Annotated in this window: 50 protein-coding genes and 1 pseudogene (2 of these 51 only partly in view); 26 read left to right on the top strand and 25 right to left on the bottom strand. The window is 72.7% G+C overall.

The features are described from left to right. Positions 1 to 135 carry the 3' portion of a MerR family transcriptional regulator gene (locus tag ACZ7MF_RS01525; RefSeq protein ID WP_471473871.1) on the top strand. Its footprint begins 744 nt before the window's first position, so only the last 135 of its 879 coding nucleotides appear in the window; its start codon lies off the left edge, out of view; its stop codon occupies positions 133 to 135. A gap of 111 nt (positions 136 to 246) precedes the next feature. On the opposite strand, the gene ACZ7MF_RS01520 is transcribed toward ACZ7MF_RS01525, so the two are convergent. From ACZ7MF_RS01520 to ACZ7MF_RS01510, 3 genes are all read right to left on the bottom strand, one after another. Next, positions 247 to 438, bottom strand: a complete 192-nt coding sequence (locus tag ACZ7MF_RS01520; RefSeq protein ID WP_007388670.1) for a DUF397 domain-containing protein — start codon at positions 436 to 438, stop codon at positions 247 to 249. A gap of 174 nt (positions 439 to 612) precedes the next feature. Further along, positions 613 to 1,470 carry a helix-turn-helix domain-containing protein gene (locus tag ACZ7MF_RS01515; protein WP_471473869.1) on the bottom strand — a complete coding sequence of 286 codons (858 nt, stop codon included), beginning with the start codon at positions 1,468 to 1,470 and terminating at the stop codon, positions 613 to 615. 323 nt (positions 1,471 to 1,793) lie between these two features. After that, a complete protein-coding gene (locus ACZ7MF_RS01510; protein ID WP_007388668.1) occupies positions 1,794 to 2,552 on the bottom strand; it encodes a GOLPH3/VPS74 family protein in 759 nt (252 codons plus the stop codon). A gap of 189 nt (positions 2,553 to 2,741) precedes the next feature. Here ACZ7MF_RS01510 and ACZ7MF_RS01505 point away from each other — a divergent pair, with 189 nt between their 5' ends. From ACZ7MF_RS01505 to ACZ7MF_RS01495, 3 genes are all read left to right on the top strand, one after another. Continuing rightward, complete coding sequence (locus ACZ7MF_RS01505; RefSeq protein WP_471473868.1) at positions 2,742 to 5,339, top strand: D-alanyl-D-alanine carboxypeptidase; 2,598 nt, start codon at positions 2,742 to 2,744, stop codon at positions 5,337 to 5,339. Positions 5,340 to 5,558: 219 nt separating this feature from the next. Beyond that, positions 5,559 to 7,436, top strand: coding sequence for an MFS transporter (locus tag ACZ7MF_RS01500; protein WP_471473867.1), 1,878 nt, complete (start codon positions 5,559 to 5,561; stop codon positions 7,434 to 7,436). A gap of 237 nt (positions 7,437 to 7,673) precedes the next feature. Beyond that, positions 7,674 to 9,257: a sodium:solute symporter family protein gene (locus ACZ7MF_RS01495; protein ID WP_356855608.1), complete on the top strand. Its 1,584-nt coding sequence runs from the start codon at positions 7,674 to 7,676 to the stop codon at positions 9,255 to 9,257. A gap of 67 nt (positions 9,258 to 9,324) precedes the next feature. On the opposite strand, the gene ACZ7MF_RS01490 is transcribed toward ACZ7MF_RS01495, so the two are convergent. Beyond that, complete coding sequence (locus ACZ7MF_RS01490) at positions 9,325 to 9,735, bottom strand: VOC family protein (protein WP_003974546.1); 411 nt, start codon at positions 9,733 to 9,735, stop codon at positions 9,325 to 9,327. 249 nt (positions 9,736 to 9,984) lie between these two features. Next, positions 9,985 to 11,100 (bottom strand): ADP-ribosylglycohydrolase family protein, encoded by a 1,116-nt coding sequence (locus ACZ7MF_RS01485; protein ID WP_471473865.1) that lies wholly within the window; start codon positions 11,098 to 11,100, stop codon positions 9,985 to 9,987. A gap of 235 nt (positions 11,101 to 11,335) precedes the next feature. On the opposite strand from ACZ7MF_RS01485, the gene ACZ7MF_RS01480 reads away from it, so the two are divergent. Beyond that, complete coding sequence (locus ACZ7MF_RS01480; protein WP_471473864.1) at positions 11,336 to 12,550, top strand: serine hydrolase domain-containing protein; 1,215 nt, start codon at positions 11,336 to 11,338, stop codon at positions 12,548 to 12,550. Positions 12,551 to 12,596: 46 nt separating this feature from the next. Here ACZ7MF_RS01480 and ACZ7MF_RS01475 read toward each other — a convergent pair whose 3' ends face one another. After that, on the bottom strand, positions 12,597 to 13,310 hold the full coding sequence (locus tag ACZ7MF_RS01475; RefSeq protein ID WP_471473863.1) for a hypothetical protein: 714 nt from the start codon (positions 13,308 to 13,310) through the stop codon (positions 12,597 to 12,599). Between the two features lie 51 nt (positions 13,311 to 13,361). Between ACZ7MF_RS01475 and ACZ7MF_RS01470 the strand changes: the two genes are divergently transcribed. Next, positions 13,362 to 13,871 (top strand): DUF2165 domain-containing protein, encoded by a 510-nt coding sequence (locus ACZ7MF_RS01470; RefSeq protein WP_471473862.1) that lies wholly within the window; start codon positions 13,362 to 13,364, stop codon positions 13,869 to 13,871. On the opposite strand, the gene ACZ7MF_RS01465 is transcribed toward ACZ7MF_RS01470, so the two are convergent. Beyond that, complete coding sequence (locus ACZ7MF_RS01465; RefSeq protein ID WP_471473861.1) at positions 13,855 to 14,418, bottom strand: hypothetical protein; 564 nt, start codon at positions 14,416 to 14,418, stop codon at positions 13,855 to 13,857. The genes ACZ7MF_RS01470 and ACZ7MF_RS01465 overlap by 17 nt on opposite strands. 151 nt (positions 14,419 to 14,569) lie before the next feature. Here ACZ7MF_RS01465 and ACZ7MF_RS01460 point away from each other — a divergent pair, with 151 nt between their 5' ends. Continuing rightward, positions 14,570 to 15,025, top strand: a complete 456-nt coding sequence (locus tag ACZ7MF_RS01460; RefSeq protein ID WP_471473860.1) for a VOC family protein — start codon at positions 14,570 to 14,572, stop codon at positions 15,023 to 15,025. Positions 15,026 to 15,050: 25 nt separating this feature from the next. Here ACZ7MF_RS01460 and ACZ7MF_RS01455 read toward each other — a convergent pair whose 3' ends face one another. Further along, complete coding sequence (locus tag ACZ7MF_RS01455) at positions 15,051 to 17,654, bottom strand: bifunctional FO biosynthesis protein CofGH (RefSeq protein ID WP_471473859.1); 2,604 nt, start codon at positions 17,652 to 17,654, stop codon at positions 15,051 to 15,053. 188 nt (positions 17,655 to 17,842) lie between these two features. Between ACZ7MF_RS01455 and ACZ7MF_RS01450 the strand changes: the two genes are divergently transcribed. The 4 genes from ACZ7MF_RS01450 (at position 17,843) to ACZ7MF_RS01435 (ending at position 23,351) form a co-directional block, all read left to right on the top strand. After that, entirely contained in the window at positions 17,843 to 19,366 is a 1,524-nt protein-coding gene (locus ACZ7MF_RS01450; RefSeq protein WP_471473858.1) for a CehA/McbA family metallohydrolase, read from the top strand. Positions 19,367 to 19,436: 70 nt separating this feature from the next. Then, the gene (locus ACZ7MF_RS01445; RefSeq protein WP_356855624.1) at positions 19,437 to 19,847 is read left to right on the top strand and encodes a nitroreductase family deazaflavin-dependent oxidoreductase; all 411 of its coding nucleotides are present in this window, start codon (positions 19,437 to 19,439) and stop codon (positions 19,845 to 19,847) included. Between the two features lie 102 nt (positions 19,848 to 19,949). Beyond that, positions 19,950 to 22,922, top strand: a complete 2,973-nt coding sequence (gene afsR / locus ACZ7MF_RS01440; protein ID WP_471473856.1) for an SARP-family global regulator AfsR — start codon at positions 19,950 to 19,952, stop codon at positions 22,920 to 22,922. 204 nt (positions 22,923 to 23,126) lie between these two features. After that, on the top strand, positions 23,127 to 23,351 hold the full coding sequence (locus ACZ7MF_RS01435; RefSeq protein ID WP_471473855.1) for a hypothetical protein: 225 nt from the start codon (positions 23,127 to 23,129) through the stop codon (positions 23,349 to 23,351). A 72-nt stretch (positions 23,352 to 23,423) separates the two neighbouring features. Here the strand turns inward: ACZ7MF_RS01435 and ACZ7MF_RS01430 are convergent, their stop codons facing one another. The 3 genes from ACZ7MF_RS01430 to kbpA form a co-directional block, all read right to left on the bottom strand. Further along, complete coding sequence (locus ACZ7MF_RS01430; protein WP_471473854.1) at positions 23,424 to 23,921, bottom strand: hypothetical protein; 498 nt, start codon at positions 23,919 to 23,921, stop codon at positions 23,424 to 23,426. Positions 23,922 to 23,992: 71 nt separating this feature from the next. Further along, positions 23,993 to 26,395 carry a protein serine/threonine kinase AfsK gene (afsK, locus tag ACZ7MF_RS01425; RefSeq protein ID WP_471473852.1) on the bottom strand — a complete coding sequence of 801 codons (2,403 nt, stop codon included), beginning with the start codon at positions 26,393 to 26,395 and terminating at the stop codon, positions 23,993 to 23,995. Between the two features lie 179 nt (positions 26,396 to 26,574). Beyond that, on the bottom strand, positions 26,575 to 27,336 hold the full coding sequence (gene kbpA / locus ACZ7MF_RS01420; protein ID WP_471473851.1) for an AfsK-binding protein KbpA: 762 nt from the start codon (positions 27,334 to 27,336) through the stop codon (positions 26,575 to 26,577). Positions 27,337 to 27,470: 134 nt separating this feature from the next. Between kbpA and ACZ7MF_RS01415 the strand changes: the two genes are divergently transcribed. From ACZ7MF_RS01415 to ACZ7MF_RS01405, 3 genes are all read left to right on the top strand, one after another. Continuing rightward, positions 27,471 to 28,106: a TetR family transcriptional regulator gene (locus ACZ7MF_RS01415; RefSeq protein WP_356855703.1), complete on the top strand. Its 636-nt coding sequence runs from the start codon at positions 27,471 to 27,473 to the stop codon at positions 28,104 to 28,106. Positions 28,107 to 28,384: 278 nt separating this feature from the next. Further along, positions 28,385 to 28,810, top strand: a complete 426-nt coding sequence (locus ACZ7MF_RS01410) for a pyridoxamine 5'-phosphate oxidase family protein (protein WP_471473850.1) — start codon at positions 28,385 to 28,387, stop codon at positions 28,808 to 28,810. 13 nt (positions 28,811 to 28,823) lie between these two features. After that, positions 28,824 to 29,492 carry a pyridoxine/pyridoxamine 5'-phosphate oxidase gene (locus ACZ7MF_RS01405; protein ID WP_471473848.1) on the top strand — a complete coding sequence of 223 codons (669 nt, stop codon included), beginning with the start codon at positions 28,824 to 28,826 and terminating at the stop codon, positions 29,490 to 29,492. A gap of 21 nt (positions 29,493 to 29,513) precedes the next feature. On the opposite strand, the gene ACZ7MF_RS01400 is transcribed toward ACZ7MF_RS01405, so the two are convergent. Next, positions 29,514 to 30,134 (bottom strand): GNAT family N-acetyltransferase, encoded by a 621-nt coding sequence (locus ACZ7MF_RS01400; protein ID WP_471473847.1) that lies wholly within the window; start codon positions 30,132 to 30,134, stop codon positions 29,514 to 29,516. 99 nt (positions 30,135 to 30,233) lie between these two features. Here ACZ7MF_RS01400 and ACZ7MF_RS01395 point away from each other — a divergent pair, with 99 nt between their 5' ends. Continuing rightward, positions 30,234 to 31,448, top strand: a complete 1,215-nt coding sequence (locus tag ACZ7MF_RS01395; RefSeq protein WP_471473846.1) for a flavin-containing monooxygenase — start codon at positions 30,234 to 30,236, stop codon at positions 31,446 to 31,448. Between the two features lie 254 nt (positions 31,449 to 31,702). On the opposite strand, the gene ACZ7MF_RS01390 is transcribed toward ACZ7MF_RS01395, so the two are convergent. After that, positions 31,703 to 32,599, bottom strand: coding sequence for a hypothetical protein (locus tag ACZ7MF_RS01390; protein ID WP_471473844.1), 897 nt, complete (start codon positions 32,597 to 32,599; stop codon positions 31,703 to 31,705). Positions 32,600 to 32,619: 20 nt separating this feature from the next. Next, complete coding sequence (locus ACZ7MF_RS01385) at positions 32,620 to 33,957, bottom strand: MFS transporter (RefSeq protein WP_471473843.1); 1,338 nt, start codon at positions 33,955 to 33,957, stop codon at positions 32,620 to 32,622. A 70-nt stretch (positions 33,958 to 34,027) separates the two neighbouring features. Between ACZ7MF_RS01385 and ACZ7MF_RS01380 the strand changes: the two genes are divergently transcribed. Continuing rightward, positions 34,028 to 35,053 carry a GlxA family transcriptional regulator gene (locus ACZ7MF_RS01380; RefSeq protein ID WP_471473842.1) on the top strand — a complete coding sequence of 342 codons (1,026 nt, stop codon included), beginning with the start codon at positions 34,028 to 34,030 and terminating at the stop codon, positions 35,051 to 35,053. A gap of 313 nt (positions 35,054 to 35,366) precedes the next feature. Here the strand turns inward: ACZ7MF_RS01380 and ACZ7MF_RS01375 are convergent, their stop codons facing one another. The 3 genes from ACZ7MF_RS01375 to ACZ7MF_RS01365 form a co-directional block, all read right to left on the bottom strand. Then, positions 35,367 to 35,843 (bottom strand): ATP-binding protein, encoded by a 477-nt coding sequence (locus ACZ7MF_RS01375; RefSeq protein WP_471473841.1) that lies wholly within the window; start codon positions 35,841 to 35,843, stop codon positions 35,367 to 35,369. Between the two features lie 584 nt (positions 35,844 to 36,427). Further along, positions 36,428 to 36,940, bottom strand: a complete 513-nt coding sequence (calD, locus tag ACZ7MF_RS01370; RefSeq protein WP_471473839.1) for a calcium binding protein CalD — start codon at positions 36,938 to 36,940, stop codon at positions 36,428 to 36,430. A 70-nt stretch (positions 36,941 to 37,010) separates the two neighbouring features. Next, positions 37,011 to 37,391, bottom strand: coding sequence for an STAS domain-containing protein (locus ACZ7MF_RS01365; protein ID WP_356855653.1), 381 nt, complete (start codon positions 37,389 to 37,391; stop codon positions 37,011 to 37,013). Positions 37,392 to 37,720: 329 nt separating this feature from the next. On the opposite strand from ACZ7MF_RS01365, the gene ACZ7MF_RS01360 reads away from it, so the two are divergent. Continuing rightward, positions 37,721 to 38,314 carry a sigma-70 family RNA polymerase sigma factor gene (locus tag ACZ7MF_RS01360; protein WP_356855655.1) on the top strand — a complete coding sequence of 198 codons (594 nt, stop codon included), beginning with the start codon at positions 37,721 to 37,723 and terminating at the stop codon, positions 38,312 to 38,314. Continuing rightward, entirely contained in the window at positions 38,311 to 39,549 is a 1,239-nt protein-coding gene (locus ACZ7MF_RS01355) for a zf-HC2 domain-containing protein (protein WP_471473838.1), read from the top strand. The genes ACZ7MF_RS01360 and ACZ7MF_RS01355 overlap by 4 nt, the downstream gene beginning before the upstream one ends. Here the strand turns inward: ACZ7MF_RS01355 and ACZ7MF_RS01350 are convergent. After that, positions 39,506 to 40,279, bottom strand: a complete 774-nt coding sequence (locus ACZ7MF_RS01350) for a GbsR/MarR family transcriptional regulator (RefSeq protein ID WP_471473837.1) — start codon at positions 40,277 to 40,279, stop codon at positions 39,506 to 39,508. The genes ACZ7MF_RS01355 and ACZ7MF_RS01350 overlap by 44 nt on opposite strands. Positions 40,280 to 40,509: 230 nt before the next feature. On the opposite strand from ACZ7MF_RS01350, the gene ACZ7MF_RS01345 reads away from it, so the two are divergent. The 3 genes and pseudogenes from ACZ7MF_RS01345 (at position 40,510) to ACZ7MF_RS01335 (ending at position 42,930) form a co-directional block, all read left to right on the top strand. Beyond that, a complete protein-coding gene (locus tag ACZ7MF_RS01345) occupies positions 40,510 to 41,175 on the top strand; it encodes a DUF4097 family beta strand repeat-containing protein (RefSeq protein WP_471473835.1) in 666 nt (221 codons plus the stop codon). An 81-nt stretch (positions 41,176 to 41,256) separates the two neighbouring features. Further along, positions 41,257 to 42,148: pseudogene (locus ACZ7MF_RS01340) on the top strand (ATP-binding cassette domain-containing protein). Further along, the gene (locus ACZ7MF_RS01335) at positions 42,145 to 42,930 is read left to right on the top strand and encodes an ABC transporter permease (RefSeq protein ID WP_471473834.1); all 786 of its coding nucleotides are present in this window, start codon (positions 42,145 to 42,147) and stop codon (positions 42,928 to 42,930) included. Before ACZ7MF_RS01340 ends, ACZ7MF_RS01335 begins: the two are co-directional and overlap by 4 nt. 41 nt (positions 42,931 to 42,971) lie before the next feature. On the opposite strand, the gene purU is transcribed toward ACZ7MF_RS01335, so the two are convergent. Then, positions 42,972 to 43,853, bottom strand: coding sequence for a formyltetrahydrofolate deformylase (gene purU / locus ACZ7MF_RS01330; RefSeq protein ID WP_471473832.1), 882 nt, complete (start codon positions 43,851 to 43,853; stop codon positions 42,972 to 42,974). 47 nt (positions 43,854 to 43,900) lie between these two features. Further along, positions 43,901 to 44,401 carry an SCO4402 family protein gene (locus ACZ7MF_RS01325; RefSeq protein ID WP_471473831.1) on the bottom strand — a complete coding sequence of 167 codons (501 nt, stop codon included), beginning with the start codon at positions 44,399 to 44,401 and terminating at the stop codon, positions 43,901 to 43,903. Between the two features lie 116 nt (positions 44,402 to 44,517). On the opposite strand from ACZ7MF_RS01325, the gene ACZ7MF_RS01320 reads away from it, so the two are divergent. Then, positions 44,518 to 45,834: an ABC transporter substrate-binding protein gene (locus ACZ7MF_RS01320; RefSeq protein ID WP_471473830.1), complete on the top strand. Its 1,317-nt coding sequence runs from the start codon at positions 44,518 to 44,520 to the stop codon at positions 45,832 to 45,834. 57 nt (positions 45,835 to 45,891) lie between these two features. Here the strand turns inward: ACZ7MF_RS01320 and ACZ7MF_RS01315 are convergent, their stop codons facing one another. After that, on the bottom strand, positions 45,892 to 47,562 hold the full coding sequence (locus tag ACZ7MF_RS01315) for a hypothetical protein (RefSeq protein ID WP_471475162.1): 1,671 nt from the start codon (positions 47,560 to 47,562) through the stop codon (positions 45,892 to 45,894). Between the two features lie 259 nt (positions 47,563 to 47,821). Continuing rightward, the gene (locus ACZ7MF_RS01310) at positions 47,822 to 49,207 is read right to left on the bottom strand and encodes a transcriptional regulator (RefSeq protein WP_471473828.1); all 1,386 of its coding nucleotides are present in this window, start codon (positions 49,205 to 49,207) and stop codon (positions 47,822 to 47,824) included. A gap of 314 nt (positions 49,208 to 49,521) precedes the next feature. Here ACZ7MF_RS01310 and ACZ7MF_RS01305 point away from each other — a divergent pair, with 314 nt between their 5' ends. The 3 genes from ACZ7MF_RS01305 to ACZ7MF_RS01295 all read left to right on the top strand — a co-directional run bounded on the left by ACZ7MF_RS01305 (position 49,522) and on the right by ACZ7MF_RS01295 (position 52,746). Further along, complete coding sequence (locus ACZ7MF_RS01305; protein ID WP_471473827.1) at positions 49,522 to 50,175, top strand: bifunctional DNA primase/polymerase; 654 nt, start codon at positions 49,522 to 49,524, stop codon at positions 50,173 to 50,175. Between the two features lie 154 nt (positions 50,176 to 50,329). Continuing rightward, complete coding sequence (locus ACZ7MF_RS01300) at positions 50,330 to 51,106, top strand: ABC transporter ATP-binding protein (protein WP_471473826.1); 777 nt, start codon at positions 50,330 to 50,332, stop codon at positions 51,104 to 51,106. Further along, on the top strand, positions 51,103 to 52,746 hold the full coding sequence (locus ACZ7MF_RS01295) for a transporter (RefSeq protein WP_471473824.1): 1,644 nt from the start codon (positions 51,103 to 51,105) through the stop codon (positions 52,744 to 52,746). The genes ACZ7MF_RS01300 and ACZ7MF_RS01295 overlap by 4 nt, the downstream gene beginning before the upstream one ends. A 321-nt stretch (positions 52,747 to 53,067) precedes the next feature. Here ACZ7MF_RS01295 and ACZ7MF_RS01290 read toward each other — a convergent pair whose 3' ends face one another. After that, a complete protein-coding gene (locus ACZ7MF_RS01290; protein ID WP_471473823.1) occupies positions 53,068 to 53,961 on the bottom strand; it encodes an alpha/beta fold hydrolase in 894 nt (297 codons plus the stop codon). A 516-nt stretch (positions 53,962 to 54,477) separates the two neighbouring features. Beyond that, a complete protein-coding gene (locus tag ACZ7MF_RS01285; protein WP_471473821.1) occupies positions 54,478 to 55,170 on the bottom strand; it encodes a metal-dependent transcriptional regulator in 693 nt (230 codons plus the stop codon). A 222-nt stretch (positions 55,171 to 55,392) separates the two neighbouring features. On the opposite strand from ACZ7MF_RS01285, the gene ACZ7MF_RS01280 reads away from it, so the two are divergent. Beyond that, positions 55,393 to 56,148, top strand: coding sequence for an SIS domain-containing protein (locus ACZ7MF_RS01280; protein WP_356863262.1), 756 nt, complete (start codon positions 55,393 to 55,395; stop codon positions 56,146 to 56,148). Between the two features lie 31 nt (positions 56,149 to 56,179). Here ACZ7MF_RS01280 and ACZ7MF_RS01275 read toward each other — a convergent pair whose 3' ends face one another. Then, positions 56,180 to 56,244, bottom strand: the 3' end of a protein-coding gene (locus ACZ7MF_RS01275) for a PAS domain-containing protein (protein ID WP_471473820.1). The gene runs 1,339 nt beyond the window's last position; only the last 65 of its 1,404 coding nucleotides appear in the window; the start codon falls outside the window, past its right edge — the gene reads right to left on this strand; the stop codon is at positions 56,180 to 56,182.

Here is a 56,244-nt window from a genome sequence, read left to right as displayed (position 1 = left end):
TTCGGGGCGGTGGAGGAGTGGATCGCCGCGCAGGGCCTGACGGTGACGGGGCCCTGCCGGGAGGTGTACTTCGCCGACTGGCAGTCCGCGGGCCCCGAGGACCCGGTGTGCGACGTGGCGTTCCCGGTGAGCTGAGCTGAGCTGAACCGGGCCGGCGGGCGCCCTCTCGGCAAGGTCGGCGAACTGGTCGAGAGGGCTCCGTCGGTGGTACCCGTCGGTGGTACCGGCGGCTGATGCGCGGCGGCGCTACTCCTTGACCGAGGTCACGAAGGTGTTCCACGCGTCGGCGGGGAACGCGAGGACCGGTCCGCCGGTCACCTTGGAGTCGCGGACGGCGAGCGCCGCCACGACCGGTGACCGGACTTCGACGCACGCGCCGTTTCCTCCGGAGTAGGAGGACTTGGTCCACGATTCCTGGGCGCCCTGAAGAATTGCCATGTCTGCTCCGATGGCGAGTCGCGAGTGTGGTTTACGCCAATGACGTTTGATCTTTGGCGTGATCGACGCTACTCGCTGGCCTTCCCGTACGGAGCAGCCATTCACTCGACCGGATGGCATCTTCCAGGCGAGTCTTCCTGTACATCGCGGCAGGGGTGTACCATGCCGCACCCCTCAGCGTGCGTACTCCTTCGCCACGTCCTCGATGCGCTGCCGCGACTGCTCCACGTTCAGGGCCTGGGCCCGCAGATGCTCGTACATCACCGTGTACTTCTGCACGTCCGGCGCCTTCTCCAGGTACAGGTCGCTGGTCACGCCCTCGATGTACACCACGCTGGAGTCGGCCGTGTCCGCGAACTCCAGGATGGAGTACTGGCCGTTGATGCCGGGGTGCGCCCCGACGTCGAAGGGCAGCACCTGCACGGTGATGTGCGGCAGCTGCGACATCTCGGCGACGTGCTCCAGCTGCTCCCGCATCACCTGCCTGCTGCCCACCACCCGGCGCAGGCTGGCCTCGTCGAGGACCACCCACAGCCGCAGCGGGTTGTGGTCGGCGGAGATGCGCTCCTGCCGCCGTATGCGGACCTGCACCCGTTTCTCCACGTCGGCGACGGACGTCTCGGGCAACGCGCCCTGGATGAGGGCCTCGGCGTAGGGCCGGGTCTGCAACAGGCCGGTGATGATCTGCGGTTCGTAGGTCCGCAGCGACTCCGCGTCGGTCTCCAGGCCGATGTAGACGCTGTACGGGATGTCCCCGAAGGCGTGCCACCAGCCCTGCTGGCGCGAGTCCTTCGCCATCTGCATCAGCGAGTCGACGATCCGCTGGTCCTCGACCTCGTACACCCCGCACAGGTCACGGACGTCCCGCTGGCTGATGCTGCGCCGGCCGTTCTCCAGGCGGCTGATCTTCGACTGCGAGACCAGCAGCCGCTCGGCGACCTCCTCGGCCGTCATGCCCTTGAGCTCACGGAGCCGGCGCAGCTCCTGGCCCAGCCGACGCCGCCTTACGGTGGGATTGACACTCGACGCCACGGGACGTGCACCTCCGGCTGCGTGACTCGTACTTGCCACTTTGCGTATCTGCTGCTGAGCAGACTGCCACCAAGGTGCTTTCTACCGCTGGGAAACGGTCGATATGCGCCGCGTACACGCCAGTTCGGGGCGCCACCCCCGCATGCGGCCGCGTGGGGTGGCGGAACCTTTCCGCGGTCCGGGTGGGCCGGACGTGCGGTCGGTTCCGCCGCCCCACGCGGACCTGCGGCTCCCGTGACCGGGCTTGGGGACTGAGGGTGCGGCGGTGCTGTGGTGCGGTTGTGCGGTGCGGTGCGGTGCGGTTGTGCGGTGCGCTCGTCGGGCTAGTGGGCCACCGCCCGCGCCATGGATCCGTGGCGCGGTTGCGCCGGAACGCCGCGGGCGGGTTCCGGGGCGGGCCTGGCCCCCGGTCCCGGGGCCTGGCGGCCGGCCGGGGCCGGACTGCGGCGTGGCTGTGCCGCAGCGCCGTTCTGGACGTCCATCACCGCGTGCGCCACCAGACCGCCCATGGGGTCGTGCCTGATGAGGTCCCGCAGCCGGGACCGCGACGAGCGTCCTTCGTTGCCCGGGTAGAGGTGCTTGCCGAGTCCGACCGCGTGGGCCAGCGCGGCGAGCGCCGCGGTCCGCGGGTCCGGCGGGACGCCGGTGCGGATCGCAGAGTCCAGCCGGGCCTTGATCTCCCTGCTGATCGCCGTGTCCGTCGCCTGGTAGCGAGTCGTCGGCAGCACCCCGCACATCTGGCCCTCCACGGCATGCACCATGCCGCATCGTTCCAGATGCGAGAGATAGGTCTGGCGCAGCCCCAGGCGGGGCCCGCCGATCCAGTTGACCGCCCGTACGGGAGCGCCACGCCTTCGCAGCAACTCCAACGCGCAGTCCAGTGTTGGATCTCCTGTCGGCCGTGGGGCCACCACGGCGATACGATCCCCGTCTGGGGCTATACGTCCGGCCAGCGCCAGCTCCACCAGCTGTGCTCCGGCCAGACCGAGGTCGAGCGACTGCGGCTGTGCGGTGGTACCCGTGGTCGGGTCCAACGCCAGCAGCAGAAGCTCCTCCGGAAGTGTTCTGCGGCTCCTGCCCATCCATGCCTCCCCGCGTGGATGACAGACAGGGTGACCCCTCTCACATTGGTCTGTCGAGGGTGCGTGACCGCTTCGTAGTGGAACCAGTAGGTATGTCGTTCTCGTCTTCCGCGTGGGTTCCACCCGTACACAGGACACTGGTAAATGGTTTCGGTACGGGTTCGGCAGCGCGCACAGGACGTGCGGCGCATGGAGGAGGCATCGGTGGCGGGCGAGTCCCCCGACAGTTCGAAGCAGCGCGAGTCGTCGGAAGAACCGACGTCGGGGAGCGCGGGTCCGGTTCCCGAAGCCAGGGCCGAGGCGAGCGAGACGCGTGATCCGCGGCTGGCGGTGACACGGGAGGACGCGAAGCGCTCCGCGGGGTCCGCCGGGTCCCGGTCCGGTGGCGGCGTCGACACGGCGACGCGGGTGCTGTCGGTCCGCGGGGCCGGGCCGGAGGCGGAGGCGGAGGCCTCCGGCGAGGACGACGACGCCGGGGCGCCCGACGCGTCCTCGGACACCCCTGCCGCTCCGGAGCGGTCCGAGAGCCCCGACGGCTCCGAGGGCGCCGACGTGCCGCCCGCCGAGGGGAACGACGGCCGGCTCAGGGACGCCGTCGCGGCCTGGGTGGCCACCGCGGACGAGCGTGCCGCCGCCAACGCGCGGCTCGAGGACGCGCCGGACGCGGAGGAGTCTTCGCGGGGCGACGACACCGAGGCGCCCGAGGACGCCGGGGACGGGCCGGGCCGTGCGCCCGCCGCCCCGCAGGACACCGAGGGGGCCGAGGGGGCCGACGGTGACACCGCCGACGGCGCGTCCGGCGCGGGCTCGCCCAAGGGCTCCGACGCGGACGCGGCCTCGGACGGGGACAAGGGATCGTCCTCCGCAGCCGACTCGGCCCCGGACACGGACGCCGAAGCCGACGCCACCCCCGACTCGGGCCCCGGCACGGACCCGGGCCCGAAGGCCGCCCCGGAACCGAAGATCGCCCGCGAGCCGGCCGCCGACGCGCAGGCGGCGTCCACCCGCGACGGCGACGCCGACGGCGGCGACGGTCCCGGCGCGGACTCGGGTCCGGGCCCGGAATCGAAGGCGGACCCCGAGCCGGGCTCCGACGCGCAGGCGGCGTCCAGCCGGGACGGTGAGGGCGACACTGACGGCGGCGACACCGGTGACGGTCCCCCGCCGGTCGATCAGCCCACCGCTGTGTTCAAGGCGCCGCGGCCGGACAAGCCCGCGGTCGACCAGCCGACGACCATGCTGAAGCTCGGGGACGCCGCCTCCGCCGCCAAGAAGGCCGGGCAGAAGGCCGGGCAGAAGGGTGACGCTCCCGTGCGGTCCGCGGGCGACGCCGAGCGGACCAGCAAGTTCGTGGCGTTGCGGAACCCGGACCAGCCGGCGACCCGCAAGCCCCCGGAGTCCCAGACGCCCCCCGGCGACGCTCCGAAGGCGCCGCAGGCGCCCCGTACGGGGGTGACCGCCGCCAGGTCGCACGTCGGGCCCGACCGGACCACCCAGCAGCCGCTGCCGCCCAAGCCGCCGCTGGACCTGCTGGCGGAGCTGACGAACACCCCGCCGCCGCCGGAGACCCCGCTGCGGACGACGGTGCGCCGGGTCAAGATCTGGACGCCGCTCGTCGTCCTGCTGGTGATCATCTTCGGTGTCGTGCAGTCCATGCGCCCGCTGCCCGCGCCCACCCTCGACCTCACGGCGCAGGACAGCTTCTCGTTCGACGGCGGCAAGCCCCAGATCCCGTGGCCCGAGAGCGGTCAGGCGGCGCTCGACGTGCAGGGCATCGGCTCGTTCGGTTCGTCCGGCGACCAGAAGCCCGTGCCGATCGCGAGCGTGGCCAAGGTCATGACCGCGTACCTCGTCCTGCGCGACCACCCGCTCAAGAGCGGCGCCGAGGGCCCGAAGATCAAGATCGACCAGGCGGCGGAGGACCAGTCGCAGGCCGGTCAGGAGTCGACGGTCGACGTCTTCGCGGGCGACTCGATCTCCCAGCGCGAGGCCCTCCAGGCCATCCTGATCGCGTCCGCGAACAACGTGGCGCGTCTCCTCGCCCGCTGGGACGCGGGGTCGGAGAAGGCGTTCGTGGCGAAGATGAACGCCGCCGCCAAGGACCTCGGCATGACCAACACCACGTACACCGACCCGTCGGGGCTGAACAACACGACGGTGAGCACGGCCGTGGACCAGGTGAAGCTGGCCAAGGCGGCGATGAAGGAGCCCGCCTTCCGCGAGGTCGCCGCGATGATGTCGTACAACGACTACAAGGGCGAGAACCACGGCAACTGGAACCAGCTGGTCGGCCACAACGGCGTCGTCGGCATCAAGACCGGCACCACCACCTCCGCGCTCGGCAACCTCGTCTTCGCGGCGGAGAAGAAGGTCGGCGGCGAGACCCGGACCATCGTCGGGGCCGTGGTGCGCCAGCCGGACGTCGGCGGGGGCATTCTCGCCGCCGCGCTGGACTCCAGCGACGAGCTGATCCGGGCCGCGCAGGACACCCTGAAGTCGTCGACGATCCTGAAGAAGGGCAGCGTCGTCGGGTACGTCGACGACGGCCTCGGCGGCCGGACGCCGGTCGTCGCCACGCAGGACGTCAAGGCCGTGGGCTGGGGCGGACTGACCGTGAAGCTGACGTTCACGGCGGACGAGGTGCCGCACACGGCGAAGGCCGGGACCAAGGTCGGCACCCTCACGGTCGGCGACGGCGGCACCAGCGGCGCGGTGCAGGTGCCGGTGGCCCTGGGAGACGACCTCGTCGAGCCCGGCCTGTCGGACAAGCTGACCCGCCTGGGCTGACGGCCGGCCCGTCCGGGCCCCGGCGACACCCCGCGCTCCTCGCCCCCGCGGCCGCCCGGCCGCGGGGGCGTTCGCGTCCCCGGAGGTGCTGTGAGGGTCCCGAAAGGGAGGAGGCAGCGGTGCGGGGACGCGTGCTAGCGTCGCCAAACGGGGCAGTCGCCGGTCGTGGGAACGGGACACGGCCCAAAGAAGAAGACGGGACACGGGGAGTGCCTTCAGGTGGCCACTGCGGAGCCGACACGCGCCGACGACGCCGATCCGGGTTCGGGAGCCGACCCGCGACCACGCGTACCCGCGCCCCGCAAGGACGACGGTGAGTCCCGGCCTGCCGGGCAGCGGCCGCCCGCCGAGCCGGAAGCGCCCTCGGCGGTGAACGCCGCCTTCCTGGCCCTGCGCGAGCGCATGCTGCGCCATCCGGTGCTGTCCGTGACCGTCCTGGCCGGGGTGCTCCACATAGCGTGGTTCTTCACGTTCGCGAACAGCGGCGGCGACCTCGCGGCGCAGGACGCGTGGGCCGAGTTCGTCGGCCGGCACCCGGCCTCGGCGTACAACCTCGCCTGGTACGGCGGCATGCACCCGGTGTCGTACAGCGTGATCTCGCCGTACCTGATGTCGGTGCTCGGCGTGCGCACCACGATGATGATCGCGGGGACGCTGTCGGCCGGGCTGCTGACGATGATCCTGATCCGCAGCCGGGTGGTCCGCAATCCGCTGTGGGCGTCGCTGGCGGGGCTCTTCGCGCTGCTGGGCAACGCGGCGTCGGGGCGGGTGACGTTCGGGCTCGGCATGATGTTCGGTCTGGGCGCGGTCGCCGCGGTGTTCTGCTGGCCGTACCGGTGGCGGCACGAGCGCTGGGCCAAGGGGCTGTGCGCGGCGCCGCTGGCCGCGCTGTCCACGATGGCCTCGCCGGTCTCGGGGCTGTTCGTGGGCCTGGTGGCGGTCGCCCTGTTCCTGCAGAAGCGCCGCCCGGGGGCCTGGGCGCTGGGCGTGGCCCCGAGCGTGGTCGTCGCCCTGTCGGCCGTGCTGTTCCCCTTCTCCGGCACGCAGCCGATGGGGTTCGGCTCGGCGGTGCTGCCGATCGTGTACGCGGGCCTGATCTACTGGTTGGTGCCGAGCACCTGGAAGACGGTGCGGATCACGTCGGCGGTCTACGGCCTGTCCGTGCTGCTGGTCTGGCTGATCAGCTCGCAGATCGGCTCCAACATCACGCGGCTGCCGATGCTCTTCGCCGGGGTGGCGCTGGTGGCGGCGCTGCCGTTCACCGCGGTGAAGTCGCGCAAGTGGTACGCGCTGGTGGTCTCGATCGTCGGCTTCGTGGGCTGGATCGGCTTCAAGTCGACCGATGACATCATCCACACCACGCCCGCCGCCTCCTGGGCGCGCGAGCTGGCGCCGCTCGTCAACGAGCTGCAGGAGGTCGGCGCGGGGCGGGGCCGGGTGGAGGCCGTGCCGGCCCGCTCCCACCGGGAGGCCTCGGCGCTCGCGCCGTACGTCAACCTGGCCCGCGGCTGGACCCGCCAGGCGGACATGGAGCGCAACCCGCTCTTCTACGACGACACGCTCAACTCGGCGAACTACCACGAGTGGCTGAAGCGCTGGGCGGTGCACTACGTGGTGCTGCCCAAGGGCGAGCCGGACGGGGACGGCGGCAAGCGCGAGCGGGAACTGCTGCAGCGGGGCCTGCCGTACCTGAAGCAGGTGTGGGGCGACGCCAACTGGCAGCTGTTCCAGGTCCTCGACCCGACGCCGCTGGCCGAGCCCGACGCCGTCGTCCAGCGGGCCGAGCAGGACGAGTGGACCATCGACGTGAAGGAGCCCGGCCGCATCCTGATCCGGATGCCGTACTCGCCGTGGCTGAGCCTCGTCGACGAGGAGGGCAACAAGCTCGAGCCGCCCCAGGAGACGGAGGCCTCCGAGGACGCTCCGGAGGGCACGCCGAAGACGTACGACAACGTCAACGGCTGTCTGACGGAGACCGAGGAGACCGCCGACGGCGACGTGTGGACGACGCTCGTCGCGCCCGAGGCGGGCACGTACCGGCTGTCGGCGCCGTACGGCCTGAAGCGGGGCACGCCGTGCCCGGACGAGCTGAAGTAGCGGACCGGGCGGCCCCGGGCAGGGCCGTCGGACACCCTCACAGACGTTCATGTAGGTGAACGCAGGTCAGTAAGTCGAACCTTTTTACTTGCTCTTGACCTTCCGCTTCCTTGTCGTGCCCGCGTCGTCGCACCCACGATGAGCGGGCACTTCGCGGCCTGCCACGCCCCTACCCCGCTCGTGCGAAGTGCCAACCAGCTGAGCGGAGTTCACAAGGCGGACCCCGGAAGGGGGCACATGAACGGTCTCGACTGGTCCGTGCTCATCGGCTACTTCGCCGTCATGGTGGCGATCGGTGTCTGGTCGCACAAACGCGTCGACGACGTCAGCGACTTCTTCACGGCCGGCGGCAAGATGCCGTGGTGGCTGTCCGGCATCTCGCACCACATGTCCGGCTACAGCGCGGTGATGTTCACCGGCTACGCGGGCATCGCCTACACCTACGGCGTCACGTCCTTCGTGACGTGGTCGTTCCCCATCGCGCTCGGCGTCGCCATCGGCTCCAAGCTGTTCGCGCCGCGCATCAACCGGCTGCGCTCACGGCTGCACGTGGCCTCGCCGCTGGAGTACCTGAAGAACCGGTACAACCTGCCCACCCAGCAGGCACTGGCCTGGTCCGGCATGCTGCTGAAGATCGTGGACGTGGCGGCCAAGTGGGCGGCCATCGCCACCCTGCTGTCGGTCTTCACCGGCATCAGCCTCAACCAGGGCATCCTGATCACCGGCGTCATCACGGGCATCTACTGCACGATCGGGGGCCTGTGGGCGGACGCGCTGACGGAGCTGGGCCAGTTCATCATCCAGTTGCTGGCCGGCGTCTCCATGTTCGTGGCCGTGGTCCTGAAGCTCGGCGACCACGGCGGCTTCTTCGGCGTCTGGGACGAGCCCGCCCTCCAGGGCCACGGAAAGCCGCTGGTGGGCCCGTACGGGACAGTGTTCCTGCTGGCCTTCCTCTTCATCAAGCTCTTCGAGTACAACGGCGGCATGCTCAACCAGGCCCAGCGCTACATGGCCACGCGCAACGCCCGGGAGGCGGCGCGGGGGGCACGGCTGTCGGCGGTGCTGTGGCTGGTCTGGCCCGTGGTGCTGTTCTTCCCGATGTGGATGTCACCGCTGCTGGTGGAGTCGCAGAAGGCGGACGGTTCCGACTCCTACGCCCTGATGACCGAGCAACTGCTGCCGCACGGGCTGCTCGGCCTGGTCATCGTCGGCTTCTTCTCGCACACCATGGCCATGTGCTCCTCGGACGCGAACGCCATCGCGGCCGTGTTCACCCGTGACGTGGCGCCGGTGCTGTCGAAGCGGGCGCGCGGCTGGGGGCAGCGGTCCGGGCTGCTGGCGGCCCGGCTGACGACGGTGATCTTCCTCGGTCTTTCGATGGCGGTGGCGACGCAGGTCGACTCGCCGACGTTCAAGGACATCATCACCGTCGTGATCAAGTGGGTCGCCGGACTGATGGGCCCGATCGCGATCCCGATGATGCTCGGTCTGCTGCGGCCCTTCCGCCGCTCGGGCCCGACGGCGGCGCTCACCAGCTGGGGCCTGGGCCTGATCGCGTTCTGGCTGGTCAACTACCCGATCAACTGGAGCGTGGACGGCGGGGTGCCCCTGGAGTACCAGGTCTCCGTCCCGCTGGCGGTCTCGCTGGTCCTGTACATCGCGATCGGCTACCTGAAGCCGGAGGACACCCCGGAGCGGCTGGCGATCATCGAGCGCGTCAACACGGACGGGGACGACGACGCCTCCGGCGCCGCGGCCGCGATCCCGACGCCCGCGGGCGGGGTGGACGACGCGGTGGGCCGCAGCCGGGTGGGCGACTAGGACCAGGGCCCGGTAAGGGAAGGGCGTTCGGCCGGTGACCGCGGACCGTGGTCACCGGCCGTCCGCTTCAGCGCAGTTCCTGGATGCGGATCTGGTTGCCGGCCGGGTCCCGGAAGGCGCAGTCCCGGATGCCGTACGGCTGCTCGGTCGGCTCCTGGACGATCTCGGTGTTCCCGGCGCGCACCTTCTCGAAGGTGCCGTCGAGGTCCTCGGTGGCCAGGAGGATCCACCCGTAGGTGCCCTTGGCCATCATCTCGGCGATGGTGCGGCGCTCGCCGTCGGTGATGCCGGGGTCCACGGCGGGCGGCGACAGAAGCAGCGAGACGTCCGGCTGGTCGGCCGGTCCGACCGTGATCCAGCGCATCTTGCCGTTCCCGACGTCCTTGCGGACCTCGAAGCCGAGGACGTCCCGGTAGAAGGCCAGGGACGCGTCCGGGTCGTCGTGCGGAAGGACGGTGGTGTGAATGCTGATGTCCATGGCAGCCACGCTAGCCGGGGCCCACGGACCACCGCTTCTCGAAACCTGACGGTTGTGCCGGGGCAGGGCCTGTCCGGCGGATCAGGTCGCAGGAAAGAAGCGGTACTTCGTCGACGCTGGTGAGCGGAGTCTGGTGTGTGCAGCTGCAAGGCGGAGGAGGGCGACAGGGCGGAGCCCTGGCAACCGACGACAACGCCGCAGATGCACGTGCCAGACCCCGCGTCTGCGGCATGATCCGCCGGACAGGCCCTAGCCCCGCGGGTACCGCGTCAGCCAGCCGGGCGACGAGCCCGCCGGGCCGTGGAGGGCGGGGCCCTGGGTCATCTCCATGGCGAAGTCGTCGGCCAGTTCCAGGACGGTCGGGCGGCCCTCCAGCTCGGCCAGCCAGGCCGGGGGCAGCGCCGTCTCGCCGTGCAGGGCGCCGAGCAGGCCGCCGGTCAGCGCGCCGGCCGCCGCCGAGGCGCCGTCGTGGTTCACGGCGAGCCGCAGCCCGTGCCGTACGTCCTCGCCGACGAGGGCGCAGTACACCGCGGCGGCGACCAGACCCTCCCCCGTGCCCGCGCCGATCAGCTCGGTCACCCGCGCCGGGGTCGGCAGTCCCTGCCGTACCGCGCCCAGTGCATGCTGGAGGGCGTCCGTCACGGGCTCGTGCCCCGGCCGGGCGACGAGCAGCGCCAGGGCCCGCTGCACCGCGGCGTCCAGGCTCTCGCCGCGCGCCAGCCCGTGCACGATCACGGCGTACGCGCCCGCCGCCAGGTAGCCGGTGGGGTGGCCGTGGGTCTGCGCCGCGCACTCCACGGCGAGCTGGGCGACCAACTGCGGTTCCCAGCCGACCAGGAGCCCGAACGGCGCCGAGCGGGCGGCGGCCTCGGGGCCGCGCTCGCCGGGGTTCTTGGGCGCCTCGGGGGTGCCCATCGTCTCGTCGCCGAGACCGAGCAGCAGGGCGCGCGGGGCGTCCCGGCGGACGTACAGCCACTCCTCGTGGGCCAGCCAGCCGTCGTCCTTGCGCCGCAGGTCGGGCCCCCAGTCGCGCTGGGTGGCGGCCCAGCGCCGGTAGGCCCGGTGCAGGTCGGTCGGCGGATGCCAGGCGCCGGTGTCGCGCCGTACCTGGGCCCGGATCAGCCCGTCCACGGAGAACAGGGTGAGCTGGGTGAGGTGGGTGACGGCACCGCGCCGGCCGTGGGCGGGCGCCAGGTCGGACAGGCCTTCGGGGCCGTGGGCCTCCCGGATCGCGTCGAGGGCGAGGGAGTCGACGGGGGCGCCCAGGGTGTCCCCGACGGCCACGCCGAGCAGCGTCCCGCGCACCCGGCTGCGGAAGTCCTGCTGCTCGGCACGCCCCCAGACGGCGCCGGCTGTCCCGCCCACCTGGACCTCCCCTCGGCACTGTCCACACCACTGTCCGTACGTACGACGTCCAGCACTGTATGCGAACGCGGACGGTCGGTTCAGGGCCACAACGGGCGGGATCAGTGTGGAAACGCTCACGGCCGGAGGTGGAGGAAGGTACACCCCGGTTCCGCCGCCTGGCCCCATCGAGCGGGCGGCCGGTTCGCGAAAGGCTCAAGGCGTTCCGAGAGCAGCCTTGTTGAGAGGAAATCCCGTGTCCGTTCGTCTCCCCGCCTCCGTCCCGTCCAAGCCGAGGAAGCAGCGCGGGCGCGTGCTGTCGGTGGTCGCCGCGCTCGCGGTCCTGGGCGGCGGACTCGCCGCGACCGGTTCCCTGGCCTACGGCACCCCGGGCCACCCCGGTCATCGCGACGCGGTGCGGGAGGGCGCGAAGGACCTGGTCCGCGAGGACGGTTTCCCCGCCGCGCTGGTCGCCGACCAGGGACGTGACGGACGCGTCCGCGACTACACGGCGGGCACCGGCGACCTGGCGACCGGCGCGTCCGTGCCGGTCAACGGCCAGGTCAGGGCGGGCAGCAACACCAAGGCCTTCACCGCGGCGGTCGTGCTCCAGCTGGTCGGCGAGGGCAAGGTGAAGCTGGACGAGCCGATCGAGACCTACCTGCCGGGCCTCGTGCACGGCGACGGCATCGACGGCGGCCGGATCACCGTGCGCAACCTGCTCCAGCACACCAGCGGCCTGCCCGACTACGTCCAGACGCTGGGCCTGGACCCCTTCAAGGTGCAGGACACGTATTACAACCCGCGTGACCTGATCGACCTCGCCCTGAGCCAGAAGGCGGCGTTCGAGCCCGGCGCGAAGTGGCAGTACAGCAACACCAACTACGTCCTGGCGGGCCTGCTCGTCGAGAAGGTCACGGGCCGCCCCTTCAGCGAGGAGATCACCGAACGCGTCATCCGCCCCCTCGGTCTGAAGGACACCTACTGGCCGGGCGCCGGCGAGCGCGGCATCCGCGGCGCCCGACCCAAGGGCTACGCCGCGGCCACCCCCGGCGCACCGCTGGAGGACATCACCCGCCTCGACCCGTCCCAGGCCTGGGCCGCCGGACAGCTCGTCACCACCCCGCGCGACCTCAACCGCTTCTTCTCCGCCCTGCTCGGCGGCGAGGTCCTGGAGGCCGCCGAACTGAAGGAGATGCAGACCACGGTCCCGGTGACCGAGGGCGCCCCCGCGCCCGGCACCGGATACGGCCTGGGCCTCTTCCGCACCCCCCTGTCCTGCGGCGTTCAGCTGTGGGGCCACGGCGGCTCCATCCACGGCTACGAGACCTACGGCGGCGCCACCCAGGACGGCCGCGCGGCCACGGTGGCGACCACGGCCCTGTCCAGCTCGGTGGCCGCCGAGCCGGCCGACATGATGGCGGCCCACCAGCACGTCTTCGACGTGGTGGACACGGCCGTCTGCGAGTAGCGGCCACGCGCCCGGGCCCGGTCCGCCACGAAGGTGCGGGCCGGGTTCAGCGGCTCAGCGACGCGCGCCACGCGTCGGCGAGCGCGTCGAGGTCCCCGCGCCGCTCGTTCCTCAGGTCCCGCGCCTCCTCGGTCCTGGGGTCCAGGAGGTGGCCGAGGGGCATGGCACGGCGCCGGAAGCCGACGCCCTCCCACAGCGCGGCGATCTTCTCGCCGGCCCGCCGGTACTCGGCCTCGCCCATGGGGCGGTCCGGGAACTCCGTGGGGTGGGTGGCCGCGAGAACCGCGCTGCAGCCGTCGGCCAGGGTCCAGACGGCCTCGGCCGCGAGGACCGGCCCCAGTCCGAAGCCCCGCCAGGCCTCGTCCAGTCGCATGTCGAAGAGGACGAGCAGGTCGCCGTCGCAGGTCGTCATCTCGTCCCGGAACTCCTGGGCGTAGCCGCCCCGGCCGAGGTCGTAGACGCCGAGGACCAGGTTGGACAGGTCCGTGTCGTAGGCCTCCGCGTCGGAGAACGGGAACGGGCTGAACCGCTCGTCCATCCGCAGGCGGAAGAGCCTCATCGAGCCGATCTCGTGCTGGACGGTCTTCTTCGCGGACCACTTCGGGCGGTCCAGGTACCGGCTCGACCGGACGGACACGTGCCACTCGTCGAAGCCGTTCTCGTCCCCCTCCGAGCCGACGAAGTGCCACGTCCGGTACTCCAGGTTCAGCCGGCGCGGGTCGCCCGGCAGCTGGTGGGCGGAGCGCCTCGGAGAGATCACGTTCTCGACCCTACCCACGCGTGGCGGCTCCGACTTCGCAATAGTGCTGCCATGACCAACATCCCCCGCAGCACCCTTTTACTCGCGTCCACCGTGCTCACCGCGGTCCTCGCCCTGTACATCGCCCTCGTGGCCCTCGGGAACATCACGGACTTCGACAACAACCAGCAGTACGTGCATCACGTCCTCGCGATGGACACGACGTTCAAGGACGACGACCTGATGTGGCGGGCGATCACGAGCAAGGGTCTTCAGGACACCGCTTATGTGGCGATCATCGTGTGGGAGACCGCGGCAGCGCTCGTGCTGATCTGGGCGACCTGGCTCTGGATACGCCGGCAGCACGCTCCCGCGCGGCGCTTCACCACGTACGGCACGCTCATGCTGATGCTGCTCTTCGGCGCCGGGTTCCTCGCGATCGGCGGGGAGTGGTTCGCGATGTGGCAGTCGGAGGACTGGAACGGGCTGGACGCGGCGACGCGGGTGCTGCTGTTCAGCGGCGTCGTGCTGATCGTGGCGCATCTGCCGTCCGGCGAGGCGGAGGCTAGGCGACCACAGTGACCGTCGTGCCGGACGTGCCGAACTCCCAGAGTGCGTCCCCGTCCGCCTTGGGCACCCGTATGCCGCCCGTCCTGGCACCGTCGGCGGGCGGCGGCGGGGAGGAGCCGTCCACGGCGTTGGAGAAGGCGACCCAGACGCCGTCCTCCTGGGTGAAGTACATGATCTGCTCGACCCGGACCCCGTCGGATCCCGTCGTCGGGTCCTGGCGGCGGGTGCCGACGCTGTACTTGCCCGGATCGGGGTCGACCGTGCCCGGCCACACCTTGAAGGAGCGCCGGGTGGCGTCGCTGGCGTCGACCAGCCACACCCGGTCCTTGCCGACCGAGTAGACGACGCGCCGCCCGGTGCCGGAATCCGCCGGTACCGGGGCCGGCGCGGTCTCCTTCGGCGTGGGGTGCGCGTCCGCGGACGCCGACGGCTTCGGCTTCGTCGCCACGGCGGTGGGGTGGGGCCCCTGGTCCGCCTGCACGGCCAGGACGGTCACCGCCGCGATCGCGCCCACGGTCAGACCGGAGACCCACGCCCATGAGGGAAGTCGGGCAGGCACGGGCACGCATCTCCTCAGCTACGAGAACCCCGACACACCGGGGGCCCGATCATCGTACTGCGCACCCGCGGCACTCCCGAAGCGCGCGCCCCCGCCCAGGGCCCGCCGCGAGAGAGGGCCGACTGTCAGACCCGTCTGGGATGCTCCCGCGATGGAGATGACAGTGCAGCTGACAGTCGACTGCTCCGATCCGCAGGCAATGGTCACCTTCTGGGCCGAGGCCCTGGGCTACGTTCCCGAGCCTCCGCCGAGCGGGCACACCACGTGGCGTGCCTACTGGGCGGCGATCGGGGTGCCCGAGGAAGAGCTGCCGGCCGGTGCCGGGGACATTCCGGAGTCGATCGTCGATCCCGCGGGACACGGACCGAGGGTGTGGTTCCAGCAGGTTCCGGAGCCGAAGACCGCCAAGAACCGCTGGCATTTCGACCTGAAGGTCGGCGGGGGCCGTGACGTCCCGCCGGACGTCCGCGCGCAGCGGGTCAGGAGCACGGTGGAGCGGCTGGTCGAGGCCGGTGCCACCGTGCTGCGGATCAAGAACGAGCCGGACACGGGGTTCTACGCCACCGCCATGCAGGACCCCGAGGGCAACGAGTTCGACGTCGTCTGAGGGCTGGTGCCCTGCGCGGCAGCCGCTAGTCCAGGACCGGCAGCAGTTCCGGCAGGTGGCCGTCCGAGTCCCGCGCCGCCCGCTGCCGCTCCTCGGGGACCGGGCCGTACAGGGTGGTGCGCGGCCTGGCCGGGCGGCCCGCCGCGTCGGCGACCGCGATCAGGTCCTTGACCGACTTGTACGACCCGTAGGACGAGCCCGCCATGCGGGAGATCGTCTCCTCCATGAGGGTGCCGCCCAGGTCGTTGGCGCCGGAGCGGAGCATCTCCGCCGCACCCTCCGCGCCCAGTTTCACCCAGCTTGTCTGGATGTTGGGGATGTGGGGGTGCAGGAGGAGGCGGGCCATCGCGGTTACCGCGCGGTTGTCCCGGAGGGTGGGTCCGGGCCGCGCGATGCCCGCCAGGTACACCGGCGCGTTGGTGTGGATGAAGGGGAGCGTCACGAACTCCGTGAAGCCGCCCGTGCGCTGCTGGATCCCGGCGAGGGTGCGCAGGTGGCCCAGCCAGTGGCGGGGCTGGTCGACGTGGCCGTACATCATCGTGGAGGAGGAACGGATGCCCAGTTCGTGGGCCGTCTCGATGACCTCGATCCACGTCGCCGTGGGCAGCTTGCCCTTGGTGAGGATCCAGCGGACCTCGTCGTCGAGGATCTCCGCCGCCGTGCCCGGGATCGAGTCCAGGCCCGCCTCCTTGGCCGCGCCCAGCCACTCGCGGATGGACATCCCCGTGCGGGTGGCCCCGTTGACGACCTCCATCGGCGAGAAGGCGTGCACGTGCATGCCGGGGACCCGGGCCTTCACCGCCCGCGCGATGTCGAAGTACGCCGTGCCGGGCAGGTCGGGGTGGATGCCGCCCTGCATGCAGACCTCGACCGCGCCCACCTCCCACGCCTGCTGGGCGCGGTCGGCGACCTGGTCCAGGGAGAGCGTGTAGGCGTCGGCGTCGGTGCGGCGCTGGGCGAAGGCGCAGAAACGGCAGCCGGTGTAGCAGACGTTGGTGAAGTTGATGTTGCGGGTGACGATGTACGTCACGTCGTCGCCGACCACCGACCTGCGCACGTCGTCGGCGATGCCGCACAGGGCGTCCAGCGCCGGGCCGTCGGCGTGCAGGAGGGCGAGGGCCTCGGCGTCCGTCAGCTTCGTCGGGTCGTCGGCCGCCGTCGCCAGCGCGGCCCGCACGTCGGTGTCGATGCGCTCGGGGGCCATGCCGGGGGCGGCGGCCTCGCGCAGGGCGCCCCAGTCGCCGTACACCTCGTCGAAGTCGTCGCGGCGGTCCGACGTACGGCCCTCGGTGTCGATGGTGGCGTGCAGGTCGGTGCGGCCGGTGGCGGTGAACGCCTCGTCCGGTTCCTGCCACGCGTGCCCCTCGACCACCGCGTCCTCGCGGGCCAGGCCCGTCTCCGGGTCGGCGAGCGCCGCCACGTGCGGGCGCAGCCGCGGGTCCAGCCAGGGCTCGCCGCGCTGCACGAACTCCGGGTACACGCAGAGACGTTCCCGCAGTTCGAAGCCCACCGCCCGGGACTTGGCGGCGAGTTCGTCGATCTGCGGCCAGGGGCGCTCGGGGTTGACGTGGTCGATGGTGAGCGGGGAGACGCCGCCCCAGTCGTCGATGCCCGCGCCGATCAGCCGCTCGTACTCCGCGTCCACCAGGTTGGGCGGGGCCTGGAGGCAGGCGGAGGGGCCCATGATGTGCCGGGCGACGGCGACCGTGGCGACCAGCTCGTCCAGCTCCGCGTCCGGCATGCCGCGCATCGCCGTGTCGGGCTTGGCGCGGAAGTTCTGGATGATCAGTTCCTGGATGCCGTGGTAGGCGCGGGAGACCTTGCGCAGCGCGAAGAGCGACTCGGCCCGCTCCTCGTACGTCTCGCCGATGCCGATGAGGATGCCGGAGGTGAAGGGGACCGAGGAGCGTCCGGCGTCCTCCAGGACGCGCAGGCGTACGGCGGGCTCCTTGTCCGGCGAGCCGTGGTGCGGGCCGCCGGGCTCGGACCACAGGCGGGTCGCGGTGGTCTCCAGCATCATGCCCATGGAGGGTGCGACGGGCTTGAGCCGCTGGAAGTCCGTCCAGGTCATGACGCCGGGGTTGAGGTGCGGGAGCAGCCCCGTCTCCTCCAGGATGCGGATCGAGATGGCGCGGACGTAGGCGATCGTGTCGTCGTACCCGTGCGCGTCCAGCCACTCCCTGGCCTCCGGCCAGCGGTCCTCGGGCTTGTCGCCGAGGGTGATGAGGGCTTCCTTGCAGCCGAGGGCGGCGCCCTTGCGCGCGATGTCGAGCACCTCGTCCGGGGACATGAACATCCCGTGGCCTGCCCGGCGCAGCTTGCCGGGGACGGTGACGAAGGTGCAGTAGTGGCACTTGTCCCGGCACAGCCGGGTCAGCGGAACGAAGACGCTCTTCGAGTACGTGATGACGCCGGGCCGCCCGGCGGCCTCCAGGCCCGCGTCCCGGACCCGGGCGGCCGACGCGGTGAGGGCGTCGAGGTGCTCGCCGCGCGCCTGGAGCAGCACGGCGGCCTCGGCGGCGTCGAGGGCGACGCCGTCCCGGGCGCGTTTGAGGGCGCGACGCATGGAGTTCTCGGTGGGCCCTGCGGGGTCGGCGGGTCCGGTTCCGGAGGTCGCGGAAGTCGTCATCCTTCGAGCATACGAGCGGCGTGATCAGCACGGGTGCCCCGTCCCGCCGGCCCACCGCACGGTTTCCGGTCCTCCATCCGTCTCCCCCCTTCCCTTGCCCCGCAGTTCACGGCTCAATACGAGGGTTGCACGCACCAACCCCTGCACCACCCATGCCATGTCATCGACGACACCTGGGGAGCAGCAGCATGTGCGAGGACGACCACGAGCAGAAACACGCCGGGATCGGCAGACGCGCGGTGTTCGTGACGGGAGCCGCCGCCGCGCTTACGTTGGCGACCGTGAGCTTCGCTTCAGCGGCGGGCGGTACGGGCCCGCGGACGAGGACCGTACGCGGCACCCTGCCGCCCGGCTCCCCCGACTTCGTGTACGTCCCGGTCAAGGTCCCCCGGGGCGTGCGCGAGATCCACGTCGCCTACACCTACGACCGTCCCACCGTCCCGGCCGGTACCCAGGGCAACGCGCTCGACATCGGCCTCTTCGACGAGCGCGGCACCGACCTGGGCGGCCGGGGCTTCCGCGGCTGGTCTGGCGGGGCGCGCACCGAGTTCTTCGTCCGCGCGGACGCCGCCACGCCGGGCTATGTCCCGGGGCCGGTGCGGGCGGGCACCTGGCACATCGCGCTCGGCCCGTACACGGTGGCCCCGCAGGGCCTGTCGTACGAGATCACGATCACGCTGACCTACGGCGAGGAGGGCGAGACCCCGCGGCCGGTGTACCCGCCCGAGCGGGCCGGGGGCCGGGGCCGCGCCTGGTACCGGGGCGACTGCCACCTGCACTCCGAGTACTCCGACGGCCGCTACACCCTCGCGGAGATCGCGGAGCTGGCGCGGGCGGCGGGCCTGGACTTCATCAACTCCTCCGAGCACAACACGCACTCGGCGCACGCGCACTGGGCCGAGCTGGCCGGGGACGACCTGCTGATCCTGCTCGGCGAGGAGGTGACCACCCGCAACGGCCACGTCGTCGCGCTGGGCACCGATCCCGGCACCTTCGTCGACTGGCGCTACCGGGCCCGCGACAACCGCTTCGGCCGGTTCGCCCGGCAGATCCGCCGCGCCGGCGGCCTGGTCGTGCCGGCCCACCCGCACGCCACCTGCATCGGCTGCAACTGGAAGTTCGGGTTCGGGGAGGCGGACGCGGTCGAGGTGTGGAACGGCGCCTACACGCCCGACGACGAGGTGGCGCTGGCCGACTGGGACGGCATGCTGGTCGCCTCGGTGCGCGACGGGCGGCGGGACTGGATCCCGGCGATGGGCAGCAGCGACTCCCACCGCTCCCCCGACGTGATCGGCCGCCCGCAGACCGTCGTCCTCGCCGACGACCTGACCCGCGGGGCGATCCAGGAGGGCATCCGGGCGGGCCGGTCGTACGTGGCCGAGTCGTCGAAGGTGTCCCTGTCCTTCACCGCGTCCGGCGGCCGGGGCGAACACGCCGGGATCGGCGAGCGGCTGCGCGTGGCGGACGACACCCCGGTCACCGTCCGCCTGGAGGTGGCGGGCGCCCCGCGCTGCACGGTGCGCCTCGTCACGGACCAGGGCGTGCTGTTCACCGGCGATCCGCTGCCGGTGTCCGGCGCGGGCGTCGTCGAGTGGCGCACGACCGCCTCGTACGCGGCCTACGTACGGGCGGAGCTGCGGCACGAGGCGGCGGCGGGTCCGCTGCCGGGGGCGCTGGCGGCGTTCACCAACCCGGTCTTCCTGGGGAGTTAGGCTCCAGGGGCCACCGGGCTCCCCGGGACCGACCGCGGGGCCCCCGAGCGAGACGGAGCGCGGACCCACGATGCCGAAACCGCCGAATCCCGAGCGGAAGTACCGGACCGTCACGGCCTTCCAGCGCCGGCTGAACGCCGTCGTGCGCCGGCTGCCCGGCCAGACCCTCCTGGAGACCACCGGCCGGGTCTCCGGTCTCCCCCGCCGCACACCGGTGGGCGGGCGCCGGGAGGGCGACTCCTTCTGGCTGGTCTCGGAGTTCGGCGAGCGCTCGCAGTACATCCGCAACATCCGGGCCGATCCGCGGGTGCGGGTGCGCATCCGCGGCCGCTGGCACCCGGGGACGGCCCACCTCCTTCCCGACGACGACCCGCTCGCCCGCCTGCGCCGCCTCCCCCGCTTCAACAGCATGGCGGTGCGGGCGATGGGCGTCGGGACGGGGCTGCTGACGGTACGGGTGGAGTTGGAGGGGCAGGGGTAAAGAAGCTGATGAAGAACCTGTGATCGGCGTCTCCCACGGCTGACGTGGTCGGCATGAACAAGGCAAACTGACGTGGTTGCTCAGGATGTCTAGGGGGACGGCATGGACGGTGGACCGCGGGTTCCGGAGCAGCGGCGTCCCGGATTCCCGGCGGAAGAGGAGGATTCGGGCGCGCTGCGCTTCGGTGTGCTCGGGCCGGTGCGCGCCTGGCGGGACGGGGAGACGCTGACCACCGGCTCCCCGCAGCAGCGCGCGCTGCTGGCCGCCCTGTTGCTGCGCGAGGGCCGTACGGCCACGGCGGGCGAGCTGATCGACGCCCTGTGGGGCGAGGAACCGCCGTCGCAGGCGCTGGCGGCGGTACGGACGTACGCGTCCCGGCTGCGGAAGGTCCTCGACCCCGGGGTGCTGGTCAGCGAGTCGGGCGGGTACGCCGTGCGGGGCCTCGCCGAGGGGGCGTTGGACCTGGCGCGGGCCCAGGACCTGGCCGCGGCGGCCGAGAAGGCCAGGAGCGCCGGGGACCTGTGCCACGCCCGTGACCTGCTGCGCCGGGCGCTGGCCCTGTGGGACGGCGAGGTGCTGGCCGGAGTGCCGGGACCGTACGCGGAGACGCAGCGCGTCCGCCTCGGCGAATGGCGGCTCCAACTCCTCGAAACACGCCTCGACATGGACCTCGACCAGGGCTGTCACGCCGAGGCGGTCTCGGAGCTGACGGCGCTCACCGCGGCGCACCCGCTGCGCGAACGCCTGCGCGAGTTGCTGATGCTGGCCCTGTACCGCAGCGGCCGCCAGGCGGAGGCCCTCGCCGTCTACGCGGACACACGCCGCCTGCTCGCCGACGAACTGGGCGTCGACCCGCGCCCCGGCCTCCAGGAACTCCAGCAGCGCATTCTCCAGGCCGACCCGGACCTGGCCGAGCCCTCGGCGGCCGCCGCGGAGACCGCGACGGCCACGGTGCGTCCGGCACAACTCCCTGCGACGGTGCCCGACTTCACCGGCCGCGCGGCTTTCGTCCGGGAGCTGAGCGACGTACTGTCCGCCGCCTCCGGGGAGTCGGCCTCGGGCCGCGTGATGGCGGTCTCGGCGCTGGCCGGTATCGGCGGCGTCGGCAAGACGACCCTCGCGGTGCACGTCGCCCACCAGGCGCGGGCCGCCTTCCCGGACGGGCAGCTGTACGTCGACCTCCAGGGCGCGGGCGCGCGGCCCGCGGAGCCGGAGACGGTGCTCGGCTCCTTCCTGCGGGCCCTGGGCACGGCCGACTCGGCCATCCCGGACTCCCTGGAGGAGCGCGCCGCCCTGTACCGCTCCGTCCTGGACGGCCGCCGTGTCCTGGTCCTGCTGGACAACGCCCGCGACGCCGCCCAGGTCCGGCCCCTGCTGCCCGGCACGGACGGCTGCGCGGCGCTGGTGACGGCACGGGTGCGGATGGTGGACCTCGCCGGGGCCCACCTGGTCGACCTGGACGTGATGTCGCCCGAGGAGGCGCTGGCCCTCTTCACGAAGATCGTGGGCGAGGAGCGGGTCGCCTCGGAGCGGGAGGCGGCGCTCGACGTGGTCGGCGCGTGCGGGTTCCTGCCGCTGGCGATCCGCATCGCCGCGTCCCGGCTGGCCGCCCGCCGCACCTGGACCGTCTCGGTCCTGGCCGCGAAACTGGCGGACGAACGACGCCGGCTGGACGAGCTGCAGGCCGGCGACCAGGCGGTGGAGGCCACCTTCGAACTGGGCTACGGCCAGCTGGAACCGGCCCAGGCCCGCGCTTTCCGCCTGCTGGGCCTGGCCGACGGCCCGGACATCTCCCTCGCGGCGGCGGCGGCCGTCCTGGACCTCCCGGCCGAGGACACGGAGGACCTCCTGGAGTCCCTGGTCGACACCTCGCTGCTCGAATCGGCGGCCCCGGGCCGCTACCGCTTCCACGACCTGGTCCGCCTCTACGCGCGTGCGTGCGCGGAACGGGACGAGGACCGGCCGAGCGAGCGGGGGGCGGCGCTGTCGCGCCTGCTGGACTTCTACCTGGCGACGGCGGCGGGGGTGTACGCGATCGAACGGCCGGGCGACCGGCTGGTGGACGGTCTGGAGCCGACGGAGTACCCGGGGCTGACGTTCACCGAGGGATCGGCGGCGCTGGACTGGTTGTACACCGAGGCGGCGCCGCTGCTGTCGTGCGTGCGGCAGGCGTCCGCGTCGTCCCGGCTGCGGCGCGCCGTCGACCTCCTGTGGGCCGCCAAGGACCTCACCGAGTCCGGTGCCAACTCCCACCAGTACGAGACGACCGCCAGGGGGATGTGCGAGGCCACGCGCGCCGCCGGCGACACCCTGGCCGAAGGGCGGGCACGAACGGTGCTCACCGACGTCCTGTTGGTGAGCGGCCGCATCCCCCAGGCGGAGGAGGAGTCGCGGCTGGCCATGCGGCTCGCGGAGTCCGTCGACGACGCCGTCGCGGTGAGCTGGGTCGCCAACAGCCTCGGACTCATCTGCTTGCACCAGGGGCGGCACAACGACAGCAAGCCGTTCTTCGAGCGGGCCATCGACGGATTCCGCGCCCTGGGCAACCGTCCCCCGGAGGCGACGGCCCTGTGCAACCTCTCGCGGGCCCACCTGGGGGCCGGCGCCGTCGCGCAGGCCGTCGACTTCGCGAGGCGGGGGCTGGACGCGCACGCCGAGTTCGGCAGGACCGTGCGGCTCGCCAACAGCCATTACGCGCTGGGCATCGCCCTCAACCGGGCCGATCGGCACACGGAGTCCCTCGGACACTTCTCCGAGGCCCTGACGATCTTCACCGCGCACCGGCAGCGGCTGTGGGAGGGCACGACGAACTACCGCATCGCCGAGGTCCACCTCGCGGCGCAGCGTCCGGCGCAGGCGGCCCAGCACGCCGAACAGGCCCTCGCGCTCGGCTGCATCGGCGGCGACCGCATGCAGGGCAACGTGCTGATCCTGCTGGGCCGCGCCCTGGCCGGTCTGGAGCAGACGGACCGGGCCAAGGCCTGCTGGAGCAAGGCCCTGCGGCTGTACGAGCAGGAGGGCGCCGAGGAGGCGAGCGAGGCGAGGGCCCTGCTCAGGCCCGCTTCGGCCGCCTGAGCCCGGTACGTACGACGGGCGTTCAGCATTCGTTTATCGCCCCCCGGCATTGTCGTACCCGTCACACCGTCGCGTCGGGGGGCAGACGGTCTGACACGGAGCGCGACCAGTTATGGTGCGGCTCCGAACGCCCGTCCGGCGGCCCACGGGGGAGCCCCCGGACGGGCGTTCGCCACACGTCGTTACAGCGGAGGGACCAAGCCCATGAGCGAGAACCAGAAGGACACGAAGGCCACGGCCACGGGCGAGGCGGCCACCGACGAGAACATCACCACACTCGAGAACCCGATGCCCACGCCGCCGAAGGACGGGGCCGTCACCACGCTGGAGAACCCCATGCCCAGCGGACCGGCCAAGCCCGACGTCAGGACGATGGAGAACCCCATGCCGGCCCCGCCCGCCCTGGACCTGGACGGCGACGGCAAGTAGACCCTTTTCCCGCACGGGGATCGGCCGCGGCGGCGCGGAGGGGAGCCGCCGCGGCCGACGTGTGCCCGGGGTTCAGGAGACGGGGTCGGGCTGGCTCACCTCGCAGTGGTCCGGGGTGCCGGAGCCGTCGAAGGGGACGCGGACCGCGCTCACGCCGTCCGGGGGGACGGTGACTTCCTCGGTGCCTTCGTCGATCGTCGTGCCGTCCGCGTCCTTGAAGAGGACCGTGACCGGGAACGTCTGCTCGACGGCGTTCGGGTTGCTGACCTCGACGGTGGACCACGGCTGGTCCACCATGACGCAGGTGATCAGGTTCAGGACCGCGCCCTCCACCTCGCCGCTGCCGCCGCCGCTGCCCGTGTCGTCGCCGTAGGTGTCGTCGTCGTCCTTGTAGGCGTCGCCGCCGCCCGAGGTGGACGACGAGCCGTCGTGGTCCTGGCCGGAGCTGCTGCAACCCCCGCCCGACCCGTCACTCCCGTGGCCGTGGCGGCCGGTCGAGAAGCCGGTCAGGCTGAGGACCACCAGTGCCGAGATCGCCGTGTACCTGAGTGCTCGCCCCCGTGTCGTCATGAAGATCACGCTAGGGCGTGGATGTCACGGACACGTCACCGACCGGGCACGGGCCCTCACGTCGTACGGCCTCACGTCGTACGGGCGGTCCCCGTGCCCTTCTCCGCGTCCAGGGCGTAGACGCAGCGGTCCTTGCTGCACGCGTACACGATGCCGTCGCGGACGACCGGGGAGCCGGTGATCTCGCCGCCGGTGGCGAGCTTCCAGCGCAGGCGGCCGTCGTCGGCCTTCAGCGTGTAGAGCAGGTGGTCGGACGAGCCGAAGTGGATGCGGCCCTCGGCGACCGCGGGCGCGCCCACGATGTCGCCGCCCGCCTGGAAGCGCCACTTGGGCGTCCCGGTGACCGCGTCCAGGGTGTAGAGGCCCTTGCCGCTGCCCACGTGGACGTGGCCGGCGGCGACCAGCACCGGGTCGGTCGAGGAGCGGGCCTCGGTCGCGATGCGCCAGCGGTCGCGGCCGTCGGTGGCGTCGAGGGCGTAGACGGTGCCGAGGTAGTCGGCCAGGTAGACGCCGCCGCCGGTCACGGCCGGGCCCGGCACGAAGGTGGGCGGGGCCAGGAAGACCGCGGGGGCCTCGAAGTGCCAGCGGACGTGGCCGGAGGCGACCTCCAGGGCGAGGACCCGGGTGCCGGCCGCGACGTACACGTAGCCGTCGGGCGCCTGGGTGAGGCGGACCGGGACGCCGCCGCAGGAGGCCGCGTCGCCGATCGGGTACGACCATCTCTCGTCGCCGGTACGGGCGTCCAGGGCGCGCAGGCGGGCGTCCTGCCAGACGTAGGCCGTGCCGTCGTGCAGCGCGGCGCCCGCCTCGGGGGACTCGAAGTCGGTCTGCGCGCCGGTGACTTCCCACAGCTTCTGCCCGGCCGACGCCTCCCAGGCCTGGACGCCGCCGCCGCGGGTGGCGGTGAGGACGGTGCCGCGGTCGGCCTGGAGCGAGTACACCCAGGCGTCGGTCTGCACGCGCCAGAGGTCGGCGCCCTCCCGGGCGTCCAGGGCGAAGAGGGTGGGCCCGTCGGAGGCGTGGATACGTCCGTCCGCGACCGCCATCGACCAGGCGACGTCCCGGGTCTTGAAACGGCGGCGTCCGGTGGCCACGTCCAGCGCGTGCACCTCGAAGGAGGTGACGTAGACCAGGTCCTCGGCGACCCGCGGCGTGCCCCAGACGTCGTTGGACATCCGGAACCGCCAGGGGCGCCACCCGGCCGGCGAGGCCTCCGGGGAGGGGGCCGCCACGGACGACGGGGCCGGTACCGCGGGCTCGGCGCCGTTGACGCCGGGGCGCGGTCGGGACCAGGACGCGGCGAGGGCGGACTCCGGCGGGGGTGCGGCGACGGCGGCGGCGCGCATGTCGGCGACGCGCGGGCCGGGCCCGATGGGCACCGCCGCGCCCGGCAGCCGGACCGGTCCGCCGTCGGGGGCGCCGGCCGGAGCGGGCACCGCCGGGACGTGCGCGGGCGGCGCCGGTACGACGGGGTCGTGTGCGGGCGGGGGCGGCAGCGGGGGCGCGTGGACCGGGGCGCGGGCGCCGGACGGGCCGTGGCCGCGGCCGCCGGCCGTGGTGGCGGGCTTGACGGCGGGGCGGCCGCCCCGGCGTCCCTCGATCAGGCTCACGGCCCGTTCCGGCAGCCACGCCGACGCCGTACCGCTGTCGTCGGAGCCGGAGCCGAAGAGGTGCGGGGCGAGCTGGGCCTGGAGGTCGGCGGGGTTGGGGCGGCCGGTGGCCTCCATCTGCATCAGGGACTCGATGAGCGGGCGCAGCTCGTCGGGCAGGCCCTCCAGGTCGGGGCCCTCGCGCAGCAGCATGAAGACCGTCTCGACCGGGTTGGCGCCGTGGAAGGGAGGGTGTCCGGTGGCGGCGAAGACCAGCATCGAGCCGAGCGAGAACACGTCGCTGGCGCCGGTGACGCTGCGGGAGTCCTTCGCCTGCTCCGGGGACATGTAGGCGGGGGTGCCGACGGCCACGTTCGTCATGGTCAGACGGGTGTTCGAAACGCCGGACGCGATACCGAAGTCGATCACGCGGGGGCCGTCCTCGACGACGAGGACGTTGGAGGGCTTCAGGTCGCGGTGGACCAGGCCCGCGCCGTGGATCGACTGGAGCGCCTCCGCGACGCCGGCCGCCAGCCAGCGCACCGCCTGGGCCGGCATCGGCCCGCACTCGTTCACTATCTCCTCGAGGGAGGGGGCGGGTACGTAGGCCGTGGCCAGCCACGGCACGGCCGCGCGCGGGTCGGCGTCGACCACGGCAGCCGTGTAGAAGCCCGAGACCGCGCGGGCCGCCTCCACCTCGCGGGTGAAGCGGACGCGGAACAGCTGGTCCTCCGCCAGTTCCGTGCGCACCGTCTTGATCGCCACGCGCCGCCCGGACGCCGAGCGCGCGAGATAGACCAGCCCCATGCCGCCGGCGCCGAGCCGCCCCAGCACCTCGAACGGCCCGATCCGCCGCGGATCGTGCTGCGTCAGCTGATCCACCACTTGCCTGCCACCTCCCCGTACGGGCCGCGCCACCCACATATGTACGCGACCGAAGTGCAGCGTCTCACCACCGCACCTCCGTGGCGCCACGCACCCCGATTCTTCCTGTCCGAGGCGCTGGTGGCGAACCTGGCGACAATCGGGGTGTCTTGCCTGATTCCGGGCAAAGAACCCGCCGTTCAGCGTCGCAGCAGCGCGAACGACGCCCCCTGGTCGTCCGAGACCACGGCCACCCGCCCGTACGACGTCCCGAAGGGCGGCACCCGCACCCGTCCGCCGAGCCGGGCCACCGCCGCGACCCCGGCGTCCACGTCCTCGACCAGGAAGTGGACGAGGAAGTGCGGCGGCATCTCGGCGGGGAAGACGTCGGAGACCCGGGCGCGGCCGAAGTCGGGGGACGCGTCCGGGCCGAAGAGCGCCTCGTGGAACAGGTCGCCGTAGAAGGCGTTGGCGGCCTCGGTGTCCCGGGTGTACAGCTCGGCCCAGGCGAACGTGCCGGGCTCGCGCCGGCGCCCGAAGCCCGTACGGCGGCCCGGCTGCCAGAGCCCGAAGACCGCACCGTCGGGGTCGGCGGCGAGGGCGGCGGTGCCCAGGTCGCCGAGCGGGTGGGGCGGGGTGACGACCTGACCGCCGCCCGCCCGGATCCGCGCGGTGAGGGCGGCGGCGTCCGGGGTGTGGAAGTACACGGACCACACGGTGGGCATCCGGCCGTCCGTCTTGCGGACCAGCCCGGCGACCGGCTCCCCGTCCAGGCACGCCCGTACGGACTCCCCCGCCGCCCGGTAGGGGCTCTCCTCGGGCTCCCCCTCCTCTTCCTCCTGGAAGGTCCAGCCGAACAGCTCGCCGTAGAAACGCCTGCCCGCCTCCACGTCGGAGAGCTGGGCGTCCACCCAGCAGGGGACGCCCTCCCGCCTCTTCTCGAATGCCCCGTTTTCGGCCATGCCGTCAAAGTAACCGCGTCACGCGCACCGCGCAGACCAGGCACACCAGTCACTTTCCCGTCCCGCACCCCATTTGCAGTCGGCCGAATCGCGCTCGGATCACCCGTCGGTAAGCTGACGGCATGACAGGACAAGTGCGTACCGTCGACGGCCGCGTGGCCGGTCGGCGTGGGCAGGCGACCAGGCAGAAACTGCTCGACTGCCTCAGCGAAATGCTCAGCTCCTCCCCCTATCGCGATGTCAAAGTCATCGATGTCGCCCGCAAGGCGGGCACGTCGCCCGCGACCTTCTACCAGTACTTCCCGGACGTCGAGGGCGCCGTACTGGAGATCGCCGAGCGCATGGCCGCCGAGAGTTCCTCGCTGGCCGAGCTGACGGCGGGCCGCTCGTGGGTCGGCAAGGCCGGCTGGCAGACGGCACAGGAACTCGTCGACGGATTCCTGGAGTTCTGGCGGAAGAACGACGCCATTCTGCGCGTGGTGGATCTCGGCGCGGCGGAGGGCGACAAGCGATTCGCCAAAATCCGCATGAAGATCCTTAACTCGGTGAATTCACCCCTCACGGATTCCGTCGCCGATCTCCAGGCAAAGGGCAAGGTCGACAAGGACGTGAACCCCGCGGCGATCGCCGGATCACTGGTCGTCATGCTCGCGGCCGCCGCCTCGCACCAGAAGGGCTTCTCCTCGTGGGGTGTGAAACAGGCTGAACTCAAGCCTCATCTCGCCCTGTTGACGTATCTCGGCATCACCGGAAAGAAGCCCGCCAAGTAGTACGCCGCGCGGCAGCCTGTCATCTGCGCCGCGTCGCCGCCCGTCGCACCTCCGCACCTCCGCACCTCCGCACCTCCAGCCTTTCGCCCCCGTCGGCCGACCGCTCGAACTCGGCGACCGTGCCCCGGCCCCGCGGCCGCACCGGCACGACGTCCAGCGCCTCGAAGTTCGGCACCCGTGACGTCCCCGGCCGGGGAACAGCCGCCCGCCCGGCCGACGTTGTGTCCGGCATCCGTACCCGCACGCATCCGTATCCGCATCCGCTGGAGGAGATTGCCGTGGCCCTGACCCGCGAAGAGCGTGAGACGTTCCTGGCCGAGCCGCACATCGCCGCGCTCGCGGTCGACGCGGGGGCGGGCCGCGCCCCGCTGACCGTGCCGATCTGGTACCAGTACGAGCCCGGCGGCGAGGTGTGGATCATCACGGGCCTCGACAGCCGCAAGAACCGGCTGATCAGCAAGGCGGGCCGGTTCTCACTGATGGTCGACCGGCTGGAGCCCACCATTCGCTATGTGTCGGTGGAGGGGCCGGTCGTCGAGACCGCCACCGCGACCGAGGAGCACCTGCGGGAGATGTCCGCGCGCTATCTCCCGGCGGAGAAGGTCGACGGTTACGTCGCCTTCGCCTCGGCCAACCACGGTGAGCAGGTCGTCGTCCGGATGCGCCCCGAACGCTGGGTCTCCTCCGACCTCGGCTCCGTGTGAGCCCCGGGCAGGCATGGGAACCGATCTGCACGAGCTGCTGAGGTCGCTGCGGGTGTGGGACCCCGCGGTCACCGAACTGCCGCCCCTCGACCCGGCCGGCGCGCCCGGCGACCCGCTGGAGCTGTTCGCCAGGTGGTTCGCCGAGGCGGTCGCGGCCGGGGAACGCGAGCCGCACACGGTGTCGCTGGCGACGGCGGACGCCGAGGGCCTGCCGGACGCGCGCATCGTGATGCTGCACGGCGCGGACGCGGCCGGCTGGGCCTTCGCCACCCACGCCGACAGCCGCAAGGGCCGCCAGCTCGCCGCCCGCCCGTACGCCGCGCTCGTCTTCTACTGGCCGGTGCTGGGCCGCCAGGTGCGGCTGCGCGGACCGGTCTCCCTCGCCCCGGCCGAGCAGGCGCGGGCCGATCTGCACGCGCGGTCGACCGGCGCACTGGCCGCCGCGCTGACCGGCCGGCAGAGCGCGGAGCTGGGCTCGGCGGACGAACTGGCCCGCGCCTCCGGGGCGGCCTGGGAGCGGGCCGAGCGGGAACCGGACGCCCCGGTCCCGTCCTGGACGCTGTACCGGCTGCGCCCCGACGAGGTGGAGTTCTTCCAGGGCGAGGCCCGCCGGCGCCATGTCCGGCTGGCCTACCGGCGGACGCAGGAGGAGGGCTGGGACCGGCGGTTGCTGTGGCCGTGAGCCGTACTCCGTGTGCCGTGCTCACCGGACGCCGGGCGGCGTCGGCTCCTCGTCCGTCGCCAGCCGGGCGTGCAGGTGCACGTCCCGGAACGCGTCGTGCCGGCCGGCCTCGAACATCGCCTCGCGCAGGGTTCCCTCGGCGACGTAGCCGCTCCGTTCGGCGACCCGGCAGGAGGCGTCGTGGCCCACGGCGTGGCCCAGTTCCAGGCGGTGCAGGCCGAGTTCGGCGTAGGCCCAGCGCGAGGCGAGGAGCAGCGCCCGGGTGGCGACGCCCCGGCCCCGGGCCTCGGGGAGCACCCAGTAGCCGACCCGGGCCGTCCTCAGCTGCCTGCTGATCTCGCCGAGGCCGATGTGCCCCAGCGTCGTACCGCTCCCGTCGTCGGCGATCCGGAACGACGCCGACCTGCCGTCCGCCGCGTCCCGCGCCCGCCCGCGCAGCGACTCGCGGGCCCCGGCGAGGTCGGTCCACCGCTTGAGCGGCGTGTTCCAGCGCTGGAAGTCGGGGTCCAGGTGGCCGCGCAGCCACGTCTGGGCGTCGGCGTCCGAGGCGGCGTCCCAGGCGCCCAGGCGCAGGCCGTGTCCACGCGGTTCGGTACGGGAGAGGAGGGCGGGGTCGAGGGTGTACATCGGTGTGTGGGCCATCCGGCCATTCAAGCCGACCCGTCCCGGTCGTGACCGATCCGCAACCGATTCCGGTCTTGACCGAGACCCATCAACCGGGGGCGCGATTACGCTCGCCGCATGGCCGACTCCACAGTGTCCGCTGATCCGCAGCGGCCCGCCCACCCCGCGGACCGTCCCGTGTACGTCATAGGCGCCGGTCCCGGCGGTCTCGCCGTCGCCCACGCGCTGCGCGCCCGCGGATTGCGGGCCGTGGTCCTGGAGCGGGCCGACCACGTCGGTTCCTCGTGGCGGGGCCACTACGACCGGCTGCGGCTGCACACCACCCGCCGCCTGTCGGCGCTGCCCGGCCTGCCGATCCCGCGCCGTTTCGGACGGTGGGTGGCCCGGGACGACGTGGTGCGGTACCTGGAGAAGTACGCCGAGTACCACCAGTTGGAGATCGTCACCGGCGTCGAGGTCTACCGCGTCGAGCGCGCGCCCGACGGGACCGGCTGGCTGCTGCACGCCGCCGGGGGCCGGGAGCTGACCGGCGCCGCGGTGGTGGTCGCCACCGGCTACAACCACACCCCGCGCGTCCCGGACTGGCCCGGCCGGGACACCTACACCGGCGAGTTCCGGCACGCCGCCGACTACCGCGCCCCGGCCCCGTACGCCGGCCGGGACGTCCTGGTGGTCGGGGTGGGCAACACCGGCGCCGAGATCGCCGTGGACCTGGTGGAGGGCGGGGCCGCCCGGGTGCGGCTCGCGGTGCGCACGGCGCCGCACATCGTCCGGCGCTCGACCGCCGGGTGGGCCGCCCAGTACACCGGTGTGCTGTGCCGGCGGCTGCCGGTCGCCCTGGTGGACCGGCTGGCCCGCCCGCTGGCGCGGATCAGCGTGCCCGACCTGTCGGCGCAGGGGCTGCCGCGTCCCGACACCGGGCTCTACAGCCGGGTGGCCGAGGGTGCCATCCCGGTGCAGGACGTGGGCCTGATCGACGCGGTGCGCTCCGGCCGGGTGGAGGTCGTCGCCGCGATGGACGGCTTCGAGGACGGCAAGGTGCTGCTGGCCGACGGCACCCGCATCGCCCCGGACGCGGTGATCGCGGCCACGGGGTACCGGCGGGGCCTGGAGGGGCTGGTCGGACACCTCGGCGTCCTCGACGGCACCGGACGACCGGTCGCCCACGGGGGCCGCACCCCGGCCGCCGCGCCCGGCCTGTACTTCACCGGCTTCACCAACCCCATCAGCGGCATGCTCCGCGAGCTGGCGACCGACGCGGAGCGGATCGCCGGGGCGGTCGCGAAGAGCGCGAAAAGGGGGGCGGGGCGGGTGTCGCGGCTGCCGGGCTAGGGCCTGTCCGGCGGATCAGGTCGCAGGAAAGACGCGGTGCCTCGTCGGCGCTGGTGAGCGGGGTCTGGTGCGTGCAGCTGCAAGGCGGAGGAGGGAGTCGACGCGGAGCGGTGGGGGCCCCTCCCGCTCATGGGGGTCCCCCGCGCGAGCGCAGTCGAGCGTGGGGGAGAAGCCGAGAGTGGGGGAGAGTGACGACAACGCGGCAGATGGGCGTGCCAGACCCCGCGTCTGCGGCATGATCCGCCGGACAGGCCCTAGTCCTGGGTGAGGATCTGCAGGTCACCGGCGTCCGGGTCGCCGAACAGCGCGGACAGCTCGGGTTCGCGCTCGGTGCCGCCGATCGTCCAGAGCGTCTGCTCGCCGCACTCGCCGTCGAGGCGCACGAGGACGCCGTCACGGTCGCCCTTCACGCCGCGCGTCCAGGTGCCGGTGCCACTGCACGTGGTGTAGTCCCCGTCAGTTCCGAAGTCGGCCTCGGCCGGGACCCTGGTCAGCTCGGCCCGGCCGCCCGAGGTCAGCCGCAGTACGGCCCCGTGGTCTCCGCGCCACTCCCCGGCGAGCTGCCCGTCGGAGAGCGCGGGCGGCTCGTAGTCGTCGGCCAGGGCGGCCGCCGACAGGCCGCACACCACGAGGAGGACGACGCTCGCGCCCGCCGAACCGAGCCAGACGCCGCATCCTCCCCACGGTCGTCCGCGCAGTGAGCGGAGGATCAGCACCGGCAGGACGCCGACCCCGGCGAACCAGGGGAGGGTGTCGCCGACCGGCCACCCCCACAGCACGCGTCCCAGCAGCGACCAGCCGGCGCCGATCAGTACGGACCCGGCCAGGTGCCAGACCCACTCGGGGCCGGGTGAGGTGCGGGGCCGCAGGCGGGCCAGGGCGGCGGCGGGTGCGATCTGCACGGCCGCGTGGAGGAGGCCGACAAACGGCAGGAGCAACGGCACGCAGAGCAAGCCCAGGAAGCCCAGGAAGCCGCCGCCGTAGTCGTAGTCGTAGTCGTAGTCGTCCCGGCCCGCCTCCATGGTGAACCACCACGCCAGCCACACCAGCGGCGCCTGCCCCGCGCACAGCGCGATCGCCCGGTTCCAGTCGTCGTTCTGCCGGGCAGGCCGCTGACGACCGCCGGGCTCCCCCACCCTTCCCCGCCCCATCCCCGCACCCTACGGCCCGCTCAGACCACCGCGGCCACCGGAACCGGCCGCCGCCGGATCACCAGTGCCATCAGCGCCGCCGCCGCGCACAACGCGCCGGAGGCGATCCAGACCACGTCGTAGGAGCCGAAGCTGTCGCGGGCCATGCCGCCGAGGAAGGCGACGAGGGCGGCGCCCACCTGGTGGGAGGCCAGCACCCAGCCGAAGACGATCGCGCTGTCCTCGCCGTAGTGCTCGCGGCACAGGGCGAGGGTGGGCGGGACGGTGGCGACCCAGTCGAGGCCGTAGAAGACGATGAAGAAGATCATCGGCGGGTGGACGCTCGGCGCGAGCAGCATGGGGAGGAAGAGCAGGGAGACGCCGCGCAGGGCGTAGTACACGGCGAGCAGGCGGCGCGGCTCGAAGCGGTCGGTGAACCAGCCGGAGGCGATCGTGCCGACCACGTCGAACACGCCGATGACGGCGAGCAGCGAGGCCGCGGCGGTGATCGGCATGCCGTGGTCGTGGGCGGCGGGCACGAAGTGGGTCTGGATCAGGCCGTTGGTGGAGGCGCCGCAGATCGCGAAGGTACCGGCCAGCAGCCAGAACGGTCCGGTGCGCACGGCGGAGGACAGGACCGTCAGGGCACGGCGGGCGGCGCCGGGCACGGGGGCGGGCTTGGGTACGAACTCCTCGGCGCCGTACGGCTTCTGGCCGACGTCGGCCGGGTGGTCGTGCAGGAGGAGCCAGACGAAGGGGACGACGGCCAGGGCGGCCAGCGCGACGGTGACGGCCGCCGGACGCCAGTCGTACGTCTCGACGATCCAGGACAGCAGCGGCAGGAAGATCAGCTGCCCGGAGGCGGACGCGGCGGTGAGGACGCCGGTGACCAGGCCGCGCCGCTCGGTGAACCAGCGGTTGGTGACGGTGGCGGCGAAGGCCAGGGCCATCGAGCCGGAGCCGAGGCCGACCAGCAGGCCCCAGCACAGGATGAGCTGCCAGGCGGAGTCCATCCACACGGTCAGGCCCGAGCCGAGGGCGATCACCATCAGGGCGACGGCGACCACCCGCCGGATGCCGAAGCGGTCCATCAGCGCGGCGGCGAACGGCGCGGTCAGCCCGTAGAGCGCGAGGTTGACGGAGACGGCGGCCCCGATCGTGCCACGCGACCAGCCGAACTCCTGGTGGAGCGGGTCGATGAGGATGCCGGGCAGGGAGCGGAAGGCGGCGGCCCCGATGATCGTCACGAAGGTGACGGCGGCGACCCACCAAGCGCGGTGCGCCCGGGTGCGGCGGCCCGGCCGGGTGGGCTCCGGCTGTTGCTCGGATGCGGATGCGGCTGGGGCTGCGGAGGCGTCGGCGTCGGTTGTCTGGGTCACGTCATGAGTCTCCGCAGCGGGTCCCGCTCGGGCGAGTGGCCCGAAGGACACCATTCGCTAGGATCGGGCCATGGCCCCCGATTCCCCCAGCACCCCCGGCGCCCCCGGCCGTCCGCACCGTGTCGTCGTCCTCGCGCTCGACGGCCTGCTCCCCTTCGAGCTGGGCATCGCGTCGCGCATCTTCGGCCTCGCCCGGGACGAGCACCGGCGCCCGCTGTACGAGGTCGTCACCTGCTCGGTCCGGCCGCCGGGCCCGGTCGCCACGGACGCCGATTTCGCGATCATGGTCGAGAACGGCCCCGAGGCGCTGGCCACCGCGGACACGGTCGTCGTCCCCGCCTCCTACGAGCTGGGCCCGGTCTACGAGGAGGGCGTGCTGACCGGGGAGCTGAGCGCCGCGCTGGTCCACGTGCGGCCCGGCACCCGGCTCGTCGCGATCTGCACGGGCGGGTTCGTCCTGGCCGCGGCGGGGTTTCTGGACGGCCGCCCGGCGACCACGCACTGGGCCTCCGCCGAGCACTTCCAGCGGCTGTTCCCGAAGGTGCGGGTGGACGCCGACGTGCTGTTCGTCGACGACGGCGACGTGCTCACCTCGGCCGGGGTCGCGGCCGGGATCGACCTCTGCGTGCACATCGTGCGCCGGGACCACGGCACCGCCGTCGCCAACGAGGTGGCCCGCCGCACCGTCGTACCGCCGCACCGGGACGGCGGGCAGGCCCAGTACATCGAGCGGCCGGTGCCCGATCCGCAGCAGTCGTCCACGACGGCGGCCCGCGCGTGGGCGCTCGGCCGTCTGCACGAGCCGATCCAGCTGCGGGACATGGCCGCCCAGGAGTCGATGTCGGTACGCACCTTCACCCGCCGTTTCCGCGAGGAGGTCGGCGTCAGCCCGGGCCAGTGGCTCACCCGGCAGCGCGTCGAACGGGCCCGGCACCTGCTGGAATCCACCGCGCTGTCGGTCGACCAGGTCGCCCAGGACGCGGGATTCGGCACGGCCCAGTCAATGCGGCAGCATCTTCAGGCGGCGCTCGGGGTCACGCCGACCGGGTACCGGCGGACCTTCCGCGCGGAGTTGTCCACAGCCTGTGGAGAATGAGCGGAGAACGAGCGGGATCCGTCCCGGGTCTCGTCGGCCGGCGGCGCGGCGTTGTCCGCCCCGAGCACGGCATCGCGCGCCGCCACCCGACTCCGGCGCTCCCGCCCGGCTCCCGTCGCCCCCGAGGGAACCGCCGCCGACACGACCCACGCTCGTCGAGGGCCCCGTCACCGGGCCCTCGTCGTCCCCTCGCGGCGAATCGTGCCTACAAGCGTGAGGAAACGGTCACGATCCGTCAACCGGCGGGGGAGTTTTCCTCATGTGTCCCGCTTCGCCGGGGACGCGCACGGAAGCACACCCCGGCGCACGGCCGTCACACCACTTCGTACGCGAATCCCTCGTACGCCACCGCGCCGCCGCCGCTCCCGCAGACGGGCGGGGCCTCCTCGCCCGCGGCGCGCCGGTCCAGTTCGCACCAGATGCGCTTGCCGGTGCCCTCCCGGCTCCAGCCCCAGCGGTCGGCGAGGCCGTCCACGAGGGCGAGGCCCCGGCCGCCCGTCGACTCGCCGCCCGCACAACGGGGCACGGGGGCCCGGTCGCTGGCGTCGTCCACCTCGAGGCGGACGGTGGCCTCCTCCGTCTCCTCGGTCACCGCGCCCGGCAGCACCAGCCGCAGCACCGCCGAACGCCCGGTGTGCACCACGGCGTTGGTGACGAGTTCGGAGACGAGCAGCACCAGCGTCTCGGCGAGTGGTTCGTCGGCCCGTATCCCCGATCCGGCGAGCCGCGAACGCGCCCAACGCCGGGCACGCCCCACTTCCGAGGGGTCTGGACGGACCTCCAGCTGCACTTGAAGCACCTGCACCGCTCACACCATCCGAACCGGCGGACACCAAGGCTCGCGCCTCATGAGGGCCACGATCGTAGCCATTTCCAGCATGGCCAGAACAACGGCCTGGGCAGGGTTCACGGAACGTGAATCCCTTGTGGGACAGCATGGTTGACGTACAGTCACGGCAACAAGCGCTTCGGGCATATTCCAGCGCGAAGGAGTACGCGTGCGGCATACTGTGCGACGCGCGTTCCGAGGAGTCGAACAGGCGGCGGCCGACGGCCGTTCCGCCCTGCGGGGCAAGGCGCACACCGCCGGTTCCGGAGCCGCCCCAGGGGCAACTCCGGCACGGCTGGCGCTCGGGACCACTCGCATCCCACACAAGGTACCGGAGCGGGGCACCGACTCCGGGCCGTAACGGGCGACTCGGCGGACACAACCCGGTATCAACGCTCTGTGATGCCGTATTGCCACGATCGGCGACACCCGGGCGGGCACCGCCGCGGTATGCGCAGCTCCGGTAGGCACTGCCCCGGTACGCGGCTGCTCCGGACGCGGCTGCTCCGGACGCGGCTGCTCCGGACGCGGCTGCCCGGTACGTGCTACTCGGGCACCGTGAAGTAGCGGGCGAAGGCCGGGACGATCTCCGCCTCCCCCACCTTGCCGTCGCCGTCCGTGTCGAGCGCGGCGGCGACCTGCCGGGCGAGGTCCTCGGGCACGCCGAACGCGGTCAGCGCCCGCGCGGTGTCCGCGACGGTGGCCGCTCCGTCACCGTCGGTGTCGGCGACGTCGAGGGCGGCGTGCAGGAAGGGGCGGGCGATCTCGGCGAACCGGTCGGGCTTGTCCCGCAGCCGCTTGACCGCCCCGGTGACGAACTCCTCGCGGGTGATGCGCTGGTCGCCGTCCCGGTCGGCGATGCCGGCCAGGCCCTGCCAGAGCGCCTCGGCACCGCCGTACAGGGCCTGGCCCTTGTCTGAGCGGGCGGCGACGCCGAACTCGGCGAGCAGGGCCTTGGCCGCCCCGCTGAAGTCGGAACGGTCGATGTGGCCGTTGCCGTCCTGGTCGAAGGTGGTGAACCGCGCGGCGATCCTGCGCTCGTACTCGCTGTTGACCATGGTCTCTCCGGCCGCCTCACGTCGGTGTTCGGGGTACGTCTCGCCCGGAGCGTACGACGCCGGACGCGGCCTACGCGGAAAGAGGCCGCGACTCGTCCCCGGTCGCCGAGGCGAGGTCGGGGTGGCAGTCGAAGAGCCGGCGCACTCCCAGCGCGCCGAGGACCCGGTTGACGTGGGAGCCGTCGACGGCGCCCTGGGCGGGCAGTATCAGGCGCAGCCTGCCCTGGCATGAGCGGATGAGCCGCCGGGACGCGATGAGGACGCCGACCCCGCTGGAATCGCAGAACAGGACGTCGGAGAGGTCCAGGACGAGGCTGTGCCGCCCCTCCGCCACCTCGTCGTGCACGCGCTGCCGCAGCACCGGTGACGTCACCAGGTCCAGTTCGCCCGACACCTGGAGCACGGCCCACTGGCCCCGCTCACCGCCGGTCACGTTGAACGTCACCACCATGCCCTTCCTTCGCCGGAACGTCTGGAACCTTCGGAATTCACCCGAAACGGAAGCCGTGCCTACGCTTCTTGGCGGCGCGCCTGCCCACCGGCCGTTCCCGCAAACGCCGCGGCGGAAACGGTGGCCGGTCGGAAGTGGCTCGTTTCAGACGGTTTCGATCCTGTTCGATCGAGTTTGGTCGCACGATAGAGGGTAGTGGAGGCGCATATCACCTCCGGCCGTCCGGGGGCGCACATTGGAACAAAGGGGCGTGCGCGGTCGGACGTGCCGACTACATTCGGGGAGCGGGTGGCCGCAGGCTGGGACCGAGGAGGGGGTGGAGGGACCGCATGGCGAAGAGGGACGTGCCGCAGCGCTGGGACCGCAAGATGCAGCAGCGGCTCGCGCGCGGGGAGGCCGCCGCCCTGGGCGAGCTGTACGACCGGTTCGCCTCGCTGGTGCACGGCCTGGCGCACCGCGTACTCGACGACGAGCGGGCCGCCGACCACCTCACGCGCGACGTCTTCGCGCACGTCTGGGAGCACCCCGACGCCTACGACCCCCGGCAGGGCCCGCTGCGGACCTGGATCGCCACCCTCACCCACCGTTTCGCCGTCCAGCGGCTGCGCGCCACCGAGACCGCGGCCCTCGTGCGGGGCGGTTCCGGTACCGCGGAGGAGCTGGAGACCAAGGTGCGGCACGCCTCGGTCGCCGCCCGCGCCGACTACATCGTCCAGTCCATGCCGGCTCCCCTGCGCGCCGCGCTGGAGCTGGCCTATTTCCAGCGCCGCGACTACCGCCAGACCGCCGCCGACCTCGGTGTCACGGAGGACGAGGCGCGCCGCCGCCTCCGCCTGGGCCTCCAGCTCCTGTCCACCGCCCGCGACGCCGGCACCGCCCCGCACCCACCCGGCGCTCCGCCCGGGTACGGGGGTGCGGCATGAAGGCGTACGACGGGAACGGCGAGAACGGCGAGGACGATGCCGGGGGCACCGGCACCGGGGCGCGCATACCGCTGCCCCGTGCCTCCGTCGAGGACGGCGGGCGGGCACTGCCCGAGGCGGCACCGGTCGCACTGGAGCACCAGGTGCTGACCTCGCTGCTCGGCGCGTGGGCGCTGGCCGCCTGCTCGGCGCAGGAGGCGGCGGCCGTCGAGGAGCACCTCGGGGAGTGCGACAGCTGCGCCGACGAGGCGCTGCGTCTGCGCGAGGCCGTCACGCTGCTCCAGCGGCCGGAGAGCCTCGACCTGGACCCCGCTCTGCGCACCCGGGTCCTGGAGGGCTGCCTGGAGCGGCGTCCGCCCCGTATCCCGGTGCCCGGGTGGGCCGCCTCCTACGACGCGGAGACCGCGCGCCTCGACGCGTTGCTCCAGGACTTCGGGGACGCCGAGTGGCACGCCCCGGTCCGGCTGCGCTGGTTCGAGGACGACGGCGCCGCGAGCCGCCGTACCACCGTCGCCGGGGTCATCGCGCACCTGCTGACGGTCGACGGCACGGTCGCGGTCGGCCTGGGCCTCGACGACCCGCTGGGCGACATCACCGCGCCCAGCCACGCACCGGCCGCCCGCACGGAGGCGTACTGGCGGGCCTCGCACTACCCGCCCACCCGCGCGGTGCGGGCGCCCTGGCGCGAGCAGAGCCACAGCATCGTCCGGACGGTGGCGTTCACCGGCGACGCGGGCGGGATGCCGGTCTCGTACGGCGACTTCGAGCTGCCGTTGCGGGACGCGATGCTGGACCGGGCGTTCGAGTGCTGGGTGCACGCGGAGGACATCGCCGAGGCCGTGGACTATCCGTACGAGCCGCCGTCCGCGCGCCATCTCAACGGCATGATCGACCTCGCCGCCCGGATGCTGCCGGGCGCCCTCGCGGCCCGTCGCCGGGCCGGTCTGGCCACGCCCGGCGGCGGTCCGCACCTGGTCGCCGCGGGTGAGCCGGGGCGCAGCCTGCGGCTGGAGATCGAGGGCTCGGGCGGCGGCGAGTGGCTCATCCCGCTGGACTCCCCCGGCGCGGTGGGCTCGGCCGACCACGAGGTGGCGCATGTCGCCCTGGACGGTGTGGAGTTCTGCCGACTGGCGGCGGGTCATGTGCCTCCGGCGGAGGCGGCGGCGGGTCAGGTCGGGGACCGGGAGGCGATCAGGGACGTCCTGTTCGCGGCGGCCGGTCTGAGCCGGATGTAGCGTCGCCCTCCGGGGGCGCGGCGGGCGTCGTGTGGAGGACCTCGCGGGCCTGGTCCGCGGCCCGGATGATGCTCTCGGAGATGAAGTCGAGGAAGCGGGCGATGCTCTCCAGGCGCTCGGCCGCCGGGGTGCCGGAGCCCAGCACGCCGACGCCCTGACGTGCGGTTTCGGCCACCAGAAGGGTGCCGCGGGCGCTGGCGACCATGGACTGGTACCAGACGTCGTCGTCGATGACGTAGCGCTCGCGGCGCGACGCGTCGCGTTCCCGGCGGATCAGGCCCTGCTCGTCGAGGAACGCGACCGCCTTGGAGACGGACGCCGGGCTGACCTGGAGGTGCCGGACGAGTTCGGACGCGGTGAGGCTGCCGGTGTCGCTGAGACAGAGGCACGCCATCACCCGGGCCATCATCTTCGGCGTGCCCTGCTGTATGAAGACGGTGGTCAGCGTCTCCTCGTACTCGCGCACGGCTTCGGCGTCCCGCCCGTGGGCCGGTGCGAGCGCCTGCGGCCCCCGGGGAGCCGCCTGCCTGCGCCGGTGGGCGCGGCGCTCGGTGGCCCGGTGGGCGAGGTCCGCACGGTACGCGGTGGGGCCGCCGTTGCGCATCACCTCACGCGTGATCGTCGAGGTGGGGCGGTCGAGGCGCCTGGCCATCTCCGCGTAGGCGAGGCCGTCGGCCAGCCCCAGCGCGATCTGCTGACGTTCCTGCTGAGTGAGCCTGCCGCCCGGCATCGTGATCTCCTTCGCGTCCCCTGACGCTCCCGACTATAGCGTTCACTCTCACTTCATTGCAACGACAACTGGGCTGACGTTGCGTTACTTCGCAAACCGTTGCAACGAAATAGCGCTTCTGAACTGCGCAGTTAATAGTTCATCGCAACAAGTGTGTTGAGACATTCTTGAACGCAACGTAGCGTTTCTCATGTCAGAAAGAACGACGGCAACGAACACGGGAGACCACCATGCAGACCTTCGACACCCCCGCCCCGATCTCCGCTCTCCTCGACGTCCCTGCGGGCCGCATCCGGTTCATCGCCGCCGACCGGACCGACACCACGGTCGAGGTCCTGCCCGCGGACGCCTCGAAGGGGCGTGACGTGAAGGTGGCCGAGGAGACCAGGGTCGAGTACGGCGACGGCGTCCTGCGGATCGAGACCCCGGTGAAGCACCAGTTCATGGGCGCCTCCGGCGCCGTCGAGGTGACGGTCCGGCTGCCCGCCGGGTCCCGCGTCGAGGCCAAGGCGGCAGCCGCCGAGTTCCGGGGCGTCGGACGGCTCGGTGACGTCGGCTTCGAGGGCGCGCAGGGCCCGGTCAAGCTCGACGAGGCCGCGAGCGTCCGCCTCACCACCGCCGCCGGTGACATCTCGGTCGGCCGTCTGGACGGCCCCGGCGACATCCGCACCGAGAAGGGCGACATCCGGATCGCCGAGGCCGTCAGCGGCGAGGTCGTGCTGCGCACCGGGTCCGGCGACCTCTCGGTGGGCGCCGCCGCCGGGGTCTCCGCCTCCCTGGACGCCGGGACCTCCTACGGCCGCGTCCACAACGCGCTCAGGAACACCGACGGCACCCCGGACCTGACCTTCCACGCGACCACGGCCCACGGCGACATCACCGCCCGCAGCCTCTGAGGAGCAGCAGTCATGACCAGCCTGGCCATCACCGCGAACGGACTGCGCAAGTCCTACGGCGACAAGACCGTCCTCGACGGCATCGACCTGGCCGTCCCCGAAGGAACGGTCTTCTCCCTGCTCGGCCCGAACGGCGCCGGCAAGACCACCGCCGTCAAGATCCTCTCCACCCTCGTGACCGCCGACGCCGGTGACATCCGCGTCGGCGGGCCACGACCTCGCCGCCGACCCGCAGGCCGTGCGCGGCGCGATCGGGGTCACCGGTCAGTTCTCCGCCGTGGACGGTCTGATCACCGGCGAGGAGAACATGCTCCTCATGGCGGACCTGCACCTGCTCCCCCGGCGCGAGGGCCGGCGGGTCGCCGCCGAACTGCTGGAGCGCTTCGACCTCACCGAGGCCGCCCACCAGCCCGCCTCCACCTACTCCGGCGGCATGAAACGCCGCCTGGACATCGCCATGACCCTGGTCGGCGACCCCCGCATCATCTTCCTCGACGAACCCACCACCGGCCTGGACCCGCGCTCCCGCCACACCATGTGGCAGATCATCCGCGAACTCGTCACCGGCGGCGTCACCGTCTTCCTCACCACCCAGTACCTGGACGAGGCCGACGAACTCGCCGACCGCATCGCCGTACTCCACGACGGAAAGATCGCCGCCGAAGGCACCGCCGAACAACTCAAACGCATCGTCCCCGGCGGCCACGTCCGACTCCGCTTCACCGACCCCACCACCTACCGCGACGCCACCACCGCCCTGCCCGACAGCACCCCCGACGACGACTCCCTCACCCTCCAGATCCCCAGCAACGGCAGCCAACGCGACCTGCGCACCATCCTCGACCGCCTCGACGACGCCGGCATCGACGCCGACGAACTCACCGTCCACACCCCCGACCTCGACGACGTCTTCTTCGCCCTCACCATCACCGTTCCCGCCCAGACCCACCAGCCGAAGGAGACGGTCCGATGAGCACCCTCGGTCTCGCCGCGCGCAACTCCTCCACCATGCTGCGCCGCAACCTGCTGCACGCCCGCCGCTACCCCTCCCTCACCCTCAATCTCCTACTCACGCCGATCATGCTGCTGCTCCTCTTCGTCTACGTCTTCGGCGACGCGATGAGCGCCGGCATCGGCGGCGGCGACCGCTCCGACTACGTCTCCTACCTGGTGCCGGGTCTGCTCCTGATGACCATCGGCTCCACCACGGTCGGCACCGCGGTCTCCGTCTCCAACGACATGACCGAGGGCATCATCGCCCGCTTCCGGACCATGCCCATCCACCGCGGCTCGGTACTCGTCGGGCACGTCATCGGCAGCGTGCTGCAGTCGATCATGAGCGTGGTCCTCGTCGGCGCCGTCGGCCTGGCCATCGGCTTCCGTTCCTCGGACGCCACCGCCCTGGAGTGGCTCGCGGCCTTCGGGCTGCTCCTGCTCTTCACGCTGGGGCTGACCTGGATCGCCGTCGGGATGGGCCTGATCAGCCCGAACGCCGAGGCCGCCAGCAACAACGCGCTGCCGCTGATCTTCCTCCCGCTGATCTCCAGCACCTTCGTCCCCATCGACTCGATGCCGGGCTGGTTCCAGCCGATCGCCGAGTACCAGCCCTTCACGCCCGCCATCGAGACCCTGCGCGGACTCCTCCTCGGCACCGAGATCGGGCACAACGGATGGCTCGCCCTCGTCTGGTGCCTCGCCCTCACCGCGCTCGGCTACGTCTGGGCGACCTCGAAGTTCAACAGCGACCCGAAGTGACCGAGGTGACCGCCGATCGTCCGGGGCCTGTGGGACAGGCCCTAGGCGAAGACGACCGTCCGGCGGCCGTTGAGCAGGATCCTCCGCTCCGCGTGCCACTTCACGGCCCGCGCCAGCGCCTGGCACTCCACGTCACGCCCGACCGCCACCAACTGGTCGGGCGTGACGTCGTGACCGACCCGCTCGACCTCCTGCTCGATGATCGGCCCCTCGTCGAGGTCGGCCGTCACGTAGTGCGCCGTCGCGCCGATCAGCTTCACTCCCCGCGCATGCGCCTGGTGGTACGGCTTCGCGCCCTTGAAGCTCGGCAGGAAGGAGTGGTGGATGTTGATGATCCGGCCGCTGAGCGCCTTGCACAGGTCGTCCGAGAGGACCTGCATGTAGCGGGCCAGCACCACGAGTTCGACGTTCTCCTCGCGCACGATCTCCAGGACCCGGGCCTCGGCCTCCGCCTTGGTGTCCTTCGTCACCGGGATGTGGTGGAAGGGGATGTCGTAGGACCCCACCAGCTCCGCGAAGTCGGTGTGGTTGGACACCACGGCGGCGATCTCCACGGGCAGCGCGCCGATCCGGGCGCGGAAGAGCAGGTCGTTCAGGCAGTGACCGAACCTGCTCACCATGAGCACGATGCGCATCTTGGCGTCGGCCCGGTTGATCTGCCAGTCCATGTGGAAGGCGTCACCGATCGCGGTGAAGCTGGCGCGCAGCTTGTCCACCGTCACCGGCTCGCCGGCCGAGAAGTGGACCCGCATGAAGAACAGACCCGTGTCGTGGTCCCCGAACTGCTGGCTGTCCTCGATGTTGCAGCCGGTCATGAACAGGTAGCTCGAGACGGCGTGCACGATGCCCTGCTTGTCGGGGCAGGACAGGGTGAGGACGTACTGGTCGGCCGGGGGGACGGCGGCGGAGGACTGCGCGTTCATGCAGCACAGGGTCCCATATCCGGCCTCCCGGACCGCGTGCCGTCCCGTCAGGCGGACCGGGTCATGATCTGCAGCACCTCGAGCGTGCGCGGCTGCGCCTCCGGGTCCTCGCCGTCGCTGGTGGCCAGCCGTACGTGCGCGTCGCGCGCCGCGCGCACCGCCTCCGGCCAGTCCGCGTGCTCCAGGTACGCGGTCACCGGTGCGTCCGGCCCGACCTGGTGCATGATCCGCAGGACCCGCAGCACGGCGGTGTCGACCAGCGCCGCCTCCTGCGAGTCGCGGAAGACCGTGCCCACGTACTTCTCGGCCGACCAGTGGTCCAGCCAGGTGTCCTCCACCAGGCGGTACACGGCGTCGGTGACGTCCCCGTAGCCGTCGACGCCGGCCAGCCAGACGTCGTGCTGGAAGGCGGGGGCGGAGAGCATGTGCAGCGCGGAGCGCACCTGACTGCGCCAGCGCCACCACGGCATGTCGTTGAGTGGCATGCCGCCCATGGTGGTGGAGCGACGGCCGCGACGGGAAGAGTTCTCCGAACCTTGCACGGTCATCGATCCTACGTTCCTCTTTTCCGCGCCCCGTCGGCGCCCGCAATTCACCTCCGCGTCACCACGTGTTGACCGCAGGTCACTCCCCGGTTGGCCGGGTGACGGAATCGTGCGGGCACATGACCGGCAGGCGACCCATCCGCAGCACTCCCCCCGGCGGCCCCCGCGGCCGCTCCCGGGCCACCCGCACCGGCGCCCTGTCCGCGGGCGCGCTGGTGGCGTGCGCGTCACTCGCCGTCGGCTGCGGGGTCGTCCCCGGTGCCACGGGGGGCTCCGGGGACGACCCGATCACCGTCATGACCTGGGCGCCGCAGGACACCGGCGCGACCAACAAGCCGGGCATGCCCGCGCTCGCCCAGGCGTACGCCCGCTCGATCAACGCCCAGGGCGGCCTCGGCGGCCGCAAGCTCAACGTCCTGACCTGCAACGACCACAACGACAGCGTGGCCGCCGCGAAGTGCGCCCGCCGTGCCGTCAAGGAGAACGCGGTCGCCGTGGTGGGCTCCTACAGCCAGTACGCCGACTCGTTCTTCCCCATCCTCGAAGGCGCCCGCATCCCGTACATCGGCGGGTACGGCCTCACCAACACGGAGTTCACCAGTCCGCTGTCGTACCCGGTCAACGGGGGCCAGCCGGCTCTGCTCGCGGGGCTCGGCAGCGCGCTCGCCGACTCCTGCGGGCCGGTCACGCTGGTCCGCCCCGACACGATCGCGGGCGACCAGCTGCCCGCGCTGCTGGACTCGGGGCTGGCCTCGGGCGGGCACGAGCGGTCCCACGACCAGCGGGCGGCCGAGGACGCCACCGCGTACGACGACCAGGCCGAGCGGGCACTGGCGCGCGGCGGCGGCAACGTGGCGGAGCCGGGGTGCGTGGTGCCCGTCCTCGGGGACCGCACCGGCACCTTCATGGACTCCTTCCGGCGTGCCCGCGGGGACCGTACCGACGTACGGACGGCGACCGTGCTCGGCAGCGTGGACCAGACGACGATCAACGCGAGCGGCGGGGCGTCCGGGCCCTACGAAGGGGCGTACGTCACCGGCTGGTACCCCTCGGTGAGCGACCCGGCCTGGGACGGCCTGAAGCGGCTGATCAAGGAGCAGGCGTTCGGGGACAACGACGTCGACGCGGCCGACGCCGGGGTGCAGACGACCTGGATCGCGTACACCGTGCTCAAGCAGGTCGTCGAGTCGCTCGGCGACGGCGAGGTGAGCGCCGACACCGTCCGCCGGGCCCTCGACGACGGCCCGGAGATCGGCACGGGCGGTCTCACGCCCGGCCTCCGGTGGACGTTCGCCGACAAGCTGGCCTCGGTCGGTTTCCCCCGCCTGATCAACGCCGACGTCACCCTCCAGGTCGTACGGGAGGGCCGCCTGGTCTCGGCCCGCGACGGCGCCGTGGACACCACCCGCACCCTGCAGAACGCGGACGTGGCCTGAGGGAGAGCCTGGGGGCCCGGGGGCCGTCCGGCGGGACGGGCGCCCGGGCGGGCCGGCTCAGAGCTGGGTCGGCTGGCGTTCGGTCAGGCCGTACTTCTTGGCGATGGCGTTCCACAGCGTCGCGGCCTTGGCCTTCTCCTTGGTGGCCGTGCCACTCGCCCGCGTGGCCGCCGTGGGCTGGGTGGCGGCCTTGCCCTTCTTGCAGCCCTTCTTGCCGGCCGTCCGGTCGGCCCAGGCCGCGTAGTGGTTGTCGGCCGACGCGGAGGCCTGCCACGCCTTGGTGAGCGCGGTCGTCAGCTCGGTGTGCTGGGGCAGCTTGTCCACGGACAGCTTGGAGAGGCTGTCGACCAGCCCGCTGCGCTGCTTGGCGGCCTCGCGCAGGTCCTTGGCCGCCTGGGGGAGCTTGTCGCAGGTCTTCACGTCACCCACGGCGTTGATCACCGTGGTGCGTCCGGTGCCGCTCTCGGCGAGCAGCTTGTCCAGCTCGACGGCCTGCTGCCGGACCGGATCGACCGTCGGGGAGGCCTCGGCGGACGCGGATTCGGAGGCGGGGGCCGTGGCGGAGACCGTCTGGTTGCCGCCCTTGTCGTCGTCCTCTCCCCCACCGGCCATCATCGCTCCGGCGCCGACCCCGACGACGACGATGCCCACGCCGACGGCCGCGAGGAGCGGCAGCCGGGAACCGGAGCGGCCGCCGCGGCCGCCGCCGTCGTCCTGCCCGCGCCGCCTGCCACCGCCACCGCCGCCGCCCGGGCCCTGCGGGGCGTACATGGACTGGTCGCCGGGGTACTGCGCCTGGGGCGCGTCGAAGCGGGGCATCTGCTGGGTGGCCGAGGCCGGGCCGTCGGCGCCGGGGGCCCCTCGGAAGAGGTTGTCGAACTCGGCGGGCGGCTGACGGCCCTCGTCGGTGCCGGGCCCGGCACCGAACGGGGCACCGGCGGGGCCGCCGGGCACGGGCGCGATGTACTGCGTGGCCTCGGCGTCGGGATGGGGCGCGGGTGCGGCGGGCGTGGGCTGCACGGGGTACTGCGGTGCCTGGCCGAGGTACTGGGTCGACTCGGCGGCGTGCGGCTGCGCGGGTCTCTCCGGCGGCAGCGCACCCGGCCCCGCGGGGGCGATGGGCGGTATGTACTGGGTGGCCCCCTCGTCGGCGGGCGGCCCGACCGGTGGTATGTGCGGTATGTACTGCGTGGCGCCCTCGTCGGCGGGCGGCAGCGGCGCGACACCCGCGCCGTGCTGCGGGTACTGCTGGTGCTGGCTCTGGTGCTGATGTTGCTTGCGTTGATGTTGCTGGTGCTGGTGCTGGTGCTGGTGCTGTCCGTACGGCGGCTGCGCGCCGTAGGACTGGTCGCCGCCCGCAGGCGTCCCGTACGACGGGGGCGGCGCGCCTTCCGGCGGCAGCGGGCCGGGTCCGGCCTGCGGCGGCAGCGCGCCGGGGGCCGGTGACTGTGCGCCCTGTGCGGGCGGCCAGGCCTGCGGTGCGGGCTGCTGCGCGGACGGCGGTGCGGGCGGGTACGGGGTCTCCGGAGCGCCCCACGGCTGCGCCCCGGGCGGCGTGGGCCAGCCCTGGCCGGGGGGCGGGCCCTGCTGCTGCTCGGGGCCCCAGGGCCGGTCCCAGGCCTGACCGCCGGGCGGCGCCGAGGCGGGCACGGGGCCACCGGTCTGGGGGCCGACGGGAGTGCCGGCCAGGCCGGGCAGCAAGGGCTCGCCACCGTCCGAGGGCAGCACGATGCCTTCGTGCGCTTGCCGCGCCGAGGGCTCCTCGCCCTGTCCACTCTGCGTCACCGGGACTCCTACGAATGGGGGACCTTCGGAATCGTCGGCTCACGCTACCGGGTCCCCCGAGCCCACTGCCACGCCGCCCGGGGCGTCAACTCCTTCCCTGTGACAGCAGTAACAAAACCAGGCCGCGGCGCGCTGTTGATGTACCTTTCCGCTCACCGCGGCGAAGTTTCACGCGTGTTCACTCAATTCCGTGCCCGTCCGCTCACACGGCGGCCTGCAGATCGAGCCGGGCGCCGAACTCCCTGACCACCGCTTCTTCCCGGTACGGCTCGAGCCGGGCCTGGAAGTCGTCCAGGTACTCGGCGCCCCGGTTCGAGCGCAGGGTCTCCAGGAGTTCCACCGCCTTCGTCGCCGTGTTGCAGGCCTGTTCGATCTCCCGCTGCTGCACCTGCGCCGTGGCCAACAGCACATGACCGATGGCCCGCCTGCGCGCCCGCGACTCGGGGTGCCCGTCCAGGGACTGCCGTGCGTAACGGGCGGCCGCGTCCGCCTGCCCGAGGTCCCGGTGGCAGTGCGCCAACTCGTCGGCGAGGTAGGCCTCGTCGAAGTGCGCGATCCACACCGGGTCGTCCCCGGCGGCCGGATCGTCGGACTCCATCGCGCCGACCGCCCGCCCGGCCGCCTCGTGGGCCGCCCGGACGTCGCCCAGGAGCGCGTGGCCGCGGGCCTCGGCCGCGTGGAACATCGACTCCGCGCGCGGCGTGACCCGCCCGCGTGCGCCCTCCTGGGCCGCCCGCGCCAACTGGGCGATCTCGCGCGGGTTTCCGAGCTGCGCGGCGAGGTGGCTCATGGAGGCGGCCAGCACGTACCCGCCGTAGCCGCGGTCCCCGGCCGCCTGTGCGAGTCGCAGCGACTGGATGTAGTACCGCTGGGCGAGGCCGGGTTGGCCGGTGTCGACGGCCATGTATCCGGCCAGTTCGGTCAGTCGCGCGACCGTGGCGAACAACTCCCGTCCGACCGCCTCCCGGTAGGAGCCGGCCAGCAGTCCGGAGACGACGCTGTTCAGGTAGTGCACGAGGACCGGGCGCACGTGCCCGCTCCCGTACTGGTGGTCCAGGTCCGTCAGGGCCTGTGTCATCGCCCGCACGGCCGCCACGTCGGACTGGCCCACCCGCGGTCCCGCCGAACGCGACACCTGGGGGTCGGGGGCGGAAATCAGCCAGTCCCGGCTGGGCTCGACGAGCGCCGAGGCGGCGACGGAGGAACCGGACAGGAAGTCCCGGCGCCCCACGTCGCTGCGCCACAGCTCGCAGACCTGCTCGATGGCCCCCAGTACCGTCGGCGAGAACTGGAGACCGACGCCGGACGCGAGGTTCTTGCCGTTGGCCATGCCGATCTCGTCGATCGTGACCGTGCGGCCGAGCTTGCGTCCGAGCGCCTCGGCGATGATCGCCGGTGCCCGGCCCCGCGGTTGCTGTCCGCGCAGCCAGCGGGCCACGGAGGTCTTGTCGTACCGCAGGTCGAGACCGTGCTCGACCCCGCACACGTTGACCCGGCGGGCGAGCCCTGCGTTCGAGCAGCCCGCTTCCTGAATGAGCGCCTGCAGTCGTTCGTTCGGCTGCCGCGCGACGAGAGGCCTTGCGGCCATGGCGTAACCCCCATGCGGTCTCATGCGGTCTCATGCGGTTTCGGTGCTGTCCCGGCGGATCATTGGACGAAGAGGATCCGGCCCGTGAAGATCAATGCCCCGTCGATGTGCCGACAATGCGAGACTTGCGAAGCTTGCGAGGATTGCCGGGGTAACGGCCGGTGCCGGCCCCAGTCCTGGCTACCCAGCTCCCGCGGTGAATCCTCCTGCGCGCCCCCACGTATGCACCCATGCGCCCCGAATGCCGTGCCGATGCACCGCCCCCGCGCGCGCCGCCCCCGTAACCCCTGGTGAGCCCGGGAGTTGAGTTCCACGTGGAAGAGACCATCCCCGGCACCGAAGCCGCCCAGATCCCGCAGCAGCGCGGTACGTCGCTGCTGGAGACCGCCGTTCGCTACGCCGAGGAGCGTCACTGGGACGTGTTTCCCGGCACCTGGCTGGTGCCCGGCGACGGGGTGCAGCGCTGCTCCTGCGGGGACCCGGCGTGCGCCGCCCCGGGCGCGCACCCGGCGCGCGAGGACTGGGCGGCGCAGGCGACGGGCAGCGCGACCGTCGCCCGGCGGATGTGGCAGAAGCAGCAGTCGGCGTCGATCCTGCTGCCCACGGGGCGGACGTTCGACGCGATCGACGTGCCGGAGACCGCCGGATTCCTGGCGCTGGCACGGATGCAGCGGATGGAGCTGACGCTGGGGCCGGTCACGCTGGCGCCGGACCGGCGGATGCGGTTCTTCGTTCTGCCGGGTGCGGGGGTGAAGGTGCCGGATCTCGTGCGGCGGCTGGGGTGGGAGCCCCGGGTCCTTGATCTGGCCGTGCTCGGGGAGGGGGCGTACGTGGCGGCGCCGCCTACGCGGATCGGGACGTGCGGTGCCGTGCAGTGGGCCTGCCGGCCGACCGCGGTGAACCGGTGGCTGCCGGATGTGGAGGAGCTGATCTCGGCGTTGACCTATGCGTGCGGCAGGGATCGGTAGGGGCGCCCTTTCGTCTGCCGGGTTACCCGATTTCGGCGGCTGCCCGCCGGATGTGGTTGCTCGCGCCCACGCGGCGGAGCCGCATACCGACACAGCCCCGCGCCCCTTTCGGGGCGCTCTTCCCCCCGTAGGGTTCATCACGACGGAGGGAGATGTGGTGAGTGGTAGCGCCGTGCGGGTTCGGGGGCTCTGGAAGCGGTTCGGGCAGCAGGTGGCCGTGGGCGGGGTCGATCTGGAGTTGCCGGCCGGGAAGTTCATCGGGCTCGTCGGGCCCAACGGGGCCGGGAAGACCACCACGCTCTCCATGGTGACCGGGCTGCTGCGCCCCGATCAGGGGACGGTCGAGGTCGTGGGGCACGACGTGTGGCGCGATCCGGTCGAGGTGAAGGCCAGGATCGGGGTGCTGCCCGAGGGGCTGCGGCTCTTCGAGCGGCTGTCGGGGCGGGAACTGCTCGGCTACACGGGCCGGTTGCGCGGGCTGCCCGGCGACGAGGTCGACAAGCGGGCCACCCAGCTCCTCGACGTGCTCGACCTCGCCGGGGCCCAGCACAAGCTGGTCGTCGACTACTCGACCGGCATGCGCAAGAAGATCGGCCTGGCCGCGGCACTGCTGCACAATCCGGAAGTGCTGTTCCTGGACGAGCCGTTCGAGGGCGTCGACCCGGTCTCCGCGCAGACCATCCGGGGCGTCCTGGAGCGCTACACCGCCTCCGGCGCCACCGTCGTCTTCTCCTCGCACGTCATGGAGCTGGTGGAGTCGCTGTGCGACTGGGTGGCCGTGATGGCCGCGGGACGCATCCGGGCCACCGGAACGCTCGCCGAGGTGCGCGGCCAGGCGGCCTCGTTGCAGGAGGCGTTCCTCGAACTCGTCGGTGCGGGCGGCCGCGACGCCGGGTCGGATCTGGACTGGCTGGGCGGCGGCTCCCGATGAGCACGCGGACCACACCGACCACACCCGTCCCGCCGGGACCGTCGGTCCCGTCCGGCTCGTCCCTCACGTCCGTCTTCGTACGGCTGAAGCTGTCGCTCCTGCGCAACGGGCTGCGGCAGTCCGGCGGGCGGCGGGCCGCCTACATCGCCTCGGCCGTCCTCGTGCTGCTGTTCGCCGCGCTCCAGCTGATCGGCCTGATCGCACTGCGCGGGTACGCGCACGTGGACTCGCTGGTCGTGCTGCTCGCCGCGGTGCTCGCCCTGGGCTGGGCGGTGATGCCGCTGTTCTTCCCCGGCGGCGACGAGACGCTCGACCCGACCCGGCTGGTGATGCTGCCGCTGCGGCCCGGGCCCCTGGTGCGGGCCCTGCTGACCTCCTCCCTGGTGGGCATCGGGCCGCTGTTCACGCTGTGCATGTTCGCCGGTTCCGTGGTCGCGGTCGCGCACGGCGGGGCGGCGTACGCCGTCGGCGTCGTCGGGGCGGTCCTCGCGCTGCTGGTGTGCGTGACCCTCGCGCGGGCCGTCGCCGCCGCCAACGTCCGGCTGCTGACCAGCCGCAAGGGCCGCGATCTCGCGGTGCTGAGCGGGCTGGTCGTCGCGATCGGCGCGCAGCTCGTCAACTTCGGCGCGCAGCGGCTGGGCTCGTCGGGGCTCGGCGAGCTGGATCCGGTGGCCGACGTGGTGCGCTGGATTCCGCCCGCGTCGGCGGTCGGCGCGATGGACGCGGCGAGCGACGGATCGTACGGCACCGCGCTGGCCCAGCTGGCGCTGACCGCCGCGGCTTTGGTGCTGTTGCTGCGGGTGTGGGCGCGGCATCTGACGCGGCTGATGACGGAGCCCGACGGCTCCACGCTCCAGAGCGACACCGGGCCGGTGCGCGAGCGCGGGTCGGCCGGACTCGCCCGGTGGCTGCCGACGGGCCGTACCGGCACCACCATGGAGCGCACCCTGCGCTATGTGTGGCGCGACCCGAAGACCAAGGCGGCGTGGGTGACCTCGCTGGCCATCGGCCTGATCGTGCCGGTGTTCAACGCCTGGCAGGGCACCGGCTCGGTCTACTTCGCCTGCTTCGCGGCCGGGATGCTCGGCATCCAGATGTACAACCAGTTCGGGCAGGACACGTCCGCGTTCTGGATGGTCGCGATGACGATCTCCTCGACCAGGGACGCCTACGTCGAACTGCGGGCCCGCGCGCTGGCGCTGCTGCTGATCACGCTGCCGTACGCCACCCTCGTCACGGTGCTGACCACCGCGATGCTCGACGACTGGCGGGCCCTGCCCGAGGCGCTCGGCCTGTCCTTCGCGCTGCTCGGCGCGATGCTGGCGACCGGCGCGTGGACGTCGGCGCGCTTCCCGTACTCCATCCCGCAGGAGGGGTACAAGAACGTCGCCCCCGGTCAGGTCGGGCTGGCCTGGGTCTCGATCTTCGGCGGCATGATCGGCGCGGCCCTGCTGTGCTCGCCCGTGATCGCGCTGACGATCTGGCTGAACGTGAGCGAGAGCGCCGGGGACCTGGGCTGGCTGCTGCTGCCGGTCGGCGCGGTGTACGGCGCGGTGCTGACGCTGCTGGGCCTGCGACTGGCCGCGCCACGCACGGCCGGGCGACTGCCGGAGATCCTCACGGCGGTCAGCAAGGGCTGACGGACCGGGCCGCCCGGGGGCGGCGGGCGGCGCACGAGGGCGGCGGTGCACGGGAGCGGGCGGGACGCCGTCGACGGTTGCTCGCGCCGCCGGACGGCGCTCGACCCCACGGCAGCACGGGCGACGGACGAGGCTCGGATGGGCAGGGGTCGGACGGGGCCCGGTCAGGCAGGCAGCGGCTGGCGCGCAGTCGGCGGTTGCGCACGACGCCGGACGACGCTCGGCCCACGGCAGTGCGGGCAACGGACGGGACCCGATTGGGCAGAGGGCGGGCGTGGCGCGGGGGCGGCAGACGGGGCCGGTCAGGCTGGGGCGGGGCGGTCAGGTGTCGCCGAGGGCGGTGAGGAACGGCTCGATGGCCGTTCGCCATGCCTCCGGCTGGTCGTAGTGGACGAGGTGGCCGGCGTCGGCGACCTCCGCGTACTGGCCGCTCGGCAGGACGCGGACCATCTCCTGGGCCTCGGCGCGGCCCAGCTCGCCGTCGAGGCCGCGCACGACCAGGGTGGGGCAGCGCACCTGCGCCAGCTCCTCCCAGTGCGCGTCGTAGACCCAGGTCTCGCGGGAGCGCAGCATCTGCTCGGGTTCGAAGACGGGGCGCCAGCCGTCCGGGGACTCGGCCATCACCTCGGCGTAGAACTCGCCGCGGGCCGGGTTCGGCCGCTCCACCCACGGGTCGTCCTCGCCGAACCACTTGCGGACGTCGGCGAGCGTGGCGAAGGGGACCGGCCAGGCGCGGAACCACTCGGTCCAGGTGTGCTGCGAGGCGGAGCCGAGGGCGGAGGCCCGCATGTCGCAGATGATCAGACCGCGGACCAGGTCGGGGCGTTTGGCGGCGAGCTGCCAGGCGGTCAGCGCGCCCATGGCGTGGCCGATGAGGACGGCCGGGCCGAGGCCGAGCTGCTCCAGGGCGGCCTCGACGTCCTCGACGTAGGCCTCCCGGGTGTAGGCGGCGGCCCGTGGGGGCTTGTCGCTGCGGCCGTGGCCGCGCTGGTCGAGGGCGACGGCCCGGTGGCGGGCGGAGAGCCAGCGGGCCGTGGGGGCCCAGTGCGAGGCGCGGCCCATCAGGCCGTGCAATAACAGGACGCCGGGCAGGTCCCCGGTGCCTGATGCGGGTGTGGCCGGGTCGTGGCCCCGGTCGGTCTTGGGAGGGTCGCCGAACTCCCAGGCCGCGAGGCGTACGCCGCCCGCGCCGGTCACGTCGATGCGCCGCGCCATTGGTCCTGGCACCCCCAAGCTCCGCTCGGACCCACCCGTCCGCCCTCGCGGACCGGCCGGTCCTGTGAACCGTGTCCTGCCTGCCGTGCAGAGTATCGAAGCTTATCGAATACCCATTCGAAAGAGCCGTCTCGACGAGCAACACCCCTCATTCGAGTGACACCGCTCAGGGATTGATCGCCGCCGCCCAGGGGAGATCTTCAACGGGAGGCGGACCGCTCGGGGAAAACGGTCCGAGGGGATTGACCTTGAGAGCTCGGGGCTCCAGGTCAGCACAGGGGAGGACAGGCCCCGGCGCCACACGGCGCCGGGGCCCTCTCCGTCTCTCCGGCCGTCTCTCCGGCATGCCCCTCCCCCTCTCCGGCCCGGGCGACATCGCTGTCAGCCACGGCCAAGAGCCCCTCACGTCCGGTGCCTCACGCGACAGCCTCGCACGCGAATCGCCCGACCGCTGCGATTCGGCGCACAGGAAGCCCGAATCCACGGGCCCCGGACAACGGTCCTCTCCGGGCGCGGTCAGCGCTTGGCGACGAACACGTGGGAGGCGGTGTCCGACTCCAGCTCGGCGGCCTCGCCGCCACTGCCCACCAGCACGCCGCCCGCCGACTCGGTCACGCTCACCACCGAGCCGGGCTGCACCCCGGCCCGGCGCAGCGTGTACATCAGCTGCGCATCCGTCTGGATCGGCTCGCCGATCCGGCGCACGACGACCGTCTTGCCCTCGAGCCCCGGGTCGAGGTCGGCCAGGGAGACCATCCCCTCGTCCAGGAAGGGATCCGCCCCGTCGGTCTCGCCCAGCTCCTCCAGGCCCGGGATCGGGTTCCCGTACGGCGACTCGGTCGGGTGCCGCAGCAGCTCGAGCACGCGGCGCTCCACCGCCTCGCTCATCACGTGCTCCCAGCGACACGCCTCCGCGTGCACCTGCTCCCACTCCAGGCCGATCACGTCGACGAGCAGGCACTCCGCGAGCCGGTGCTTGCGCATCACGCGCGTCGCCAGCCGCCTGCCCTCGTCGGTCAGCTCCAGATGCCGGTCCGCCGCCACGGACACCAGCCCGTCGCGCTCCATCCGCGCCACCGTCTGGCTGACCGTCGGGCCGCTCTGGTCGAGCCGCTCGGCGATCCGGGCGCGCATCGGGACCACACCTTCCTCCTCCAGCTCGAGGATGGTGCGGAGGTACATCTCCGTGGTGTCGATCAGTCCGGACATACGTGCCCCTCGATGAGATTGCCGGAGGCTACGGCCCACCGGCGCGTGCGCTGGCCCTGCCACCAATTCTGACGCATACCACCGACAACCGTGCCTCGCCGCGAAAAGCCGGTCCCCACGGCGCCCGCCCGGGCCCTGTCCGCCGCGTCGACGCCGTATTGACACCGCACTGGTCCAGACCGCACCGTGATCCGCGACACAGCCACTCCGAAGGGGCCCCGCATGAGCGACCACAAGCCGGCCGGCCAGTTCCTCGACGCGGCGATCGACCTCCTGCGACGCGTCCGCGACGAGGAGGCGGCCGGCATCGAGGCGGCCGGCACGCTGCTCGCCGACACCGTGCAGAACGGCGGCCGGCTCTTCGCCTTCGGCGCCGGTCACTCCTCCCTCGCCGCCCAGGACGTCGTGTACCGCGCCGGCGGGCTCGCCCTGATGAACCTGCTCACCGTGCCCGGCGTCGTCGGCATCGACGTCATGCCGGCCACCCTCGGCTCCGCCCTGGAACGGGTCGACGGCCTCGCGAGCGCCGTACTGGACTCCTCGCCGCTCCGCGCGGGCGACGCCCTGGTGATCATCTCCCTCTCCGGGCGCAACGCCCTGCCCGTGGAGATGGCCATGCACGCCCGCGCCCTCGGCCTGCGGGTCATCGGCGTGACCTCGGTCGCGTACGCGTCGCAGACGACGTCGCGGCACACCTCCGGCACCTTCCTCAAGGACCACTGCGACATCGTGCTGGACTCCAAGATCGCCGTCGGCGACGCGGAACTCACCCTCGACACCGTCCCCGCCCCCTTCGCACCCGCCTCCACGGTCGTCACCGCCGCCCTGATGCAGGCCGTCACGGCCACGGCCGCCGCCACCCTCGCCGACCGCGGCATCGAACCCCCGCTGCTGCGCTCGGGCAACGTGGACGGCGGCCACGAATGGAACGCCCGCGTACTGGAGCAGTACGGCGAGCGCATCTTCTACCGCCGCTGAACGCACCCGGCACCCCGGCCGGACGGACCCCCTAGGGCCGCTCCATCGCGCCGGCCAGGTCCAGCGCGGTGGCGATCCGGACCGCCACGTCCTCCG

This window comes from Streptomyces sp. NPDC111628 (assembly GCF_055635195.1).
The sequence above is the reverse complement of the archived record's forward strand: the minus strand, read 5'-3'. Positions and strand labels throughout refer to the sequence as shown.

Coding starts and splice junctions, on each gene's coding strand:
- ACZ7MF_RS01295 (WP_471473824.1), top strand. CDS start 51,103: ATGAGCACGCGGACCACACCGACCACACCCGTCCCGCCGGGACCGTCG.
- ACZ7MF_RS01345 (WP_471473835.1), top strand. CDS start 40,510: ATGCAGACCTTCGACACCCCCGCCCCGATCTCCGCTCTCCTCGACGTC.
- ACZ7MF_RS01365 (WP_356855653.1), bottom strand. CDS start 37,391: ATGGTGGTGACGTTCAACGTGACCGGCGGTGAGCGGGGCCAGTGGGCC.
- ACZ7MF_RS01355 (WP_471473838.1), top strand. CDS start 38,311: ATGAAGGCGTACGACGGGAACGGCGAGAACGGCGAGGACGATGCCGGG.
- ACZ7MF_RS01405 (WP_471473848.1), top strand. CDS start 28,824: ATGGGAACCGATCTGCACGAGCTGCTGAGGTCGCTGCGGGTGTGGGAC.
- ACZ7MF_RS01350 (WP_471473837.1), bottom strand. CDS start 40,279: ATGCCGGGCGGCAGGCTCACTCAGCAGGAACGTCAGCAGATCGCGCTG.
- ACZ7MF_RS01470 (WP_471473862.1), top strand. CDS start 13,362: ATGACCAACATCCCCCGCAGCACCCTTTTACTCGCGTCCACCGTGCTC.
- ACZ7MF_RS01455 (WP_471473859.1), bottom strand. CDS start 17,654: ATGACGACTTCCGCGACCTCCGGAACCGGACCCGCCGACCCCGCAGGG.
- ACZ7MF_RS01445 (WP_356855624.1), top strand. CDS start 19,437: ATGCCGAAACCGCCGAATCCCGAGCGGAAGTACCGGACCGTCACGGCC.
- ACZ7MF_RS01280 (WP_356863262.1), top strand. CDS start 55,393: ATGAGCGACCACAAGCCGGCCGGCCAGTTCCTCGACGCGGCGATCGAC.
- ACZ7MF_RS01400 (WP_471473847.1), bottom strand. CDS start 30,134: ATGGCCCACACACCGATGTACACCCTCGACCCCGCCCTCCTCTCCCGT.
- ACZ7MF_RS01495 (WP_356855608.1), top strand. CDS start 7,674: ATGAACGGTCTCGACTGGTCCGTGCTCATCGGCTACTTCGCCGTCATG.
- ACZ7MF_RS01435 (WP_471473855.1), top strand. CDS start 23,127: ATGAGCGAGAACCAGAAGGACACGAAGGCCACGGCCACGGGCGAGGCG.
- ACZ7MF_RS01450 (WP_471473858.1), top strand. CDS start 17,843: ATGTGCGAGGACGACCACGAGCAGAAACACGCCGGGATCGGCAGACGC.
- ACZ7MF_RS01320 (WP_471473830.1), top strand. CDS start 44,518: ATGACCGGCAGGCGACCCATCCGCAGCACTCCCCCCGGCGGCCCCCGC.
- ACZ7MF_RS01360 (WP_356855655.1), top strand. CDS start 37,721: ATGGCGAAGAGGGACGTGCCGCAGCGCTGGGACCGCAAGATGCAGCAG.
- ACZ7MF_RS01390 (WP_471473844.1), bottom strand. CDS start 32,599: ATGGGGCGGGGAAGGGTGGGGGAGCCCGGCGGTCGTCAGCGGCCTGCC.
- ACZ7MF_RS01335 (WP_471473834.1), top strand. CDS start 42,145: ATGAGCACCCTCGGTCTCGCCGCGCGCAACTCCTCCACCATGCTGCGC.
- ACZ7MF_RS01285 (WP_471473821.1), bottom strand. CDS start 55,170: ATGTCCGGACTGATCGACACCACGGAGATGTACCTCCGCACCATCCTC.
- purU (WP_471473832.1), bottom strand. CDS start 43,853: ATGAACGCGCAGTCCTCCGCCGCCGTCCCCCCGGCCGACCAGTACGTC.
- ACZ7MF_RS01460 (WP_471473860.1), top strand. CDS start 14,570: ATGGAGATGACAGTGCAGCTGACAGTCGACTGCTCCGATCCGCAGGCA.
- ACZ7MF_RS01395 (WP_471473846.1), top strand. CDS start 30,234: ATGGCCGACTCCACAGTGTCCGCTGATCCGCAGCGGCCCGCCCACCCC.
- ACZ7MF_RS01430 (WP_471473854.1), bottom strand. CDS start 23,921: ATGACGACACGGGGGCGAGCACTCAGGTACACGGCGATCTCGGCACTG.
- afsR (WP_471473856.1), top strand. CDS start 19,950: ATGGACGGTGGACCGCGGGTTCCGGAGCAGCGGCGTCCCGGATTCCCG.
- ACZ7MF_RS01290 (WP_471473823.1), bottom strand. CDS start 53,961: ATGGCGCGGCGCATCGACGTGACCGGCGCGGGCGGCGTACGCCTCGCG.
- ACZ7MF_RS01520 (WP_007388670.1), bottom strand. CDS start 438: ATGGCAATTCTTCAGGGCGCCCAGGAATCGTGGACCAAGTCCTCCTAC.
- ACZ7MF_RS01380 (WP_471473842.1), top strand. CDS start 34,028: ATGGCCCCCGATTCCCCCAGCACCCCCGGCGCCCCCGGCCGTCCGCAC.
- kbpA (WP_471473851.1), bottom strand. CDS start 27,336: ATGGCCGAAAACGGGGCATTCGAGAAGAGGCGGGAGGGCGTCCCCTGC.
- calD (WP_471473839.1), bottom strand. CDS start 36,940: ATGGTCAACAGCGAGTACGAGCGCAGGATCGCCGCGCGGTTCACCACC.
- ACZ7MF_RS01310 (WP_471473828.1), bottom strand. CDS start 49,207: ATGGCCGCAAGGCCTCTCGTCGCGCGGCAGCCGAACGAACGACTGCAG.
- ACZ7MF_RS01325 (WP_471473831.1), bottom strand. CDS start 44,401: ATGACCGTGCAAGGTTCGGAGAACTCTTCCCGTCGCGGCCGTCGCTCC.
- ACZ7MF_RS01490 (WP_003974546.1), bottom strand. CDS start 9,735: ATGGACATCAGCATTCACACCACCGTCCTTCCGCACGACGACCCGGAC.
- ACZ7MF_RS01510 (WP_007388668.1), bottom strand. CDS start 2,552: ATGGGCAGGAGCCGCAGAACACTTCCGGAGGAGCTTCTGCTGCTGGCG.
- ACZ7MF_RS01505 (WP_471473868.1), top strand. CDS start 2,742: ATGGAGGAGGCATCGGTGGCGGGCGAGTCCCCCGACAGTTCGAAGCAG.